The organism is Streptomyces sp. NPDC058662, assembly GCF_042716255.1.
Classification (GTDB): Bacteria; Actinomycetota; Actinomycetes; order Streptomycetales; family Streptomycetaceae; genus Streptomyces.
This window is the reverse complement of record NZ_JBHXRU010000002.1, coordinates 182,976-234,244: the sequence shown is the minus strand read 5'-3', so window position 1 is coordinate 234,244 and position 51,269 is coordinate 182,976. Positions and strand designations below refer to the sequence as shown.

Genomic DNA, 51,269 nt, shown 5'->3' with positions numbered 1-51,269 from the left:
TCCCGGCGGCGCCGGGACGACTGGGGGCGCAGTCCCGGGACCCCGGCGAGCAGGTCCGCGGCGCGGGTGCGCGGACCGGACGGAGGGGTGTGCCCCATGCCGATGTCGGCGGGGCCGACGGGCCGGCCGAGGTGCCGCGAGAGGATCTCGCAGAGCAGGCCCGGAAGCGGGTCGCGGGGCGTACTGCCGCGGATCCAGTGGGCGATGGAGGTGCGGTCGTAGGCGGTGCTGAGGCCGGCCGCGCGGGCACTGGCGTTGAGCCGGTGGGCCAGGGCCGCGTAGGTCAGGCCCGTCTCCCGGATCACCCGGAGCAGAAGGGGATTGGCAGCTGTCACGGAGGGGTGCTCCTTCGGGTGACGAGGGTACCCGCGCGAGATGGTGGCTTTTACGTATAAACAGGCATGCGTGGTGAAAGGTTGCGGGGGACCCGGGCCCCGCCGATACCCGCCCGCCGACACCCGCCCGCCGACGCCCGCCCTAGGGCGCCGGGTTGACGTCGCCGACGCCACCGGTGACCGTGGCCGCCATGGGGATCGAGAACCGACTGCTCGCGCTCGTCGTCTGCCTGGCCCTGGGCGTCGGGCTGACCGCCGCGGCGGTGAGCGCCTCGGGCGTGGCCGGCCCGCGGGCCGGAACCCCGTTGGGCGCGGCGGAGGGCGCGGCGGCGGCCGACCCCGTACGCGTACGCGAAGTCCCGCGGGAAACGTCACCCGCCCCGGCCGCCGGACCAGACGCCTCGACGGGCACGGTACGGGTGGACTGCGGCCGCAACGAGGAGGGCCACTACAACGAGGACAACCTGGTGGTCTCCCCCGGGCTGCGGTCGGGAGCGCACCACACCCACGCGTACGTGGGGAACCTGTCCGCGGACGCGATGGCGACCGACGCCTCCCTGGACGCGGCCGCCACGACCTGCCGCGGCGGCGACCGCTCCACCTACTACTGGCCCGTCCTGCGCCGCACGGACCGTCGGGGCACGCGGGCGCACGAGGGCGCGGCCGGGCACGGCAACGCGGGCGAGATCCTGCGGGAGGCCTCGGTGCTGCTGGAGTTCCGGGGCAGCCCGGTGGGCAAGGTGGTGCCGATGCCGCGCTTCCTGCGCGCGCTGACCGGTGACGCGGTGGCGTTCACGGGGGGCGTCGACGCCGACGTGCGGGCCCGCTGGGGCTGCTCCGGCGCCCCGGGCCGCGCCACCACCCGCTACCCGCGCTGCCCCGTCGGCGACCGGGTCACCCGTACCCTCACCTTCCCCAGCTGCTGGAACGGCCTCGACACCGCCTCGGCCGGCCACCGTTCGCACCTGCGGTTCCCCGCGGCGAACGGCGTCTGCCCGCAGGACACCTTCCCCGTGCCCGAGTTGCGGATCACGCTGGCCCACGAGGTCCCCCCGGACGCCCCGATCGCCCTCGACTCCTTCCCCGAGCAGCGGCACAGCCCCGAGACGGACCACGCCATGTTCGTGAACGCGATGAGCGAGGAGCAGATGGCCCAGGTCGTCCTGTGCCTCAACGAGGGCCGTGCCTGCCGGATCTGAGTGACGTACGTCACCTGAACCGCGCCGGCCCGTAAGGCGTGTTCCGTTCGCACTACCCAGCGAGGAGGACGGAGAGGGTGAGATGGCCGGACCACTGCGGCCCCGCGCTCGGCGGGGCTCGACCGACGAGGCGCTGATCAAGTCGGTGTACGAGGAGCACGGCCACGCCCTGCTCGCGTACGCGACGCGGCTGACGGGAGACCGGGCCGCCGCCGAGGACGTCGTCCAGGAGACGCTGATCCGGGCCTGGCGGCACGCCGACGTCCTGGTGAACGGGAAGGGCTCGGTACGCGGCTGGCTGCTCACGGTGGCCCGCAACATCATCACCGACCGCTACCGGGCCAGGGCCGCGCGCCCGCCGGAGGTCTCCGGGGCGTCGGCGGCGCCCCCGGTGGAGGGGGACCACGCCGACGCGGTGGTCGACAGCATGACGGTCCTGGGGGCCCTCGACCAGCTGTCCCCGGAACACCGCGACGTACTGACCGAGTTGTACTACCGGCAGCTCAGCGTGGCCGAGGCCGCCGACACGCTCGGTATCCCGGCGGGTACGGTCAAGTCGCGCTCGCACTACGCGCTCAAGGCGCTGCGCGAGGTGTTCGTGGCCGGCGGCGGCAGGGACAGCGGTAACAGAGAAGGCAAACGATCGGGCAGGCCGCCCCAGCAGCCCGCCGGACTGCGTGAGGTGGTGGCATGAACCGGCAGCTGCACGAGGAGGAACTGCTCGGCCCGTACGTGCTCGGCGTCCTCGACGAGGAGGAAGCGCGCCGGATCGAGGAGCACACGGCGGGATGCCCGCGGTGCCGGGAAGAGGTGGCCGCGTTGCGTGAGATGGAGGCGGCTCTGGGCGAGGTGCCCGGCGAGGCGTTCCTCGACGGCCCGCCGCAGGGCGGGGACCTGCTGCTCCAGCGGACGCTCCGCCAGATGCGCGGGGAACGGGACGGTGCGCGGCGCCGCCGGGCGGGGCTCGCGGGACTGGCCGCGGCGGCCTCCCTGGCCGCCGTGTTCTGGGCCGGTACGCAGTGGGGCACCGGTGAGCGGGCGGGCCTCGCTCTTCCGCCGCCGCCCGCTCCGACGTCCTCGGCGTCGCCGGTGGCGCCCGTACCGGGGACCAAGGTCGCCTCCGCGACCGACCGGGGCACGGGGGCGCGGATGACCGTACGGATGACGCCTGCCGCGAAGTGGGTACGGGTGCACGCGGCGGTCACCGGTGTGCCGCCGGGCGAGCGGTGCCGGCTGGTCGTGGTCTCCGCGGACGGGACGCGCACGGTCGCGGGCGGCTGGGTCGTCGGCGGCCAGGAGAACGGCGAGGGCAAGGGGGCCGCGCTGGACGGCTCGGCGGCCGTGGCCCCCGGCGACGTCGAGGCGGTCGTGGTCGAGAACGAGGCGGGCAGGGCGTTCGTGTCCGTACCGGTGTAGTGCGGTACAGCGCGGACATGTGACAGGGCCCGGGAGCATGTCCAGCTCCCGGGCCCCTGCTTGCCACCCAATTGCGCACACCGGCGGCGTTTAAGAGCCGCGGATCATATTGAGACCGACGTGTTCTGCCTTTGAACTACCGCGCCACGAGAGAGGCGCAGGAGGGACTTGAACCCCCATCCGTCGATGATCGCCCGCGCTCGGTCGATCCGGTGTTCGGCGGCGAATACTGAGACTGGAGCGAGAATCTGAGATTTACGGGGCCGCCTCTGCCAGGCTTGGGCCACCCAGGCACGCAGTGCCGGGGGAGGGATTCGAACCCCCAACTGACACCCCTGTATCAGCTTCAACATCAGTTTCAGCTTGCGCTCTCGCGCACCCCCCGCTCGCGACGGAGGGCGATTTCGGGGCTACCTGAACAGGTAGCCGAACACCGCGTCGCCCACCCGCTGGTCGGTGACCTCGGTGCTGTTGGCCTCCTCGCGGGCGAACTTGACGGCCTGCTGGAGCTTCTCCACGCGGTCGAGCAGCTCGTTCACCCGGCGGGCGGGCAGCGCGCCGGAGAACTTCACCGTCGTCCAGTACCCGACCGGCACGTCCTCGTAGTAGACCTCGACCTGCGCCGGGTGCTTATCGGTGGCCTCGGCCTTGACGTGGTTGCGCGGCACCTTCTTGGTGCGGATCGTGCGTACCGGGTCAGTCTTCCAGGAGTCCGTGGACGGGTCCAGGTTCCAGGACTCGGAGGCGTCCAGTACGGGCAGCTTCCGCACGAAGGTGTGCATGTCCGTCAGCTGCTTCTCCAGGAAGAGCAGGTAGGGCACGGGCACCTGCGCCAGCAGGACGGTCCCGTCGACGACCACGTCGGCCACCGCGGTGCGGTTCGCCCAGTCCTTGGTCGCCGTCACGTCGAACAGCCGCGTCAGCGTGCCGGCCGTCGCCCGGAGCACGTCCTCCGCCTTGACCTGCACCCGGGTGGACTCGGGCGGCAGCTGCTCGCCCTCCTCGTCCTTGGGCTGGTAGGTCCGGGAGATCCCGGCCAGCAGGGCGGGCTTCTGGACGTCGTGGTGAGCCTGGGAGAGCTCTTGGAGGGACTTGGACTTGACGCCCTTTTCCACTGCGATGATCTGATTCAGCTTCGGCACGCGATGAACCTAACAGGAGGCGGGACGACCGCACATGCGAATTTCTCCGGGCCGGGAGGGGGGAGGGGGGACGGGCCGAAGCGGCCCGTCCGGCCGTCGGGGATCCGTCAGGCCAGCCGGACCGGCAGCTCGAAGAGGTCGTTCTGGGTCAGGATCGGCTTGTTGCGCAGCTCCTGCGGTGACACGGCCAGCGTGAGGTCCGGGAAGCGCGCGTACAGGGCCGGCAGGGCCACCAGGGCCTCCAGGCGGGACAGCGCGGCCCCCGGGCAGACGTGCGGGCCGTGGCCGAAGGAGATGTGCCGGTTCGGGGTACGGGTGGCGTCGAACTCCCCCGCCGTGTCGCCGTGCTGCTCCTCGTCGCGGCCGATGGCCCCGAAGGAGACGATGAGCCCCTCGCCCTTCGGCAGGATCCGGTCGCCCACCTCGACGTCCTCGGCGGCGAACCGGATCAGGACGTGCGAGGTCGGCGTGGACCAGCGCAGGGTCTCCTCGATGACGTTCTCCCAGGGCACTTCGCCCTTGAGGACCAGCGCGCGCTGCTCGGGGTGGGTCTCCAGCGCGACGACCGCGTTCACGATCAGGCTGATGGTGGTCTCGTGACCGGCCGCGACCATCAGCTGGAGGGTGTTGGTGATCTCCTCCGTGCTGAGGTGGTCGCCGTCCTCCGAGGCGGCGATCAGGGCACTGGTGAGGTCGTCGCCCGGGTTCTCCCGCTTGGACTCCACGATGCGCGAGAACAGCGCGCCGAGGTCCGCCATCATCTGCGGCACCTCCTCGGGCAGCGTCTGTGTCGAGAAGAACTTCTCGAACAGTGCCTTGAGCCTCGGGTGGTCGGCGGCGTCCACGCCCATCAGCTCGCTGATGACGTTCATCGGGAGCGGGTACGCGAACTCGGCCTTGAGGTCGACGCGCTCGCCGGCCGGCAGCTGCGCCAGCCGGTCGAGCATGCCGGTGGTCAGCGCTTCGATGCCGGCCCGCAGCTTCTCCACCCGGCGGACCGTCAGCGCCTGTGCCACCAGGGTGCGCAGGCGCCGGTGCTCGTCACCGTCGACGGTGAGCATGGAGCGGCCGGGGTTGGCGAGCCCGATCAGCGGCCAGTCCATCGGTATCTCGCCGCGCTGCCAGGCACCCCACGCGCCGATGTCCTTGACGATCCGGGAGTCCGTCAGCAGCTTGCGGGCCTCGGCGTGGCGGGTGACGGCGTAGACGCCCACGCCGCCCGGCAGGACGACCCGTACCAGCGGTCCGGCGGCGCGCAGTACGGCGCTCTCCCCGGCGAGGTCGGTGACGAAGGGGTCCAGCGTGATGGCGGCAGGCCCACGGGTACCTGAGTGGTCGATCGGGCACGTCATCGCATGGCTCCAAGGGCGGGGGTCGGGGTGTAGGTCACGGGGAGTTCGGACAGGCCCCGCAGCCACGGCGAGGGGCGGCGGGCGAGCGCGGCCGCGGGCACGGCGAGGTCGACGTCGGGCAGCCGGTCCAGGAGGACCTCGATCCCGGTGCGCGCGATGACCTCGGCGACCTCCTGGGCCGGGAACGGGCAGCGGTGCTCCCCGTGGCCGAAGGAGAAGAACGCGTTGTTGCCGCCGGTGAGCGCTCCGGCGTCGGTGCGCACGTGCGGGTCGGCGTTGGCGGCGGCCAGGCCGAGCAGCAGCAGGTCGCCGCGGGCGATGCGCCGACCCCCGAGGTGGGTGTCGCGGGAGGTCCAGCGCCCGGCCACGTTCTGGGTGGGGGTGTCCTCCCACAGCACCTCGTTCATGGCCTCCCCGACGCTGTGCCGGCCGCCCGCGAGGGAGGCCGCGAAGCGGTCGTCGGTGAGCATCAGGCGCAGCGTGTTGCCGATCCAGTCCGCGGTGGGCTGGTGGCCGGCGGCCATCATCACCATGAGGTCCTGGGCGATCTCGTCCACGGTGAATCCGGCCCGGTTGGCGAGCATCCGCGAGACGACGTCCGGGCCGGGCTCGGCCTGCTTGGCGGCGAGCAGCGCGTACATGGAACCGCCGAGGTGGCGTTGGCCGTCCAGGGCGCCCTCCCGGCCGTTGATCATGTCGTTCATGGCGGTGACGAGGCCGGGGCCCTGGTCGTCGGAGAAGCCGTAGATGCGGGCGAGCACGCGCAGCGGCAGGAGCATCGCGTACTCGCCGACGATGTCGCAGGCGCCCTTGCCGCACAGGGCGTCGATCAGCTCGTCGGCGAACCGTTCGGCGTGGCCCTTGAGTTCGAAGGGGTCCACCGACTCCAGGGCCTCGGAGATCACGGCGGCGCGCTCGCTGTGGCGGGCGCCGACGGTGTAGAGGATGGAGGGCTGCTTGCGGCCGATCATCGGCAGGAGCGGCCAGTCGGCGGGGATGCGGTCCCACTGGTTCCACAGGTCGGAGTCGCGGGAGAAGAGCACCGGGTCGCTGGTGACCTGGTGCAGCTCGCGGTAGCCGAGCACCAGCCAGGCCGGTACGTCGCCGTCGAGGACCACGGGGGCGACGGCGCCGTGGTCGCGGCGCATCTCGCGGTACAGCTCGGTCGGTTCGGTCTGGAACCGGGGGCCGCCGAGATAGACGGGCCGGTGCTCGGGGGCGGCGGGGCAGGTCACGGGGTGGGCTCCGGGGTCTTCGGCGGGCTGGGCGCAAGGGCCGTCTGGAGATGCTGAACGAGGGAGATCAGGACCTGCTTGCTGGACTCGCGGGAGCGGGCGTCGCAGAACACGAGCGGGACGCCGGCGGGCAGGTCGAGGGCCGCGCGGATCTCCTGCGGGGTGTGCTCGGCGCCACCGAAGTCGTTGCAGGCCACCACGAAGGGCGTGCCGTGGTGTTCGAGGCGGTCGATGGCGTACCAGGAGTCGGCGAGGCGGCGGGTGTCGACGAGGACGACGGCGCCGAGGGTGCCGGCGAAGAGGCGGTCCCACAGGAACCAGAAGCGCTCCTGCCCCGGGGCGCCGAAGAGGTACAGCACGTTGCGGGCGTCGAGGGTGATGCGGCCGAAGTCGAAGGCCACGGTGGTGGCGGTCTTCGAGGCGACTCCGTCCGTGCGGTCGACGAGCTCGCCCGCCTTGGTCATCGTCTCTTCGGTGTTCAGCGGGCGGATCTCGCTGACCGAGCGGACCATGGTCGTCTTGCCGACGCCGAATCCGCCGACGATGACGATCTTCAGACCGTTGTCGGCGGTGCTCTGCAGGGTCTGGCGGGGTTCGCTCTGGTCAGAGGTTGCGGAGTCCAACGAGCACCTGCTCCAGGATTTCGGGTTCGGGAAGGCGGAACGTGGTGGTGCGCGGGTGCCGGGCGCTGATGCGCCCGGTGCCGAGCAGATCGGCGAGGAGGATGCGGACGATCGACACCGGCAGGCCCAGCTCGGCGGCGATCTCCACGACGGCTGTCGGGAAGCGGCACATGCGCAGGATCACCGCGTGCTCCGACTGCATGCCGGGGACCGGGTCGGACTCGGTGACGATCAGCGTGACCAGGTCGAACGCGTCGGAACCGGCGCGGCTGCGGCCGCCGGTGAGCGTGTACAGCCGGTCCGGGGAGTCGTCCCGGCCCGGTCTGCTCCTACTCATCCCCTGGGCCGGGCGACGAGGTGTTCGCCGATCTGCTCGACCAGCTCGGACATGTTGTGGCCGACCAGGCCCGCGTCGGCGTCCTCGGCGGCGACGAGCGCGAGGTGCGCGCCCTCGCCAGCCTCGACGATGAAGAGCAGCCCGCCGTAGAACTCGGCCATGGCGGAGCGGACGCCGCCGGTCCCGTCACCGAACTCGATGGACGCCCCGTGCGAGAGGCTCTGGATACCGGCGGCGATGGCGGCGAGCTGGTCGGCCTGGTCGACGGAGAGCTCCGGGGTACGGCACAGCTTGAGGCCGTCGCGGGAGAGCACGAGGGCGTGGCGGGCGCCGGGGGTGCGTTCGAGGAGCCCTTCCAGGAGCCAGCTGAGCGTCTCGTCGGTGGTGGAGCCGGTCATTCCGTGTTGCCTTCCGGGTGCGGGGGGTTCGGGGACGGTTCAGGCGGTGCGGGTGTCGTGGCGGCGGCTCCGCGGACCGCCTGGCGGAAGCTCCCGAAGCGGGCGGCCGACCGTGACGCGCCGGCGGGGGCGGGCCCGGCGCCGGACCCGGGGGCGGTCGTACGGGTGCCGGGGCCGGCGGCGTCGGGCCACTCGGGGTGGGCGGCGGCCAGGGTCCGGCCCCGCCTGCGCTGCGGGAGGCCGCCCTCGGCCGAGGCCGCGTCCGCGGCGGGGGCCGCGGTGGCGGGCGGCGGCGGTGCGGGGGTGGCGTCGGCGGGCGCCGCACCGTAGTCCGCGGTCCGCGCACGGTCGCGGTCGCGCGCGGACTTGGCGTCGGGCTCGCCGGGCGCGTTGCCGCGGTGTGCGGTGGCGGTGCCGTGCGCGTCCGCGGTGCGGTGCGCGGGGGCGGTGTCGTGCGCGGCGGCGGTGTCGTGCGCGGCCGCGGTGTCGTGCACGGCGTCGGGCTCCGCGGCGGCCGGCGGTGCGGGCAGCGCGGCCGGGGTCGCCGGCGCCGTGAGGGCGGGGGCGGGGGCGGGGGTCGCGCGGGTCACCGCGGTCTCCTCCGGTGCGGCCGCGGTCCCCTCCGGAGTACGGCTGATCAGGTCCTGCGGGAGCATCATCAGCGCTCCCGTACCTCCGCGCGCGGAGGGCCGGAAGGAGACCGTCAGGCCGTGCTTGCGGGCGAGGCGGCCGACCACGGCGAGGCCGAGCCGGGTGCCGGAGAGGCCGGCCAGGTCCAGTGACTCGGCGGACACGGCCTGTTGGGCGCGTCGCAGCTGGACCTCGCTCATCACCAGACCGCTGTCCTCGACGGTGATGATGATCCCGGCCGGCACCTCCTCCACGTAGACGTGGACCTCGGCGGTCGGCGGGGAGAAGTTCGCCGCGTTGTCGAGCAGTTCGGCGAGGGCGTGCATGACGCCCTCGGCCGCGTGCCCGGCGACGGCGGCGTCGCTGGTGGAGTGCGACCGGACCCGCTGGTAGCCGCCGATACGCCCCATCGCACCGCGCAGAATCGATTCCATCACGATCGGCTTCGCCCAGCGGCGGCCCGAACGGGCCCCGGTGAGTACGGCGATGGAGTCGGCGAGGCGGCCCGCCTGGGCCGTCCGGTGGTCGAGGTGGAGCAGGTCGCCGAGGACGTCCTCGTCGGCGTGGCGGTGCTCCATGTCGCGCAGGTCGGCCAGCATTCCGGTGGCGAGGGCCTGCATGCGGCCGGCCGCGTTGGCGGCGGCGGCCATCGCCGCGGCCCGTCCGGACTCCGCGCGCCGCAACTGGTTGGCGAGGCGTTCGCGGGAGACCGCCTGCGCGGCGGCCAGCTGGTCGAGCTCGGCGGCGTGCGCGCCGGTGAGCCGCTCCAGTTCGGCGGCGTGCGCGGCGGTGAGCCGGCCGCGTTCGGCGGCGCGGGCGGCCGCCTCACGCGCGGCGTCGGCGGTCAGGCGGGCGATGTACGCGTCACGGGCGCCGAGTTCGGCGGTGAGGCCGGAGAGCCGGCTCCGCAGCAGCCGGGCGGTGCGCGCCGTCCAGGTGACCGCGAAGGCCGCCACGGACAGCAGCAGCACGCCGGAGGCGGAGAACCATGCCAGGGGCACGGCGACGGAGGACGGGGCCGCGGCCACCGCCGCCGTGGAGAACGCGCCGCCGACCGCTGCGGTCAGCAGCAGGGCGAGGGCGGAGGGGCGAAGGGGGGAGGGCGACGCCGTCATCAATCAAAGCCTCAAACCGGGCGTATATGGAAGAGAGGGTTCCTGTGAGTAACGAGGGCCAACTATAAGAGAGTTGCTGATCGTTTTGGATAGCCCTGGGCAACTATCACGTTCTGTAACGACCGCTTGAAGTCGATGTGGAGCAGTTTCCGACCAATTCCGGGGCCTGTGTCTCAGGGAATGGACGGAGCCGGACCGATCGTCACATTGGGGCTCATGACATCCTGTGACGTCACAACTCGCCGGACGGAATCGGCGGACGTCCGGGGAAATCGGGGAAGGTCCATGAGGCTCTGCTTCCTGGTGGAGGAGCACTACCGCCACGACGGCATGCCCAACGAGGTGATACGGCAGCTCACCGCGTGGGGACACCGGATCGACGTGATCCGGCCGGGCGGCTCGCTGTTGCGCATGTCGCGGACGCTGGACACCGGCGCGCACGACGCCTGGGTGCTCAAGACCGTCTCCGGCGGACCGGGACTGACCCTGCTCGAAGCCGCCGCGTCGGCCGGCATCACCACGGTCAACGACGCCCGCTCGATCCGCGGGGTGCGGGACAAGGCGCTGGCGGCCGCCATCGGCCACGGCCGCGGGCTGCCCGTACCGCCCACCTACGCCGTGGCCCGCCCCGAGCTGCTCCGGGAGATACCGGACGCCCAGTACCCGCTCGTCGTGAAGCCGGCGGACGGCAGCTCCGGCCGCGCCGTGCACCTGGTCCCCTCGCCGGAGCGGCTGGAGGCGGTGCTCGCGCTGCTCGTCGGCGAGGCCATGCTCATCGCCCAGCCGTACGTGCCCAACTCCGGCACGGACATCAAGGTGTACGGGGTCGGCGGCGAGTTCTTCGCCACCGAGCGCTGCTCCCCGCTGCACCCGGACCCCTCGGTACGGGAGCGGCGGGTGCCGCTGTCGCCGGAGGTGGAGGAGATCGCGGCCCGGGTGGGTTCGGTGTACGGGCTCGACCTCTACGGGGTGGACGTGCTGCTCGGTCCGGACGGGCCGGTGGTCGTCGACGTGAACGACTTCCCGAGCTTCCGCCAGGTACCGGACGCGGCGGCGCGGGTCGCCCGGGCGGTGCTGAATCTGGCCGGAGCCGGCGGCGGCTCGGCGACACCGCCCGCGGCCGCGGCCGCACCGTACGCTCCGCCCCTGTCGATTCCGGCGCAGGCGTCGGCGCCGGTTGCGCTGCAGGTGCCGGCGCGGGCGGGCGAGGGCGCGTGAGGATCGGCCTGATCACCCCGGAACCGGAGCATCCCCTGCTGGCGGCCGCCACCGCGCTGCTGACCCCGGAGCACGTCGTCGAGGCGCTCGACCCACTCGCCCCCGGAACGGTTCCGCTGCCGCTCGCCGACGTGTACCTGCTGAAGTCCAGGACGCCCGCCGCCCTGGGGCTGGCCCGGTACCTGGAGCGGCGGGGGGCGCCCGTGGTGAACTCCGCCTCCGCCACCGCGCTGTGCCAGGACCGGACGCGGATGGCGGAGCTCGCCCTGGAAGCCGGCCTTCCGTTCGCCGCCACCCTGACCCACGACTCCTTCGCCACGTGGGCCGCCGCGGCCCCGGACCTCCCCTCCCCCGTCGTCGTCAAGAGCCGCCTCAGCCGCCGCGGCGACCTCGTGGCCCGCGTCGACGACGCGGACCGGCTGCGGGAGCTGGCGGCGGCCTGGCCGCGGGAGCCGGTGGTCGTGCAGGACTTCGCCCCCAACAGCGGCTGGGACCACAAGCTCTGGGCGATCGGGGACCGCCTCTTCGCGGCCGTGCGCCGCTCCGAACTCGCGCCCGGCGGACGCGGCCCGACCCTGCCGTTGCCGCCGGCGGAGCTGCCGCCGGGGTGGGCCTCCGTGGTGCGGAAGGTCGGCGCGGTGTTCGGTCTGGACGTCTACGGGGTGGACCTCATCGACGCCGGGGCCGGCAGCCCGCTGATCGTCGACATCAACGCCTTCCCCGGCATCCGCGGCCAGGACGGCGCCCCGGAGGCCCTCGCCGCACTGGCCCTGCGCCGGGCCGCCGGCGGCCCCCACGCCTGAGCCCCACCGGGAGCGGCCCTTCGTACGGGGGCGCGGCGGCCGTCGGGGCGGGACGGGGGGCGCGCCCTGTCGGGGCCAGACGGGGGCGCCGCGCCCCGTCGGGGTCCGGACGGGAGCGCGATGACCGTCGGGGCCGGACGGGGGAATACCCCGGCGCGGGGTGGTGTCGGAGGGTGCCGGGGCGGCGGGCGCGGTGAGGATCGGGCCATGGGCGTCGTCCTGCCGGTCCTCTTCGCGCTGTTCGCCGCTTTCAGCAACGCCCTCGGTACGGTGCTCCAGCGCCGGGCCTCCCTCACCGTGCCGCAGAGCGACGGCTTCCGCCTCGGCCTGATCCTCGACCTGCTGCGCCGACCGCTGTGGCTCGCCGGCATCCTGGCCGTCATCGCCGCCGGGGCGGGGCAGGCGGCGGCGCTGGCCACCGGCCCGCTGGCCCTCGTACAGCCGCTCTTCGTACTGGAGCTGCCGTTCGCGCTGCTCATCGCCTCGCTGATGGCGCGGCAGCGGCTGTCCGGCGCCCTGTGGCGGGCCGTGGCGGGGGTGGTGGCCGGGCTCGGGATCACCCTGGCGGCGGCCTCGCCGGCGGGCAACCGTACCGATGTACCGCTCGGCCGGTGGGTCCTGGCCCTCGTGGCATGCGGGGTCGCGGTCGCCGCCCTCGCGGGTGCCGGACTGCGCCGACCGCCCGGCAGGGCGCGGGCCGGCTGCCTCGGCGCCGCCACAGCCGTCTGCTACGCGCTGACGGCCGCCCTGATGAAGTCGGCGGTGCACGTCCTGGAGGAGGGCGGCGCCGGGGCGTTCCTGACGGCCTGGGAGACGTACGCCTTCGGCGCCACGGGCATCTGCGCGCTGCTGCTGCTCGGACACGCCATGCAGGGCGGCCCCCTGGTCGCCTCGCAGCCCGCGCTGACCCTCGGCGACGCGAGCGTCAGCGTGGCCCTGGGCGTGGTCCTGTACGAGGAACAGCTGCGCGCCGGGTGGTGGCTGGTCCCGCAGGGGCTGGGCGTCGCACTGGTCTGCGCGGGGGTGCTCGCCCTCGCACGGGCCGGGGAGGACGCGCCGTGACCGGGACGGGGCGGAGCGGCGCCCGGAGCGGCCACGCGTGCCGCCCGACCCCGCGCCCGGGCGGGGGCCGCGCACCGGGACCCGATCCTGCCAAGGCCGGTAGCGTGCCCCGCAGTCGAGCAGAGGGCGGGTGCTGTGCGCGCGGTGGTGTACGAGCGGTACTCGTCGGCGTGAGCCGTGACCACGCCGACCGTCCCCGATCAAGCCTGTCCGGCGCTTCCGGTTCGCCCCCGGGGAACTCTTGAGGGAAGCCGGACGTCTGACCGATTGAGGTTGCGGTAGTGATCACACGGCATACGGGGGTAGCGGGCATGGCGGTCACACTGGCCGAGGAGATCATGTTGAAGTCGTCACCCTCACACCGCTGACCTGCGGCAATCGGCTGGGGAGCTGCCCTGACCTGCGGCGATCCGTCTTTCCGGTCCTTTCGCCGTGGTGCCCGTTTGTACGGCCGATCCTCCCCAGCCGCTCCCCAACGGGCCTCATTCTCCCCAGATTCTCCCCAGCGGAGGCTGCTTCGGATGGAGGCTTTCCGCTGGCCGGGCGACGATCTGAGCGACCGGAAGGGTAACGCGATGTAGTGGTGGCGGGGCGGGAGTAGACGGCAGAGGTGGCGCCGGCGGTCTGTTACTTTGCCCACCACTCATCATCTGCTCTGAGCGGCCCCGAACGGCGTTGCTACGTCCTCACGGTCCCGCCCCGCCACCAGCGCGGCCGCTGGCCGGAGCTGCAGGACCTCCTGCGTAGACGGCAACGGATTGCCGTCCAACCACCCATAACCCGGACTCTTTCGGATCCGCATCTTCTCGAAGGCGTTCCCCGCTCTGCCGTCGCGGGGCGGGGGGGGGACCCACCCGGTCGGTTTCACGATGCGGGTGCTGGCCGTGGGTGGTCAGCTGTCGAACAGCATCAGCTGGTCGGCTGTCTCGACTACGTCCGCCTCCTCTTCGAGACCCGGTGCCTGGCCCTGTGCAGGGTCGGAGTCTTTGACCGGGTCAGAGATCTCGGAGACTTCCGAAGAGGTCTCAGGAGACGCACGATGCGGCAGCACGTAGTCCTGGCCGAGACCCGCCAAGTGCAGTGGGAGCGGCAGGGACAGAGCCTCCGGGTAGTCCGGGGGCTGCCGGAGCAGGTGGACTGCGGAGGCGAAGGACTCCGGGGCGTCGCCGGCTTCGAGGTGGCAGCCGAGGACTGCGATCTCCAGGAAATCAGGAGTCCATCCGACCATTCCGGTGTCGATGGTGGGCTCACCCTTGCGCTTGCCCATCCGGATCGGGCGTGGCGCGAGCTTGTCCGCTTCGACGGCGGAAGACTTGAACTGCACCGGCTTGGAGTTGGCCGAGTGGAAGACCCGCCCATCGGGGCCATGACCAGCGGGCAGCCACAAACCGGCTGCAATGCCGTTCGCCCCGCCGCCTGGATGGACGCCCCACCACTGTGGGGTCTCCCTGCCGCGCCCCGTGCGGACGCGCACGAGACGAAGACCGGGGTCGAGGCGCCGGGAATCCGCCTCACCGTCCCGCATGCGGTCGGGTTCGGTACGGCCGTCCTGGAGCCAGGTCCAGTGGGAGCGGGCGTTCTGGGCCTCGGCCAGGAGCAGAGTGGGTTCGCGCCGGAGAGAGGCGCGGATTCGCTGCAGCCATTCCTCGGCGCGACGGCGCTGTTCGGCGCGGTCGGTGTGCCAGCTTCGGCGCTTGGGGGCGTCTTCCTCGTCACGCGGCCCGGGCAGCAGAGGACGTACCTCGGCGAGCCGGGTCAGCCTGATCAGCATGGTCGGGTACGGGACCCAGGCCCCTGCGCCGTCGTCGGCATTCGGGTCCCACCCCTGGATCCGGGCCAGCCCCGCGCCCTCGGGGGTCACCAGGACCGCCACCGGTACATCGGTGGCCCACCGGTTCCTACTGGTGCGGTTCCTACGGACCATCCAGACGGCCGCATGGCGCAGGCCGCCGGGAAGACCACTGGCGATGCCGAGTTCGGGATATACCCGTGCGCCGAGCTGGCGCAGCCCGTCGTCCCAGGCCATGCGGGCGCGGTGGTGCTGGTTGTCGACCGTGTTGTAACCCTTGACCTTCTTGGGTACGGCGAGGAACTGGGTGACGTAGCCCGCGTCGGCGAAGCCGAGTCGCAGTGCGAACTTCGGATCATGTTCGGTGCTCGCGAAATCGTCGGCCCGGTCGATTTCTACCAGCGCGAGCGCGGGAGGCGAGCTCGCCTTCGGCGCACGTCCCTTGACGCCGTTGAGCCAGTCGGCGATCTCTGCCCGACGGGAGTACAGAGCGGCTGACACGACGGCTTCCGGACGCCGCGGTCCTTCGGGGAGCTCCAGGCCGTCGGTGAACGAGACCGTGCTGTGGTCGGCTCGACGGTGGACGGGCCGGAAACAGTTCAGCCGGACGGCTAGTTCAGAGGTGACCCATTCCAGGACAACGGGACTTTCGGCACGGGCGTCGAGATGGGGCGCCTCGTCGTGTTCGGGCGCTGCCTCGGGCAGACCGAGCAGCTCCACGAGTGCCGAGATCGTGGTCTCCCGCAGCTCGGAGGTCTGCCACACCAGCTGAAGTTCGAGGACGGGCCTGTCGTCTTCGTCGGGGCCGTTGTAGGCAGAGACCGCGAGGGCTGCGGCGCGCCGCCGTTCGGCCGTCCTGCGCGCCTCATCGGCAGTCCTGTCCTCGGGCTTCACGTTCGTCGGAGGGGCGTTGACCGGGCGATTTCCAGACAGGATGGACCGGGAGTGGGGCTGTGCGGCGCGGAGACCTTCGGGCACCGCCTGCTCCGCCCATTCCGTGAGCCGGGAGACCTGGTCCGGCATCAGACCGGCTCCCACCTCGTGACGGCCCATCGCCGTGCGGTAGACGATGCTGGCACGCATCCCGTCGGTGAGCCACTTTTCGGGAGAGGTGAGCAGGTCGTCGACACCGGGCAGTTCGTCACCGAGGACGACTCCACCGAGGAGTTTGGCGGGGCCGCCGTGTGACCAGCGCTCCGAGAAGGTGCCCGTCTCACGGTCGCGGTACCGCTCCAGCTGAGCAACGGCGAAGCGTTCGCTCAGCGGCACGCCGGGGAGGACAGGAACCCTGGGGCGCAGCAGTACGGTCGTGCGGCTGCCATAGGGAAGGTGCAGGCGCCCGCTCTTTCCGCTCACGCGGGTCGCCCAACGGCGGATGCTCCAGTGCAGGTGGTAGCGGGGGAGGGGGTCGAAGGGGACGGTGTGCAGGGTGATGTTGAGGACGATCGCGAACCACCACGTCCCCTTGGAGCCGCCCGGCTCGTACGGAATCGACTGAGAGACGAGTTCGGCGCCCTTGTCGCGGGGCCCGCGAGGCATGGCCCGGAACCGGAGCGCACCGCCTTCGAACGGGTAAGGGCCGAGATCGAGCACGCGGCGGGCCAGCCAGTCGGGGGTGAGCGTGAACTGGTGTCCGGCCGGGGCGGCGGTGCCCCCGTCGGTGTGGCCACACGCGACGAGTTCACGACCTACGGACTCCCACTGCGGGGTGTGCACGGCGAGTTGGGCACGCACCTCACGGAGCAGGCCGCGGTGCTCGGGTTCGGGACGGATGTCGCGGAGCCAGTGGGCGATGAGAGTACCGAGGACCTCGGGGGGCAGCGGATCGGCAAGGTCGGCGTCCGCGTACAGCCAGCGTGCCGAGTCACCTTCGGTGCGGGAGCCAAAAGGCCGCGGCATGGCCAGGACATCGGGGGCGTAGGCCTGGATCGCCTGTTCCAGGGCTCGGGTGGGGGCCGTGCGCCAAGGCTCGGAGTCCTTGTCGCGGCCGGCGTTGCAGAGTTCGAGGACGCTGTCGCGCCACTCCTCGGGGAAGGGCAGGGCCCGGTATCGGCCCGTGACGGAGATGTCCTGGCCGTCAGGGAGCCAGGCCGTGGTGCGCACGTGGCGGTAGTTCACGGGCATGTCAGGGTCTTCCTATGAGGTCGGGACGCACGACGTCGAGGAGTCTGCCGTCCGGTGTGGGAAGGAGCCGTGGGTGCTGTTCTCAGGTGGTGCGGTTGAGATGGTCGATCCGACCGAGGGCGCTGTAGAGCGGGGCGTACAGCAGACGGGCGACTCCGGCGTCGGCCGGGTCCGCCGCTCCGGATTCGGCTCCGGGCGACGAAGTGCCGACGAAGTACGGGGCGAGCACGGACCGCACGGCGTGGAGGAGGCCGGGGCCGGGCCGACGGCCGCCGATGGCCCTGACCGCGGGGGCCGAAGCCCACGCGGCGGCCGGGGCGAAGGCCGCGTCCACGAAGAGGACCCGGGCGGGTACGCCGCCGCGTACCAGGCGGCCGATGACCTGCCACATGGTGACCATTTGGTCCCAGGCGAAGGCGCGCTGTTCCCAGGGACGGAGGGCGGAGTAGGCGTAGCGGCGGGAGAGCAGCCGACGCCATTCCTTGCGGGCTTCCTGACGCAGCGCATGGCCTGCCTGGTCCAGGTTCTCCGCATTGCGGACCAGATCGGTGAAAGTGGCAGGGCCCACGCGGTCGTCGCTGCGTGATTGGTCGCGGATGAAGCGGGTGATCCAGTCGTTGAGGGCGTAGACGGACAGGGACAGGTCGTCGGGCCGGGGATGCGGCCGGGCGAGGAAGACTGCGGTGCCGAAGGCTGCCCTGCCCTGGCCGTTGAGAATGTTGTGGCCGCGTTCCACGGCCATCAGCGGGGCCACCAGGATCTCGGCCGTGCGGTCCTCGGCAAAGGTGGCGAGGTCGCCCCGGCGGAGGCTTGCCAGCAGGGCCGGGCCATCCACGCCGGGCAGGTGACCCAGGTCGGCGTCGTCCGGTACGAGGACGCGGACCCGGCCCTTCCACCGTTCCGAGCGCTGTCCGTCAATGGTCTCGGCCACGGCGTACGCTTCGCGATAACTGCCGACCAGGACTAGGACGCGCCGGCGGTGGTCGTCGGCGATGCGGGCGAGCTCTTGGTCGAGGACGCTGCCGGCACCTCCGGCGCCGGGCCGGGCGAGCCGGTCTGCCATGGCACGGGCCTGGGGGATCCGAGCTTCGAGCTCGGTGCCGGAGAGCCGCATGGGCTCCCCTGCGGCGTCGTAGAGGAAGTGGGTGGCGAACCGGGTCTGCCCGACACCTTCGAGGGACTTCTCCGACGGCATCAGGACGGCGCCGACAGGAGCGAGGATGTGGGCCCGGGTGGATTCCCCAGCCCAGCTGGTACCTGACATCAGGACGACGTTGGGGCCAGGGCGGCCGATCGCACGGTCCTCGCCGAGACCGGTGAGGGAGAGCAGCAGCTCGCGGCCGACCCCCGTGCAGCGGAAGAAGCGCAGTGTGCCGCTGGTGCGCCCCACCTCGTCGTAGGTGTCCTCCTGGGGCTGGTACTGATAGCCGAGAACGTTGCCCATGGGGGCTTCGGGGATGATCGGCGCGTAGTCGAGCGGTGCGCGGCGGGCCAGTTCCTTGCCCTGCCGGTCGAGGCGGAGAGCCGCTTCCACCATGGGCCAGAGATAGGTCAGCCGGTCGAGGCGCTGATGGAGAACGGAGAGGAGGAGCACGAACTCCAAGCGGTCACGGGTGATGCGCTTCCACTCGTCCCGGTGTTCCGGAGTCAAACGGTCGAGGACTGGCGTTCCTGCAAGGAGTGCGTCGAGCAGGGACTGGACCCGGGTACGGGAGGCCGCCGGCGACAGCGTGTACAGCAGGTCCTTCGCGGCGGCGGACAGAGTCGTGGAGAGCGGGTCCGTGAAGTCCCCGTCGCCAAGCGGATCGTCCCGGAAGTCGTCGAGGACGGCGGTGAGCGCGGCACGACGAGGATCGGGCTCCGGCACCGCAGCTGTGGAGTCCTCCGCCCCTTCCGAGTCGTCCTCGTACCCTTCGTAGAGGCTCCGCTCGTCTTCGACTGCCCCTTCGAAGGGTTCGGGGTGTTCCGGATGGCGCGGTAGCTCGAACCATTCCGCGATCAACTTCTCCTGCAAGGCCCAGGGGCTGAAGTACTCCTGGTCCACCCACTCGCGGAGGGTCGTGTCCGAGATGAGCCGCTGGTAGATCCGATCGGCGGCAGTGGCGACCACGGAGAGCGCCGCGTTCCACTGCTCCACGTCCCGGTCGGCGAGCAGTAGCCTCCCACGCCTGCTCAACTCCTCGATCTTGTGCGTGTGCAGCTGGTCGAGCCAGGATTCGGTGCCCGGCTTCACCAGGGTCGCGGAAGGAGCGAAGAGTTCGTCGAAGCGCATCTGGACGGAGTCGGCCTCGTCGACGAAGACCAGGTTGCTGCGCAGACAGGCGAGTTCCAGCTGGCGGAGCCGTTCGTCGTTGAGGTGCGCGGGCACAGGGCTTTGGACGAGGCTGGACGGGTTGGCAACCCAGATGAGTCCGTCGACCTGGTGGCGGGCGGCTCGGTGCCGGGGGCACCGTGACCACAGGGGGCAGCCGTGCGGAGTCGCCAGGGCGGTGCCGTTCGGGCCCCGGTCGGTGGTTTGGCGGGCTGGTGCCGACTGCACGCCCGAAGGGCGCCATGGCGCGGGCAGCGATGCGGCTTCCGTAGTCGTCCCGGCCTCTTGCGTCTCCTTCTCCGGGTGGAGTCGGGTGCACGGCGCATCGCTGTAGGCGAGTGGTTCGATCGCCTCGTTGCCCCGCAGGGCGTCGGCGATGCAGATGGTGCTGAGATTGTCGAAGGCGGGCGCGTGGTGGTCGAGGAGGTTGTCGTGACCGCGGGAGGCGAGTCTGCGGTGGAGGCGCTGTACATGGGTCTCGCGGGTGGAGACGCCGAGCACGGGGACGGCCGGCAGCCCGACGGTTTCGAACAGCTCGCAGAGCCTGAGCTGTTCGGCCGCGTCGCCCACTACGAGAGTGGTCCGCATGCCGCGTCGGGCCGCGGTGGCGGCGGCCAGGACCATGAAGGTGCTCTTGCCCGCCCCGACCATGCCGACCAAGTGCAGTGTGCCGTCCAAGACGATCCGGTCGTGCTCGGTGAAATCTCGGCCGTCGGCGTCACGCGGGGCGATGCGCACCTCGGTGAGTCGTTGCTCCCAGCGGCCCGGCCGTTCGACGTCCTCGTCCTCCTCTACCTCGTCCATCCACCGTGCGGTATCAAGGAGTTGTTCGCGGGTGATCTCGATCGGGCCCGATCGAACCGGAGGTCCGGCGCTGAGTTCGTGCCCCTCGATGCCGTCCTCGATCAGGTCGGCCGGAAAGCGCACCGACGCCGCCCGGTTGCCCTCCTGGAACTCGCTGCGTCCTGCCGGCGCGAGCGGCAGCGGGCGGCGCACGAAGTCAGGTACCCGCGAGAGCGCCTCGCCGTAGACCGCGTGGCGGCCGGCCGCCACGGTGGGGACGATGCGGCGGGGCGGGGTCCGCGCACCGGGTTCCGGCAGGTGGTACGCCCGCAGCCGGTCAGGTACGCGCTCGTACCGGGAAAGGGCCTGACGCCATGCGTGGCTGCGGCGCAGTGTCCACAGCAGATGCCGGCCGGCGATGAGGGCCGTCCGATGCTCCTCGCTGGTGACCAGGCCCGCGGCCTCGGCGTACGGGTATCCGCCAAGGAGGACGTATGCGCTCTCGGCGGGCTGGTCCGGGGCGATGAGTTCGAGGAGGTGCAGGGCCAGTTCGACCTGGCAGAGATGGAAGGGTTTGAGGCCTTCGAGACCAGGGTTTCCCGCCCAGGCTCTCTTCAGTTCCCGGACGACGGATCGGTTCCACTCGATCTGGTCACGCATGGCGGGCTCCGTCGGGGGTGGTTCGGTTCGTGCGGGTTGTGGTGAGTCCTGCGGCTCGGGGGCGGGGGCGCAGGGTCCCGATCTCGCGGAGCCGGGCTGTGGCTCGTGAGACCAGGGCACGGTCGGTGAGCAGAGGCAATCCGCGGGCGCGGGCCGGCCGGGCACGGGCGAAGGCGGCCAGATAGCCGGGCCGGGCGGCAACCCGGTACTGGGGAACAACCCAAAACCCGTCGTCGTACGGCGGGTCGGCGGGGACCGGGCGGGCGGAGCGGCCGAGGAATACGGGATGGGCCCAGTCCTTGACGTCGATGGCCCAGCGGTGCCCGTCGGGGAACGTGACCAGCAGGTCGTAAGCGTCGTACCCGGGCCACATCCGCACATCGAGACCCAGGTCGAGTAGCTGTCGCTCCAGATCGGCCTCGGCACGTCCCGGTCCGGTGACGAACTGCCTCAAAGGACGCTCGAGTTGGACCGGTCGTCCGGTCGTCGCCCGTTCCAGTCGTCGTCCCAGCGGCGCCGGCCCGGTCCGGCGGCAGCGGTCACGTTCGCACCACCATGAGCCGTCGCGTACGGGAACCAGTAGGGTGAGGCAGCGCCCGCAGGTGGTGTAGTGGTCGTTGCGGAGGTAGCTGTCGGGCACGTCCTGGTAGATGCGCATGATCAGTTCGTGGACGGGTTCGAGGACCAGATCTCCACCGAGAGCGGACAGTTCGGCGACGGGGAGCACCGGGCGCCGCACGAGGAGCCTCCTGAATTCTGTGTACGCCTCCTCCTCGCCGTGCTCCCGGCACAGCCTCAGCGCGGTGTGCACGATCATGCGGTCGCGGAACCGGGCGGCGGTGTCGGGACAGCGCTCGGCCCACTCGTGGCACAGGTCACCGGGCCTCCCCGACACCGGGTCGAGAAGCATGTCCTGCGGACCTGCCGCGTCGGCGGGCAGGTCGAGGGGCCACTCGGCGAGGGGCAGGGTGCGGCAGCGGTCGATCAGCTCGGCGAGCGACGCGGGTGGTTCCTCACCGCGCACGAGGCAGGCGAGAGCCGTGCGGTCCAGCGCACGCTGGGCCTCGGCGGGATAGGGCAGGGTGAAGGACTCCAGGTCGGCGGTGTCCTCCAAGATGAGCAGCGCCTGGGCGAGCGTCTTCAGCAAGGGCACGCCCTCGTGGGCGGCCCACTCCTCGGCGGGCAGTGGCAGGAAGTCGTCGCTCATGGGGGCGTTCGGGCCGGTCATGCCGCACCGTCCACGGTGTTGGTGCGTTCGCGGCCCGTGGCGCACCAGCCGTGAACGTCACATGTGCGGCAGTCGGTCCCGGAGGAGGGCGCGGCCTGGTAGCCGCGGTCGGCGGCCCAGTCGGCAACGAGCTCGCGGAGCAGCGCACGGGCACGGATGGCGGTACGCGAGTCGTGGGGGTCGAGCTCTTCGAGGCGGGCACCGTCGGGGCGCAGCACCTCCAGTTCGATGCGGGAGCGGAGGGCGTCGCCGCCGAGGGCGCCACCTTCGACGAGGAGGACGGCGAGGGCCAGCTGTGGGTACTGCCGCATCAGCCCTCCGCCGTGGGTGTAGCTGCTCGTGGTCGTCTTGGTCTCGCGGACCACCACGCCACCCCGGTCGGTGTGGATCAGGTCGCAGTCCGCGACGAGCACCACGTCGGCCTGTGGGTCGTAGGCGACGATCCGCCGTTGCGGTTCGACCGTCTCGTGATCGGCCAGTCCGTCGAAGGGGCAGTGAGCCCGGTGCTGGTGGAGCATGGCGAGGGCTTCGTACTGCTCATCGGCTGTGAGACCGGGCAGGTGCTCGGGGAGGGGCACCGCACGGCAGGATCCACGGGCGGGATCTGCATGCCGCCCGTTCAGCCAGGCGTCAACCGCCCTTCCCCGGCGGATGGCAGCGCTCTCAGTGCGTCCGTCGCGGAGCTTGAGTACGCGGGTGGCGTGGTACTGCTCGGCGCAGTTCCCGTAGGCCCGAAGGTCGCTGACGGACAGACTGCGACGTTTCCTTGGAGTGGCGGCCACGCCGAGGAGTCCCGGAACCCGCGGGACGGCCACGCAGTCGGGCAGTCCCACACAGCGGACGCAGTCGGCGCTCGGGCGGGCCTCGGTGGCGTCGGCGAGGTCGGCCATCGAGGCAGCGACCTCGGCTCTCAGATAGCGATGCTCGGTCTCCTCCGCCGTCCAGTCGGCGAGTGTCTCCGTACCTCCGTCGGCGAGCCCTACTCCGATCACACGGATCCGCTCCGGCCGGACGTGAGGTCCGGGGAGGGGAGTGGAAGGGGCGCCGAACGGCGTCAGGGAGGGGGCGCCGGTCAGCAGGACGTGGGCGACCGCGGCGATCTCCACCGCTGGCCTGTCCCGCTTCACGGTGCCCAGGGAAGGGATCCAGATCTCGCGTACGCGCCCGTCCCGCGAGGCGTACCCTCGCCCCCACACGGTGCGTTCGTACTGCGTCACCCCACGGGCATCCGGCTGCGCCAGCTTCTTGCTCCCGGCGACCCAGGCAGGGGCGACCGGCAGGAGGGGGGACTGGTCTGCCGCGCCTTGCGCAGCTTCCCGGTCGGACCTGGCGGTCAGGTAGTGGTGGGCGGCCTCGCGGGCCCAGGCGACATGGACCGGGGTGCACTTGCGGAAGTTCGCCGGATCCGCCGCGGCCTCGACGAGGCTCCGGCTGCCGTGTTCGACAGCGTCGAGGAGAGCGAAGAACGGCTTGAAGGAGAAGTCTTCGACCGGCTTGGCAGGGAGCCGTCCCGGGGCCTTGACCAGGGCCCTGGCTCGCAGTGCGCGGCCCAGTGGGCAGCCGGCAGGGTCGGGCCGCACCAGCGAGGCACCGATCCGCAGCAGGGTGCTGTCCCCGATGGAGTGTGGCGGCTTGCGGAACGCGGTCATGGGCCGCTCCTCGTGGCTGGTCGTCGGATGGTCCCTCGGTCGACTCTGGAAGGAACCATGACGCGCTGCTGTGAACAAAGTCAAGTGATGTAATGAAGGTGCGTCAGTTTCCGCTACTCTGTGCCTCGGTCTGGATCACCCAGGAACGGGGAGGCGTTCACATGGAGCGCGGCATGATCATTGATGGACGTTTCCGGATCGACGGGACCCCCTCCGTGGGCGGGATGGGTGCGGTATGTCGTGCGATCGACCTGACCGACGATTCCGTTGTCGCCGTCAAGTTCCTCATTCCTGACGCCGCAAGATCTGCCCTGGACGCCTGGAGCGTCGAGCCGACGCTCACGGAGTTGCAGCGTTTCGAGCGGGAGATCGGTTTGTATGAGCGTCTGGGTGGTGCAGGCGTCCCGTTCCTGGTGCACCACGGTCGTTTCCGGGTCCGCCCCTATCTGGTGATGCAGTACATCGAGGGAACTGACCTGCGGAAATACCTGAATACGAACTGCAGGCACGTCGGAGTGGCGGTTTCAGTCGCTGTCCAGATCCTGGAGACCCTGGCTCGAGTGCATGAAGCGGGCACGGTGCACCGTGACGTCAAGCCCCACAACATCCTCCTGGAGGACGCCACCGGTCGTGCCTACCTGGGCGACTTCGGCATCGCCCTGCTCACCGATCACGACGCGACCCGGTACACCGAGGGGCAGACCCCGGGCACCATGGGGTACAAGGCCCCGGAGGTCCTCGGCGGGGAGGAGAACCCCACGGGTGCGGCGGATGTCTATGCCGTAGCCTGCCTGTTCTTCGAACTGGCGGCAGGCCGACCGGTCTTCGTCCACCCGGCCAGTGACATCCAGATGGCGCAGGCCCATTTGCATGAACCACCGCCCCGTCTCGACCGGGTTCTTCCTGGATTCCCCTCCCGGCTGGCCGACTTGGTCGACTGGATGATCGCGAAGGACCCTGCTCGGCGTCCTTCCGCGCGCAGCGCCGCCGAGGCGTTGCGGCCGTACCTGCCTCAGCCCGACGACCCCGAGCCGGTGCCGGCGGTCTACCCCGACCTCACTCTTCCCTTCCGTCGCCCGGCACCCTCGGCTCTTCACGAGGCGAGGCGAGGCGCGCGTCCGGGGGGCCGCTCACGGATTCGGCGCCCCGGGGGTGCTGTCGACCGGGACCGCCTCCAGCATGCCCTTGCCACGGCGTACGACGAGATCCACGGCGCTGGCGCAGCGACGGGGCCGGTAGGCGACCGGCTGTCAGACTTGCTTTCTCCGGCGCAGAGGCGCTGGGGAGTGTTCGATCCCGATGTGCTTACGGCACGCGTCCTTGTAGCTGACCGGGAGCGGATTCACCAAGAAGGAGTCGGTGCGGACAAGCGGTACCGGGACGTCGTCCGTGACCTGAGGGGCGTGGCTCAGCCCGGCGAGTCGGCTTTCGCGGCGCTCCTCGCGGCCCGCCTGGGGTTGGTGGAGTGCCGAGCATCGGAGATGGGCCTGTCCGGCCAACGGGACGAGGCTCTCGCCGAGTGGGCGCAATGCGCGGCGCAGGTCTGCCACGCTCCTGTAGACGGACTCCTTGGGCAGCGGCATCTGCTGTCGCTCATTCGGGAGCTCGCCGCGTTCATGGCCGAGTGCCCGGAGACGGACTGCTCGCACTCCGACTGTCGTCCCCCGGAACTGATCGAAGTCGTCCTGAACGGCTTGCCGGACGCCGGTCAGGGTTGAGCGGTCACGCTCAGCGGTACTCCAGACGCCCCGTCGCCAAGAGCGCGGACAACCCGTCGCTCAGCTCTCGTCCGACGCCCCCCAATTCCGCGAGTGCCTTTTCCATCTCGACCAGCTTCCTGTGCACTTCGCCGTACGCCTGCTGCTCTTGCAGCGGCAGCCGCAGCGCGTGGAGTCGGCGGACGTCAACCCGCGAGGCGTTCGAAGCGTGGGCGCCGGCTCGCCTGGCATTCGACCTCTCCCGCAAGCAGGCGGCGAGGAACCACGGGTCGAGGCGGTCCGGATCAACCCGGAGGCGGTACACGTGGTGGCCGAGAGCTCGCGGAGCGGCCGTCTCGACCCATGCGTCGAAGCCGTGTGCCGTGGCGACGACGACCACGTCACCGAATGATGTCAGCGGGAACAGCCCGTCCTGGTCCGCTTGTTCGGCGGCAATCCGGTCGAGCCACTGCTGTTCTTCCGGGCCGATCGCGAGGAGGCCCGTAACCAGTCCGACCCCGTCGTCCGGGACGTCGCCCCGCCGTACCGTTTCCTCCGGCAAGGCGCTGCCGGAGAGGATGCTGAGGGCCTTCGCCTGTTCTAGTTCGGCGACGCTCACGGTGCCGTGACTGACGGCGTCCTGCACCGCAGAGAATTCGCGCAGGGACCTCCCCGCGTCCTGGGTGGCGAGCAGCCCCTTCTCGTACCGGGTCCACAGGCGTCGCAGGTCCACCGGCCTCGTCGATCCAGCAGCCGCGGCGTGCCGGGCCGGGGTGAGGTCGGTTTCCTCGCCGAGCAGGTCGGTCACTGGAACGGACACGCTGCCATGCCCTTCACCGCCCTGAAGCGCGGTGAGAACCCGGTCTCCTATCGCATCCCAGTCGATGGCCGGTAGGCGGGAAGCCGAGACTGTGGATGGTGTGTGGCGGCAGTCCGACGTGTCCACCAGGACCACCGAGTCTTGGGAGCGCGGCGCGGGCGCGGCGAGGACCCACAGGTGAAGTCCAATTCCGTAGGGCGGCGCGGCCCCGGCTGGCAGAGCGACCACCGCGCGGATCACACCAGCCCGGAGCAGACCTGCACGGATGCGCCGCCCGGCCCGGCGGGCGGCCACCCCCGGAGGCAGGAGGACGACAGCCACACCGCCATAGCCGGTGACGCTGGCGCCCTTGCCTTCATCCAGCATGGAGACAACGTGCTGGACCCAGGCCAGTTCCGATTCCGTGCGGGGTGGTTGTCCGTACGTCCAGCGCCGGTCCGTGGCGAGTTCCGTGTGGCCCCAGTCGCGTTCGTTGGCAGGTGGATTGCAGAGTACGACGTCGACCGGTTCGGACGGCGGGCCGATGGTGTCCCGCAGCGTGTCCGTGGCGGTGACCGAGACCAACGCCTGCTGCCCGGCCTCCAGGATCAGCCTGGCTTCTGCGACCGAGGATAGAACCGGGTCGGCATCGTTCCCCAGAAGCCCAAGAGGGCGAAGCTCGCTCCCACCCGCTTCTGGTTCGGACCATCGGCGGGCCGCGGCGAGCAGCAGTGTGCCGGTGCCGCAGGCGGGATCGGACACCGTCCGCACCGGGTCCGCGCCGCGCACCTCAGCCGCGATGGCAGCCATCAGAGTGGCGAGCGGGGCCGGCGTGGTGGCAATCTGACGGACGTGCGTGCCCAGCCACCGGTCGAGCAGGAACCGGAAGGTCTCGGCTCCACCCTCGACACCGGCCATGCGCACGGCCTCGTCCACGAGCGCCTGCTCCGCCGAATGTAGCGGTACGCCTTTGTCCGCACGGTTAGCAGCCGCATCCTCATCGGCCACCGACGCGTCGGCGAGTTCTTTGCCGAGGCCGGCGACGACTCGGCCCATCCTGTCTCGGTCGCCCAGGTCCGCGACCCGCGGCCACAACCGTTCCAGCGGACCCGCCGTTGGAGCGATCTTGTCGTTCCGCTTCAGCCATTCCTCGACAGCCTCCAGGGCGAACTGCGGGCTCGCATCCGTGCCGCGGACCGGTTCGGGAAAGTCCGGGTGTCTGCGCCTCCAGTTGCTCACCGCCGCGCGGCCGACCCCCGCGAGACGGGCGATCGCCGCCAGGGTTACCGACACTTGATCCGTACGTTGGGCCATCTCGCTCCTCCCGGAACGTCAGGTGTCGGCAGCCGTCCCGCATGAGCGAAGAGACCCGGCACGCAATCTGTAGCTTGACTTTGTTTTCAGTGTATCGATCCAGGGTGCTGAGTACATCCACCGGATCCGGTGTTCCGACTCGCCTGCCTGCTGTGCGACACGTGTCTTTCCCGCGCGGCTGCATGGCATGAAGGGCAGACACCGCTCGGCAGCCGGGCCGTTGTCTTGAAACCGGCGCAGATTGTGATCATGGACGGTGCCACACCTGCCGCCAACCAGTCGAGCGCCCGCCGGACACGGCGTCGGTCTCTGCCGGTTCGGTGAGGTGCCCCTCGTTCACCGGGTTCGCCCCGTGCAGCAACGAGCGGTGACCAGTCAGGCTGTCGTACTCGTCGCCGGTCAGGTCGGCGATCGGGAGCACCGTGCGCAGCGAGCAGGCGAGGGCGGCCGTGTGAATGATGAGCAGGATGCGGGTCCCGGGGGAGCGGCCGAGCAGGTGCTTGACGCGGTCGAAACGACCCGCACGTTCTACCAAGTGACCACGGAATTCGGCCCGCTGGCGTGGACCCTGTGCAATGTGCCACGTGGCTACGACGGCGCCGGCGCCGACCGACTGGGTTCCAAGCGCACCTGGTGGGATGCCAAACGCTCCGTCCATTCGAAGAAGAAAGAGGAACGCCGCAAAGACGAGTTGCCCCAGAACTGGTACTCCATGACGGGCACCGAGATCCATCCGATCGCCTGTTCCGAAGGCGCCTCCGAGGAAGCCCTCGCTGTCGCGACGGCCAAGCTGTGCCACCAAACACTCTTCTCGTCCGATCGGGCACGCTTCCCCGTGGCGCTCGACGCCGCCAAGCAGATGGACTCGACCACCCGCAGTACCGGCGCACGGCGCCCCCGGAAGAGAAGCCGACTGCCGAGCCGGGCTCTGCTGATCCGACAACGTCGACGGAGGAGTAACTGCCTGGGAGGAGAGGAGGGTGGGGGTGCCGCCGCCAAGGAGGCGACCCCATTGGGCTTCGTCAGGACGCCCCGTTTCCAAGGATCACGATGGCCGAGGCATAGGAGATCCTTCGGGCCGTTGTGCACGCGCTACCAAGGCCCGTGTCCGGTCCTTCTCCCGGATGCGTCAGGCAGGCCGACCGGACCTGACGCTCGACTTCGCCCTGCTCTGCAAGGGCCTGGAGATCACCACCGGAGCCCAGCGTGAGCACCGCTTCGACCTGCTGCTCAAGCACGCTGAAGAGGAGGGCACGAACACCGAGCCGATGCAGGACCATCACCTTCCGGTTCGGCTGCTCGCCCCACGGTGGCTTGGCGCCGGCCTCGGCTGGATCCTGATGGTCAGGCTCGGCATGGACTCGATCGGGGAGGCGGCGCTCCAGCTCTAGGGACCAAGTGGCTCACGTCCTGAGCCCCGCGTGTACGAGCCCCGGCGCCACCGTCGACCCGACGGTGGCGCTTTCTCGTGCATCCAGTGGCCAAGAACTGTGGACTCAGATGAGTCTCCACGGTTGAAAATCAGCCACCTCGAAGCACGCCTGGAGGTACGGCCGAGATGACTACCGAGCGCATTTTTCTGAGACTCCCTCAGCTGGTCAGCCAGGGTGTGTCAGACTGCAATCCGCATATCTTCAGGGGAGGAAGAGTGTCTGTAACGTTGTTCCCTGGCGTCGGAGCCGGTGCGCTCCTGGAGTCGACCCTGCTTGCGCAGGACCGGTCTATGCGCATCGGTGCCATCCACCGCCTTGACTACAACGAAGCAATCGTCCTGACTCACGACAAGTGGAAGTTCGACGCAGGGGGCATCCCGCAATACGCATTCCTGCTCGCCACAGCTCGCGACATCGACGGAGACTCTCGCGACGATGACGAGGTTCTGCTGCTCCGAGTTGATGGCACCGCGCCCCTTGCCATGGAGTCGGACCTGCACGCCGTCCGAGAGGAGGCCCTGCGGGCGGCCCTGTCGAGCAACGGTGACGCGTCCCCCTCAGTAGTGCTCGACGTTAACCTCGATCCGTTCACCAAGAATCGAGTGTCCTTCACTGGGCTCAGGTGTCGGATTCTCGGAACCTTCTACGAAGATGACGTGGACGGAAAGAAGCGTCTCGACTTTGGTGCGGACGTTGACAACTTTTACGCTACGTCTACATACCGAGTTTTGAAGCCTGTTGGCGAAGGTCTGTCCGAGATTGCATCTTACCTTAAGCCGTCTGATAGGGAGGTTGAAAGGGTACGCATCGGATCGGTTCGATATTCTGCAACGCGACGTCGCGCTAAAGCGGCCAAGCAGGATGACTCCGCCGTCATGATCAATATTCATGACTTCATCGGCACCAAGACCGGTCTGCTCGGAATGACACGGATGGGTAAGTCCAACACGGCAAAGATCATCATTGCGCGAACGTTTGCCGTCTCCGAACGACGTCGCGCCGCGGGCGGAACGCCGATTGGTCAGCTAATCTTTGACCCTCAGGGCGAATATGCAAATCCGAACACGCAGGATGGCACCGAGATTGCTGCGATCGGTGAACGGCACGTGCGCATCTTCAAGTTCGGTGCTGGGAGCACTGAGTCTCACGTGCGCCCATTGGGCATCAACTTCTTTGACCCTGCCCAGGTTGAGGCGGTGCAGGGGCTCATCGCGGATAAGCTCCGTTCAGATGGATCTGCTGGGTACATCAATGACTTCGCTGTAACTCGCTTCACAGACATCCCTAATGATTACAGTGAGACGACGCGGGCACAGCGAGGCCGCCTGATCCTCTATGCATCTCTGGACCGTGCAGGCTTCGCCCTCCCAAGCCATAACGCAGGTACATCTCAGGCGTTCTCCGTGAAGCTTGCAATCAAGGAAGAGCTGCGCGCCGCGGTTACGGAGAAGGTGGGGAGAAACCTCTTTGCCCCAGCGGGTCGAATTTTCGCGGTCAAGGGGCAGGACATTCGTCCACTCGTGGATGCAATCATCGAACTGCGGAATGCGGGCAACGTCGAGGCCCAGAAGTTCTGCGATGATGTCCGCTGGACATCTACCGAACCAATCTATACCGGCCAAACTGGCCAGTCCGGGAATGTGCGTGGATGGCGTAATCTTCTCGACCTCAAGGAATTCCACAATGAGGCGACGGACCAAGATCCGTCGGAGGAAATCTATCGCCACTTGACTGATGGCCGCATTGTGATTGTCGACCTTCATGTCGGATCGCCGCCCATCATTAAGGCCCTCTCCGAGAGCATCACTCGGCGTCTACTCGCCAAGCAGACGCTAGTTTTCACTTCGGGAGAGGAACCTCCCTCCATTCAGGTGATGCTCGAGGAGGCTCATAACCTCTTCTCCTCGGACAAGTATAAAGACGACGGTGACATCTGGGTAAAGCTGGCAAAGGAAGCGGCCAAGCTTAATATCGGAATGACCTACGCCACCCAAGAAGTGTCAGGGGTCGCTCACCAGGTGAAGGCGAATACGGCGAACTGGGTTGTCGCGCACCTCAACAACACCAAAGAAGTGCAGGAACTCTCAAGGTTCTACGATTTCGCGGCTTTCGCTTCGGCGATCATCACGGCTGAGGATAGAGGGTACGTGCGCCTCAAGACGCTCTCGTCGCCTTTCATCGTGCCCGTGCAGATCGATAGGTACGACCTCGATCTCGTGAACGAAGCCAGGGCTGCTGCCGGCGATCCCGCCCTCATCCCATCTCCTCGGAAGGCGTAAGGGCCGCATGCCATACGAGACGGTTAATGGGTCTTTTGAGCGGGCTTCCCGAGTTGGGCACACCAATGCTGCAATGCGAGCTTTGGCTGACAGTTCGAACTTTTACGTCCCTGCCGAGAGCATCGGGGACTTGGAATGGCTGAAGCCCAAAATCAAGAGGGTCGAGCAGTTCTCCGGTGCTGTTAAGGGTGGGCATCTCTCGTCGGCTATAGCCATCGACGGCTCGCGTATGAGCGAGCGCATCCGGGATGGTCTGCCTTCGGTAGTGTATGGCTACGCTCAGGCGGCTGCGGCGTACGTGGATCTAGGCGCGATGGAGTTTCAGAGGGCTGAAAGGTTTGTCGATCCGGTAGCTATAGAGTCGGCGGTAAACACCGCACTGGTTTCGCTCGATCTACCCGTTGCTGGGGCGTACACGCGGCCTAGCATTGGAATAGCCACCTCGTGGCGTGAGAACCTCGATCGGATATTTCGGACGAAAAAGGTCGAGGTGAATAGGCTCGATCAGACCCTCCTAGACCTACTCATGCTCGTCCACGGCACCCCTGGGCGACCTGCTAGGGGCGTCCCGGTCAATTGCCCGTCCGACGACTGTGACGCCCAGGACGTGCTGATCTCGACGCAAGGGGGCGTCTGCCCAATTTGCGAGCAGGTGCTGTACCCCACGGATGTCCTGCGCATCCACGAGGAGGTGATGGAAGAGGGAACGAACGAATCCGCCCTCGGTCGCCTGATGTCTGTCGTTGAACTCCTTGTGCTAGTGGGACTCACCAGCCTGCTCTGGGAGCAATCACGAGACGACCTTCTGTGTTCCACTCTATTCATTGTGGATGGTCCGCTGGCTATGTATGGCCCGCCGGCCAAGCTTCGTGGTCGAGCCCAGGAGTACTTCCAGGCGATGGCGGCAACCACCCCCGGTGACGGGCCGTACCTGTGCGGTTTGGAAAAGACCGGAGCAATGGTCGACTATGCTCAGCAGTTGGCACGTCATGAGGTCCTACAGCCCGGCGACCTCCTTGTCTGCGACGAGGAGGTTGTTAAAGTGGTGACTAACACCGCAAATGCATCCTCATACGGCAAGGAGACCTACTGGGGGCGTAAGTTTGTCTACCGAGCCAAAGATGGGCGCATTGTGGTGCCGACTGTTATGCCGGTGACAGGTGCTGCGTACGATGCTCGAGGTGGCCAGGCCGGCCCGCAGGGATATCCGACCTTGCCAGCGATCCTTGACGTGATCGACCGAACTGGATCGTCCATGTACAAAGATGGCATCATTCCTGTCGCAGTGGCACATGGCAAGGCGGCGTTCCCCATCGGTGTCGGCACAGATGTACTCCGCCTGGTTGCGGAACATAAACTGGGCCTTGGGGCATCTGCTCGGGGGACGCAGGTCAGTGGGATATAGCGGGAGGGCTGGATGAGTTCGGACAGTTTGCCAGGAGTGGTTACTGCCTGGTCGACGCGGCATGTCCAGCCCCCGCACGTTCCCAGCCGCCTAGCGGCTATTCCCAATGCTCCGCGGAGCATTGGGAATTCAATGAGGGCTGGATTGCAGGTTGAAGATGTAGATCACCCTTTGGCTCAGGGGAGGTATCAGACCCCGCTCAGGTATCCGGGCGCAAAGACAGGCCTTTCTAGCCTGATTGGTAATCTCATCGAATCGGCGAAGACTTCATCTCAGATTCGAAAGGTTGATCTTCTTGTTGAGCCATTCGCCGGGGGTGCCTCCACATCCCTGCGACTGGTCGGAGCCGGGATCGTCAATCGAATTTTGCTAGCAGATGCTGACCCTTTGGTTGCTGCGTTTTGGCAAGTGGCTGCTTCGGATACAGAGAACTTCGTCGGCCGGATGGCAGAAGAACACGCTCTATATATCAGCCTTGGTGGATCGACTGCACTCGATCGCTGGGACTACTGGCGGGCCTGGACGCCTGCTGCTGGAATGTCGGAATCGACCGCGCGTTTCGAAACCGCAGTCAAGTGCCTCTTTCTCAACCGGACTACCTTCTCGGGAATCCTCCATGGCAGTGCCGGCCCGATTGGCGGACGCAAGCAAGAATCCCAGTACGGGATAGGCTGCCGATTTAATGTGGAGCCTCTGTCTGAGCGCATTCGTTATGTAGGTCACTTGTACGACACGAACCGCCTTGTGGATGTCTGGTGCAAGGACTGGAAAGATACGCTGGCTGACGTACCGGAATGGTATGCCGACCTGATTCCTGATCAGGTGGTTGCATATCTGGATCCTCCATATATCGAGAAATCTGAAAAACTCTATCAGAGGTCATTTTATTCGCAGGTGAATAATTTGATGTCGCCTGTAGATGATTTGAACTGGTCGGACCACTTTCCTCACTACCGACTGGCTGAATATTTGCGAAATAGGATGCAATTTCGCTGGGTTCTTTCCTATGACGCCAAGCCGCAGCTTCTCTCGAACCCGTGGCTATATGCTGGCGACAGGATGACTCCTGGCGCGACGGAGAAGGAGGTCCTGGGTGTCAAAGAGTGGAGGATCTCAAAGAGGCTTGTCTCTCTCCGGTACACGGCTTCAGCCCGTCAAGGGCGTGGTGCTGCAGATGAATTGTTGGTCACTACCCTTCCACCCTCGACAGTTCCACAAAACGCCGACTTTCGGCCCGTCGGCGAGATGTTGCCAAGTGAGTAGACGGCTGAAGAAGGGCTAACTGGGCTGTCGCTCCCCCGACGCCACGCCAGGGTGACGGTGGGGGCGACAATAGCGGTGTGAGCCAGATCGAGATTCCAGGCTCTCGGTGGTCGGTTAGACCGCGCGGCTTCGTTGCGGCCGCGGTGGAGACCACGACGCCGTCGTGATGCCGCATCGGCGTGGTTCAGCTGATCAGGGCTCAGCTTCGGGTGGTCTATCTGCGCAGAGCACCGATTGCCACACGCGCTCGTGGAGTTCGGTGATGCAGGGGCTGCACGCGAACATCGGGGCCTGCATGCCTGCCACGCGCACCGGTCCTATCCACAAGACGCGGGTCCAGCGTTGCCCGCAGTACAGCCAACAGACGCCGTCGATCCATGGGTTCCCGTCATCGGTCTGGGCGGGCGCGGGCAGACCGTTGCTGGCGAACGAGGCCATCCCAGGAATCCCATGCGGTCAAACATCGGGAGTCTCTCCAGTTCGATCTTCTGCTAGACGATGAGGCGAGGGCGGGAAGCGGTCTCATGGCAGACGGCTACTGGCGGATGTACGTGAGCCCTGGGGCACGGTCGAGGTCGAGGGTGAAGCGGTCAACCTGGTCCATGCTGCTGGGCATGGTGAGGGTGTAGCCATTGCCGGCGTGGACGCCCGGTCCTGTCGGGGTGAGCTGGTCCCTTGTCCCTCGGCGCCACAGGTGGAGGGCGCCGGCGCTGCTGGTGAGCCGCAGGCTGCCGAGGGCTTGGTCGCATGTGAAGGTGCCGAGCTCTGTGTGCCGGTCGCGGTCGTCGAGTATGGGCTGGGTTCGTGCGACAGTGCCCGGGGTTCGCTCCATGGTCGCGGCGCGGAGGAGGACTTCCTTGGGGGCCAGCATCGGCTGCTCGTGGAGGTCCCGGAGGATGGCGGCGATGACGCGGTCGGCCGAGAGCCCGGGGTTGTTGGACAGGGCGATCACGCGTAGCCCTGATGCTTCCACGTGGGCAGCGGCGGAGAAGCCATGTTCGTGGCCGTAGTGGAAGACGGCAGTGCGGCCGGGGCGGGCGTCGGCGTAGAGCCCGGGGCCGTACAGATAGGGCTTGTGGTCGCAGGGCTCGTAGTCGACAGCTTCCTGCCAGGGTAGGTGGCGGGGGCGCTGCCAGCGCTGATGGAGTTGGGTGAGCCAGCGGTCGAGGTCGCCGACGGTTGTCCATAGCGTTCCGGGGCCAGGCAGGGTGACCGGCACTTCTGTGTGCTGCCAGCCGTGGTGGGTGGCCTGGTAGGCGGATGCGGCTCCGGGGATGACCTGGCGCGGGTCCGTCTTGAAGTGGGTGGAGTGCATGCCGAGCGGGCCGAAAAGGCGGTGCCGGGCGAGGTCGGGCAGTGTGGTGCGGTGGACCGTTTCGAGGATCTCTGCCAGGAGGAGGTAGTTGGTGTTGCTGTAGAGGAAGCGGCCTTTGGGGACGGCGCGTTGGTCCTGCCGGTAGGCGAGGTTTCGCAGGTCGCCGGCCGTGTAGTGGTCGAGGTCCCGGAAGCCGGCGAGAGAGAGCAAGGACTCGGCGTCGCGTATGCCCGACCGGTGGGTGACCAGCTCCGCGACGGTGACATCGCTGAGCGTGAGTCGGGGCAGCAGGTCCGCGGCCTGTTGGTCCAGGCGCAGGAGATCGTCATGCGCGGCGAGCAGGATCAAGTGGGCGGTGATCTGCTTCGCGACCGAGCCGACGTTGAAGGTGGTGTCCGGTCCGATAGGCAGTCCGTGTTCGAGGCTGGCCAGACCGGTGTGGAGAAGAGTGGGCTCTTCGCCTGACCGGTGGACCAGTAGGGACAGGCCGGGCTCCTCGTCGCGGGCTGCGTTCACAGGGCGAGGGCCTGGTGGTGGGCGGCAGCGAGGCGGTCGCGGAGACCATCGTCGCTGATCAGCTCCAGAGCGCGGGCATGGTCGGGCGCGGTGCCGGCGAGGAGGCTTCGCTGCTGGTCGAGGTAGGCGGTCAGGAACCGGTACAGGTCTCCCTTGGTGCTGTTCAGTGTGTGCGCGGTGAACAGCATGGTCAGCGGGAATGCCCAGCAGGCGTGGAGGAAGCCGAACGCCGGCCGCACCGTCTGCTTCCACGGGGAGTGGAAGTGCGCGGTGTCGCTGATCTTGGATCCCGTCGCCGCGAGCGCGTCGTTCAGCAGGTTGTGCCCGGCCTCGTGGATGAGGTCGCGGGCCAAGACGACCGGGTCGTCGACGTGGTCCATGAAGACCGTTCCGGGCAGGCGGCTGATGGTCCAGCTGTCGAGGGTTTCGCCGAGGTTCTTGGTCCGCAGCAGGCACAGGACAACGGCGTGCGCGGCGAGCAGATCGCCGAAGCCCGCTCGTGCGGCGCTGGCGTACGCGTCGGCCGCGAGGCTGCGCAGGTGGGGCTGTGCGGGCCCGGTGCCGGGGCCCAGGATGTAGTAGGGGGTCTCGGAGATCGCGGATCGGGGCAGGTCGGCGAGCGCGGGCGCCACGACCACGCGTGTGCCGACCGCGGTGGGGACAGAGCTGGTGGCGGCTCCCGCGTCGGGGTGGGCGACGTACCAGTCGAAGCCCGTGGCGTCACCGGCGCGGGCGGTGACTTCGGCTCCTTCGAGGGCGTGGTGGGCCAGGCAGTAGTCGGCGGCCGTGCTGGTGCTGGGCTGAGGCGGCTGGGCTCCGGGGCGGATGACAGCATGGATGCGCTGCGTGCGCTCATGAGGCGGTCCTCCTGTTCGGTGGTGGGCGCCGGGGCCGGGCCGCAGGTGCGGGCGGCCCGGCCCCGGGTGTGTTCACCGGCGGCGCTCAGAGCGCCGGGCGGCTGCGGCGGTTCAGGCGGTGGTGGTCTCCGCCTCGGCCGCCGGCCAGCCCTCGGCCGAGACGCTGGAGGTGTGGGCGGTGGTACGGACGGTCTCGTCCTCGCCGCGCAGGTCCTCGACGTTGGCGAGGAAGTCGGCGATGCGGTCCTGGTTCATGGGGTGTTCCGCCTTTCGGTCTCGTTGGCTTCGGCTTGTTCCGCTTGCTCTGCTGTGGGGCCGGATGGGGGCGGAGATCTCGCCCTGGGCATGAGGGGCTCCCTCGTGTCGGTCAGCGCTGGTGGAGGTCGGCCGCCGTGCGGAGCGCGGTGCGCAGGTCTTCCATGGCGGGCCGGTCGCCCGCGTCGTCGGAGAGCGCGGCGGTCACGACGCTGGGCAGGGGCTCCGAGATGAAGGGCAGGTTCGTGTGGCTGGCCAGGCGGGGGATGTCCCCGCACAGGTAGCGGTAGACGAGGACGGCGAGGCTGAAGACATCGGCAGCCGGGGACGCCTCGTTGTAGCCGGTGAGGTACTCCGGCGGCCAGTGGACCTCGGGGCCGCGGTGTTCAGGCCCGCGCGGGGCGGACAGGCGGCGGGCGGCTCCGAGGTCGGTGATCAGGCCCCGGCCCTGGTCGATGAGGATGTTCTCCTGGTAGACGTCGCGGTGGACGACTCCGCGCTGGTGCAGGTTGTCCAAGCCGTCGGCGACGTCGGCGAGGATGCTGAGACCCTTCCCGGTGTCTTTCGACGAGGCCATGAAGGCCCGGAAGTTCCCGCCGTCGCAGTGCGGCATGGTGTACCAGTCGAACCGCTCCGAGCTGCGCTGTTCCAGCAGCGGGACGACGTGATCGGTTCCTCCGGCGGCAGCGGTCAGCTCCGCCTCATGGCGAAAGTCTTCACGGGTGAGGGCACGTTCGGTCTCGGTCATCTGCGCGTACCAATAGAAACCGTACGCGGCCGGCTTCTGGCTGGGGTCGAGGTCGGCGAGGACGTGGTTGCTGCCGAAGCCCGCCTTCAGTACGACGTCCTGCTTGCCGGGGCGGCTCGCTCTGACCAGGGTGCTGGCCCGCGTGAACGCGAGGAGGTCGCTGATGTGCCACCCGTCCGTGCGGAGCTGATCAAGGACCCAGGCTGCGGGATGCATCGGGTGCAGGTTCATCGGCTCGCTTCCTTGTTCTTGGGGCTGCCGGCCGAGCGGAGGTCCTCCATGCAGGCGTCGACCAGGGCTTCGAGATCGGCATGGGTCGTGCAGGGGTGCTTCAGCACGGGAAGGCCAGTGGCCTTGGTCAAGGCCTCGGCGGCCTCGTTGTAGAGGTCGGCCAGCCGGGCGGCGGCCTCGGGGTGTTCGGTGAAGCGGCGCTCTGTCGCGCGTCGAGTGATGCGGGTGTGGCAGATGTCGGGCTCGGTGGTCAGCAGGACGGTCAGCTGCGGACGGGCCTGGGTCTGTTCAAGGCCGTCGCAGCGACGCTTGAGAGCCTGTGCAAGCGCGGGGTGGTCGTGGAGGCGCGACACAGGACGCTCGGCGTGTTCCCGATACACCGCTACCCCGAGGTCGACGGCGCGGTCGAGGTCGAACTGCGCGACCGTCTCCGCGCGACCGTGCTGGACGGCGCCGAGCCGGACACCCGGACGGCAGGCCCCATCGCGCTGATCCACTCCGCCAAACTGCACCGCCTCGCGTTTCCCGACAGCCCGCGGAAGTCGGTCGTCGCGAGGATGGCGGAGATCGCCGCAGGGCAATGGGCTGCCGACAGCGTCCGTGCCGCCATACGCGACATGCAGGCGGCGATGGCAGCCGTCACAGTGATCACTCTGGCCACGACCACCAGTTGATGCCCCGTCTGTGAAGATTCGCCGGGGCGGGCATCGCCGTCTCGGTAGTCTGCGCGGTGTGATCGACTCATACGCAAGCTACGACGATGCCGCGGTCGCCGCGGCCGCGGCCCGGGCCGGCGCGGAGGTGGTCCGCGCCCTGTACGGGCAGCGGCTCGACCGCATCGACAAGGGTGCCGGGGACTTCGCCACCACCGCCGATGTGGAGGCCGAGAGGACGATCCTCGGCGTCATCCGTGCCGCACGGCCGGATGACGCCGTACTCGGCGAGGAGGGTGGGCAGCAGGGCGCCGCAGACGCTGCCCGCCAGTGGTGGGTGGACCCCCTGTGCGGCACGCTGAACTACGCCGCCGGGAACATGCTGGTGGCCGTCAACGTGGCGCTGCGCGGTGGGGCGGCGGCGGTGGCCGACCCGTTCGGCGGAGAGGTCTTCTTCACCGACGGGAGGACCGCCTGGGTCGGGCACGCCGGGGCCGACGACGCACTCCTGACCCCCACCCCCGACACCCGCCTGGTGGACGTCAACCTGGACCCGCCCTTCCCGAACGCGCCCGGTTTCCGGGCCGTGGACCTGCTGACCCACCCCGGGTTCGCCGAGACCTTCCGGCCGCGGGTCGTATCCACGTCGCTGGCGCTGTCCTGGGTCGCCGCCGGCCGGCGCGCCGCGTACGTCACCGATGGCGGCGACCTGTCGGGGAGCGTGCACTTCGCGGCCGGCATCGCCCTGTGCCGTGCTGCCGGCTGCGTGGTCACGGGGATCGACGGGGCCCCGCTCGGCGAGTCAGGCCGCGGCCTCGTGGCCGCCGCCGACGAGGAGACCCACGGGCTCCTGATGTCGATGATGCGCGGCCCAAGCTAGTGCGGTGACCGTGATTGCGGGGAGCCGCCCGTTTCCGCTTGGTGCGGTGCGTGCGTCCTGAGGCAGGGCTGTTGCCGGGACAGCCTCTGTCGGTGATGATCGCGGTCCGAGTGGGGAAGGATCGATAAGTGGTGGAGACCAGCAGTGACGGCGGGCGGGCCACTCGGCGTCAAGCAGAGCGGGTCGTCAACGAGGTTGCGCAAGGGCTCCGCACGTTGGACAACGGAACGACCTGGTTTTCCGCCCTCTCCCCCGCCGCCCGGCACGACGTACTGTAACAAGTCGCCGGATACGCGATGCAAGAAAGCGCACATCACTGCGGCGGACGGGCGTGCGGGGGTTGCCCGTTCCGGGGTGAAACCGACTGCCAACCCTTCGGTGATGGTGTGCATGGACCCGCCTCGCTATGGCTTCGCAGCCCTGCCCGCGGACGAGCACGTCACAGCGTTCCGTGTTCTCGTCTCCGTCTTCTCCGTCGCCGACACCCGCCCAGGCAGACGTACTGCAAGGGCATCTGCGGGCACCCTTGGCACAACATGCCTCCTTCCGTCCCGGAGCCGTAGCTGTGGCACGACGTCCTTGAGCGCAGCTTTTAGTAGGTGGGTCGCGGAGTCGTAGGGTTGCCCGTGCGGTACGTGTGCCCGGGGAGGGTGTGTGGAAGAGCCAGGATTCCGCGTGGTGCTGACGGAGGCTGGGGAGCGGACAACAGAGCTGGTCATGGCCGTTCGTGCAGTCACCGGCCTCAGCCTCTGGGACAGCAAACTCCTGCTCGACACCGCTCCCGTCGCGGTCGCGGGACCCGCCTGGCTCGACGTCGCACAGGACACGGCCGCACTCCTTCGCGACGCGGGTGCCCACGCCACGGTGCTGTGCGACTGGTGCGACCGCACCCTCCCGCGCGAGGCCCTGGTCCTCGATCCCACCCCGTGCCGGGGGCCCTGGCCGAATGACACCTGCCCGGCAAGTTCCTCTCCCATTACGGACTAGGAGGAGTACCCGGTTCTGCCGTAGGCGGGGGTGACTTGGCGTGCTCCGGCACGGGTGGGGCGGTCGGGACCCGTACGCGCGCACCTACCCGGGAGGTCGCACCGGCTATGGGCTTGTGGGCAACGGAAAGGCATCGCTACAGTCTGATTACACGTGTAACACTCCACGCCGTACCGGCAACCGCGCATGCGTTTCGGACCATCGTCACGAAGCTGCGTTCGCCCCGGGAACCGCCCGGCCACGACGGCCGCGCCGAATTGGAAGGGCCGCAATGACGCAATCTCCCCCGGCCGGGTCCGATCTCTCCGACGCGGCCTGGCCGCCCCCGCCGTACCAGTCGCCCGTACCGCCCGTGACGGGCCCCGACGGTGTGCGGCGCTTCGACGGGATCACGTACGCGACCACACCCGGCTACCGGCCCCGGCTGCTCGACGTGCAACTCCCGCCAGGCGAGGGGCCGTTCCCGGCGGTCGTATGGATTCACGGCGGCGGCTGGCTGGAGGGCGACCGCCGCTACCCGCCGCCCACCGTTCCGGCCGCGCTCCTGCACGGGGCGGTGCTCGGTGCCGGACTCGCCCTCGTCTCGATCGACTACCGGCACAGCCTCGAAGCCCCGTTCCCCGCCCAGCTGCACGACGTGAAGGCCGCGATCCGCTACGTCCGCGCCTTCGCCGGGACTCTGCGCCTCGACGCGGACCGGATCGGCGTATGGGGCGAGTCAGCGGGAGGTCACCTGGCCGCCCTCGCCGGGCTCGTCGGACCCGGCAGCCCGAACGGTCCGGCGCTGGAGGGAACCCACGGGGTCGGTGCGGGCGACACCCGGGTACTGGCCGTCGTCGACTGGTACGGCGTCTCCGACCTGCCCGCCCTCGCGGCCCACCCTCTGCCGCCGATGCCGGCCGGCGCCCCGTTCCCGGACCCCTACGAGGCCCTGCTGGGCGGCACCGAGGCGGACCGGCCCGCACTGGCCCGTGCGGCGAGCCCGGTGACGTACGCCGGGGGCGCGACCCCGCCGCCGTTCCTCCTGGTCCACGGCACGCGGGACGGGCTCGTCCCGTACAGCCAGAGCGAGGCCCTGGCGGCGGCGCTCGAAGCCGCGGGGGGTGAGGTCACCCTGCGGCCGGTGGAGGGCGCGGACCACATCTTCCTCGGCTCGCCGGACATCGAGGAGATCGTCGCCGAGAGCGTGGCTTTCCTGACCGGCCATCTGACCGCCGAGGCCTGACCCGGACCCGGTGCCGGGCGCCGGGCGCGACCCGGGCACGGTGCGGCCTGGCCGCCGCAGCGGTCCCCTCTCACGGATGCCCGACGACTCCGGCCGGGCCGGAACAGGCTGGACACGGCCGGCGACTGGGGCCGCCGGGCGCTCGCCCCGCGGGCCGGGGCAACAGCAACCCCGCCTCTCCTCAGGAGGTCTGGCGGTGGACCAGGACGGCCTCGATCGCCGGCAGGGCCGGCGCCGTACCCATCTCGACCAGCTCGTGCACCGCGTCCGCGATGCGTCCGGGATCGGGGAGGTCCAACCGGACGGTGGTGAGCGCGGGCTGCTGGAGCGCGGAGAGGACCAGGTCGTCCGAACCGACGATGGCCACCTCGTCCGGTACGGAGACGCCCTCGGACTGGAGTGCGTGCAGCAGCAGCGTCGCGTACTCGTCGTTGTACGCGAACACGGCATCGAGGCCGAGGCTCGGCCATCGCCGGGCCAGGGCGGTCGCGGACTCGCGCGTGTAGGCGAGCTCTACCGGAGTGACGGTCGCCATGTGCCGGGCCGCGACCGACTCGGCGCCCGCGAGGCGCGGCCGGGCGAGCGTCGCGAGGCCGCGCTCCTGCGGCATGACCACGCCGATCCTGCTGCGGCCCCGGGCGATCAGGTGCTCGGCCGCGGTGGCGCCGATGTGGGCGTGGTCGAAGCGGACGGTGTGCACGCCCTCGACGGGCACCGCCGCGAACGCCAGCAGCCCGCGCACCCCGGCCCGGCGCAGGAGGTCGGCCGCCTGGGCAGTGAAGCGGTCGCCGTCGAGGGCGACCACGGCCGCCGGACGCAACTCGGCCCAGGCGCGGGCGGCGTCGAGAGGGTCGGCGAAGCGGCCCGCGTGCAGCACGGCGGTGTAGCCGTGCCGGTCGAGCTCCCCGTGCAGGTCGTCGACCCAGTCGCTGACGAGCCGGCCTATCGCCGACGCGGAGGAGGGCATCAGCACCAGGTTGCTCCGCCCGGCCCGCAGGGACCGGGCGGCGGCGTGCGGTACATAGCCGAGCTGCCGCGCCGCGTCGAGCACCCGGGCCCGGGTGGCGGCGCTGACGCGGTGGCCCTGGGTGTCGTTGAGCACGAAGGAGACGGTGGCGCGTGAGACTCCCGCCAAGCGGGCCACGTCGGCGCTGGTGGTGGTCGCGGGGACGTGTGCGTCTTTGGCCATGACGTCCTCGGACACTCCTTCTGCTCGGTGTGCGCGCTTCCTGCGGAGGTTACACGAGTAGGCCTCGGACCATGATCGGAAAGCGGGACGCGGGAGCGGCGGTCGCGCCCTGGGGCTGTACCGAAACCCCTACCGCTAAACGATCGTCATGCTTCTCGCCGCGGACGCCCGACCGAGCCGCCCCGAGGCGTGTGTCGGAAGTGCTCTAGGTTGGCGCACATGGGCGCGCAGGGGCGGAGTTATCGATAGGTCGGACCAGTCGAGCTGAAGGCCGCTGTCCGGCCCGGGGGCGGCGGGTGCCGGATCAGCTCGGCGGTTGAGTTCGGCGACTGGATCGCCGAGCGATCAGCGGCGGAGCTGGCCGAGCCGTTCACCTTCGTGGTGGGCATGGACGGTGCACTTCGGCTGGCGCCGCGGCGAAACGAGCATGTGCCCTGTGCGGGCGGAGCCGTGGTTATGAGTGCAGGCGAGATCGGCTTCGCCTGTGAGGCGGACCGGTGGGCCGTGAGCGAGGTCAGCAACCAATCCACTGGATACTGCCCGGATGTCACCTCCTGGCCGGCAGTCGCTCGCGCTCTGGACGATGTGGGGCTCGGGCGCCCCTCCGGCTTCATCCATGAGGTGGTGTTTCGGAGGTGTCCTTGCTGCCAGGAGCACAACATCGTGCGCGAGGGCGACTTCGCCTGCGTCTTCTGCGGCAGCGGTTTGCCGGAGACGTGGAACGTGGAACCCGCTGGGTGACGGCCGAGGATGACAGCCACTCGTTGACGGCTGCGACGAGGTCGGTCGCCGCGTAGAAGACCGCGAGCAAGCAATATCGGGCGTGGCATCGATGTGGTGCCGCTTGAGGCGGTCGATGCCGCACGACCCCGAGGCTCTACCGCCGCGGCCGCAGCGAGACGCGGCACCCGGGGGTTCGGTTCCATGCCCGGGCCTCCCGCCGGTGCCCGCGAGGGCGGTGTTCCTGCCGCCCGGCGGCATCAACGTCCAGCAGCCGCGCAGCCCTTGGTCGGGTGGCGGTACGCGCCAGTTCAGGCTGGTTACACGTCATGGCATGTCTCCCGCCCCCGGTCACGATCTGCGCAATGTCGCCGTCAGATATCTGGTGGAGCTCTCGAATGGGTGCTACACAGTGTTCAGCGCCGCTGGTGACACGTGTAACGCCAGCAGTGAGCACGTGCGTCGGCCGCAGCCCCGGGCAGCACACTGCCCCGCTGCCCTCGCCGCTCATCACCCCGGCACCGCCGCGCCACCACCACCCGCAGCACCTCGCTCATCGCCACCTCCCCGCACCCGCACCGCCCCCGAGGAGTCGTCATGGCCACGCACGAGATCGTCGACCCGCCCCCCGCCGCGCCCGTCGCGGCCCCCCGCCAGCGCGGGCTGCTGCCGCTCCTGCTGATCGCCAACTCCGCGATGATGGCGGTCTACATGGGCGTGGGATCCGTACTGCTGCCCACCCAGATCGCCGCCATCGCCCCCGACGACAAGGTCGCCGTCCTGGGCCTGATCGGCGGTATCAGTGCCATCTTCGCGACCGCCTTCAACCCGGTCGCCGGCGCCCTCTCCGACCGGACCGGGCGGCGGGGGCCGTGGATCCTAGGCGGCGCTTTCGCCTCGCTCGCCGGTCTCGCCTTCCTCGGGAACGTCTCCACCGCCCTGCTCGTCGGCATCGGCTGGTGCCTGATCCAGGCGACCATGAACATCTACCAGGCCGCGGTCACCGCCGTCGTGCCGGACCGGGTCCCCGTCGTCCGCCGCGGAACCGCCTCCGCCGTCGTGGGGCTGGGACTGCCGATCGGCGGGACGGTCGGGGTGCTGATCGCTTCCCGGACCGCCGAGCACCTGCGTACGGGCTACCTCGTCCTCGGCGCGACCGTCGCCATGGCCGCGGTGCTCCTCACGGCCCTCTGCCGGGACGTCCCGCGCGGCGAACCGACCACTGCCGCGCCGGACGTCCCGCGCACCGGACCCACCCCCGCCCCGGCCCCGGCCCCCGCGCCGCCCGCTGCCAAGCGGGCCCAAGTGGCCGTGCTGCTCTCCGCGCTGGCCAGCCACGACTTCCGCTGGGCCTTCATCGGCCGGGCCCTGATGGTCCTCGGCTACTTCTCCGTCGTCGGGTACCAGCTCTACATCCTCGGCGACCACATCGCGCTGCCCGCCGGCCTGACGCCGCCTGCCGCCATGGCCGTCCTGACCCCCGTGTCGATGGTCGCGATGGCCGTCTCCACGGTGCTCGGCGGCCTGCTGTCCGACCGGTGGAACCGCCGCAAGGTCTTCGTCGGTGTGTCCGCGGCCCTCGCCGGCCTCGTCATGGTGGTCCCGGTCGTCAGCCCGACCTGGACCGGCATGCTCGTGTTCAGCGCCCTCAACGGCCTCGCGTTCGGCTGCTTCATGGCCGTCGACACCGCGCTGGTCACCCTGGTCCTGCCCCGTGCCGAGGACGCCGCCCGCGATATGGGGGTCCTCAACATCGCGAACGCGGGACCGCAGGTCATCGCCCCGTTCGTGGCGTCCGCCGTCGTCACCGGTCTGGGCGGCTACACCCCGCTCTTCCTCGTCGGCGGCGCCCTGTCCCTGGTCGGCGCCCTCGCGATCCTCCCGATCCGCGGTGTGCGCTGACGCACCCGCCCACCCCCGCCCACCCCCGCCCCCTCCCCGTCGTCCCCCTCTCCGAAGGAGCACTCCGTGAGTCGCAAGCGAGTCCTGCCCCTGGCCGCTCTGATGCTGTGCACGCCGGCCCTGGCCGGCACGGCTCCCGCCGTCGCCTCGCCGCAGTCCGCGCCACCCGTCCGCCCGCTGCGCATCCTGCTGACCAACGACGACGGGTACGGCGCGCCGGGCATCCGCCTCGCGTTCCAGCGCCTGACCGCCGCGGGACACGACGTCACGATCGTCGCCCCGCTCACCAACCAGAGCGGTACCGGTACGAAGGTGACGAGCGCGTCCAGCGTGGCGGTGCGGCACGCCGAGCCGAAGGTGTGGGCCGTGGACGGCACTCCCGGCGACTCGGTCGCCTTCGGCCTGGCCGAGGTCTTCGAGGACCAGGCCCCCGACCTGGTGGTCTCCGGTACGAATTTCGGCACGAACGTCGCCGGGCTCGCCACCCACTCCGGCACCGTCGGCGGCGCCGTCGCGGCGCTGGAGTCCGGAGTGCCGGCCATCGCGCTGAGCACCGGGGGCCTGGCCGCGCCGGACCCGGTCACGACCGTCAACGCCATGGTTCCGACCCTGGAGTTCGCCGTGAAGCTGATCGACCGGCTGCGCGAGCGCGCCCGGTCCGGCCCCCTCCTGCCCGCGGGCCTCGGACTGAACGTGAACCACCCCGTCGTCGGCTCTGACGGCAAGGGCGCGGCCGCCGGTGTCACCGGCACCTTCCAGGACCCGCAGACCGTCCTGGCACCGGACTTCACCGATTCCGGCGACGGCACCTGGCAGGTGTCGGTGAAGGTGGCCCTGCGGCCCGCCGCCCGAGGCGGTGACCTTGAGGCCGTGAGCGCCGGGAGGATAGCGGTCAGCCCGATGAACGCCGATTGGAACCCGGGCCCGGCCGACCGCGCCGCGGCCTCGGCGCTGCTCCTCGGGCTGCGCCCGTAGCTCGTCCCGTCCGGCGTCCTGCCCGCCCGTCCCTCGGCCGGGGGGCGGGTGGTACGCGATGCGCGCCGCCCCCCGGCGGCTACTGCCCCGCCTGCCGCGACGGCTCCGACCGCTTCCGACCGCTCCCGCTCCGACGCGCCGACCGGCCGCGGTGCTACACGGACGCGGCTTCCCGCCGGAGGCGGAGCCGAAGCCGGCGCCTGCGCCTCAATCCGGCGAGCACCGACAGCCCCGCGGCCACGAGGGCGGCCGCGGCGGTCAGCAGCCAGACCGGTATGCCGCCCCCCACCGTGAGCAGCTCCTCGCGGTACACGACCCGTCGGTACGGGGTGTCGGCGGCGGTGGCGCGCAGCTCGTGGTCGGCGTCGATGCGGCCGGGTTCGGGGAAGCGCTGGTCGAGGGCGGTCAGGAACACCTCCCGCCGACCGGCGAGTTCGGCCAGGGGGCGGCCGGGCTCGGGGGTGACGTTCCCCGCGAAGGTCACCTCGGGCGCGGAGCCGCCGATCCGCGAGGCGGGCTCCATGCGGTGGTCGGCCAGGACGTACAGGCCGAGGGACTGCGGGGTCCGGGCGAGCCGGGACAGCCGCATCGGGTAGACGAGCCGGTCGCTGTCGAAGGAGATCCTGAGCGGGTCGAGGTCGCCCCGCAGCACGGTGCCCGGGTCCCTGGGGGCGAGCCGTACCGCGACGTACTCCCACTTCTGGTCGACGTACGGCTGGACTTCGACGGCGAGCCGGTCGGGGAGCGCGAAGCCGTTGGACTCAAGCCAGTTCTTCAGGGCGTCGGGGTCGGTGGCGGTCAGGCGCGCGACGTCGAAGTCGCCGAGCCGCTCGCGGCCGACGACTCCGACGGCCGGGTCCCCGGTGCCGGGCGGCGCGGCTCCGGCGCCGTCGCCGCGGCCGGAGGCGAAGGGCCAGTCGCCGCGGCGCGGCCAGAAGTGGGTGCGGGTGCGCCGCTCGGGCCGCGTCAGCCGGTCGAGTTCTCCGAAAACGGCTCCGTCGCCGAGCCTCACCGTGGCGCGCCGCGGCACGGGCATGATCCAGGCGGCGCGCTGCGCGTCGCCGCCGACGGTGAACCGCATCAGAATCTCCTCGGTGCGGCCGTCCCAGCGCACGACGGAGGTTTCCCGGTCGACTCCGATGCGGGATCGGCCGTCCGCGACCATCGCCCCGCAGCCGCAGGCGTACGCAGGGCTGATCAGCGAGCCCAGCTGGGTTGTGAGCAGGGCGAACAGCAGCGCCAGGATTCTTCGTCTCGTCCACACGGGGTCTCAGACGACGACCCCCCTGTTCCGGTTCCGTCCCGGCGGGCCGGACTTCGGATCCTCCGCCGCGGCCTATCCCGCGGCCTTCCCCGCGCGGCGGGCCTCCCGCGCCGCCTCGACCGCCTCGCGGTGGCGCTCCTCCGCCTCCGCCAGGGCGGCGTAAGCCTGGTCCCGTACGTCCCGGACGCGTTCGACCTCCGCGTCGGCGGCCGCCGCCCGGGTGACCGCGTGCTGCCGGGCCTCCTCGGCCGACGCGAGCTCGTCCTCGCGTGCGGCCGCCACCCGCCGCGCGTCCTGGGCCGCCGCCCGCGCCGCCGCGAGCCGGGGGTCGGTCCGCCGTACGGACCGGGCCGGTGGGGAGCCGGCGGGGGCCTGGGGCCGGGCGGTCGGCAGCGGCGATGGATGCGGCGGCGGCGGCGGTGGCGGCGGCACGGCGTCCGGGTCCGGTACCGGGAACTCCGTCGCCGGTTCCGGGGTCCGCACCAGCCGGCCCGAGGCCCAGGTCGCGGCCGCGTCCGGATCCGCGAGCACGGCGTACAGGATGCGGCCGACCTCCCGCAGCACCGGCTCCGAGACCGGCGTCCCGGCCTCCTCCGCCAGCCGCAGTGACTCACGGGCCAGCGCCCCGATCACCACGTGCTGTTGGTGGGACAGGTGTCTCAGCTGCTCGCCGTCCAGGGAGCGGTGCGCCTGCCGCATCGCCTCCCCCAGCCTGCAGAACTGCCCGACCTCCTCCGGTTTCGCCCGCACCAGGGTGTTCGAGGCCCACGCCGCGAGTGTCGGGCGGCGCAGTCCCGCGATGCGCTTCGCCGCCGCCGGGTCCCCGGCACGTTTCGCGCGCGCGGCCGCCTCGCCCCGCGCCGCCGTGAAGCGCGCGGGGGGCAGTGCGTACAGGGAGTCGATGACCTCTTCCACATCCACGCCGCCCACTGTCCGACATCGGCGCACGTGGACGGGGTAACGCGCCCGGTCCGCGCGCCGCCGTCCGGTGTCCTGCGCCCCGGTCGCGGAAAAGATCGCCGGAACGGCGCAGCGCACGGCCCGCGCGGGGGTGAAAGACCGCCCGCCGCCGCTTCCCGCCCGCCCCGGGACCCGTTGGGAGGTCCATGTGCACTCCGACAGACGCCCCGATAGACGTCCGGGCGACCCCGGCGCTCACCCCTTCCCCCGCCTCCCCCGCCACCTCCACCGGAGGTCCGGCGGAGCCTGACCCCGTTTCCCTCCCCCGCGTACGGGCCGCGCTGGGCGGGGACGGTGTCCTCACCGTCAGCCTGGCCGGGGAGCTGGACCACTACACCTGTGCCCCGCTGCACGGCCTCCTCGACCACGCTCCGGCGCGCGGCGCGGGCCGGCTCTGCCTCGACGCGGCCGGCGTCACCTTCTGCGATTCGGCCCTGCTCCACGTGCTGGACCACTGGGCCCGGGCCGGGTTCCGCGTCGAACTGGCCGGCACCTCGCGCGCCGTCGGCCTGCTGCTGTCGGTCGCGGCCCGCCTGTCCCCCGCGGTGTGCGTCACCTCCGCGCCCCGGGGGTCGTTAGGGGCAGGGGGTTGACTCGGGGGCGAAGGGATGACGGTATGCGGCAATTTCCTCTGGAGACGCACCAGGTGGCACCCGGCCGGGTGGTCGAGTGGCGGCTGCGGTCCACGGCGGCGGAGACGGGAGGCAGCCCCGGCGGCCGTCCCGCCGCCCGGGTCGAGGCGGCGGGCAGGAGGGCGTCCTTCAACCAGGACAAGCACTTCACCGTCGCCGAGGAGAGCCGGGCGGCCGACGACCCGGTCGCGTCGTGGATCGCGGTCACCTTCGAGGTGGCCGGGCCCCTGGACGAACAGGCCCTGGCGCAGGCGCTGCTGGCCTTCGTCAAGCGCCACGAGGTGCTGCGCTGCGCGTTCCGGCGGCTCGCCGGGGAGCTGGCCTGCGAGCCCTTCGATCCCGCTGAACTGGCCCTCGACGCGCAGCGGGTGGGCGTCTTCGCGACCTCGGAGGAGGTGCGCGGCTTCCTCATCGAGCGGTTCACGAGGAGCATCGACACCCTCTCGTGGCCGCTGTTCACCATGGGCGCGGTGCTCCGCGAGGACTCGGCCACGGTGTACCTCGCCTTCGACCACATCGTGTGCGACGGCATGTCGATGCCGATCGTGGTACGCGAGGTCCTGACCGCCTACGAGGCCCTGTGCCGCGGCGAGGACGCCCAGCTCCCGCCCGCACCCAGCTACCTCGACTTCGCCGACGAGCAGCGCCGCCGCTACCTGTCCATCGACGCCCGGGACGAACGCCTGGACTACTGGAAGGAGTTCATCGCGCGCGGCGGCGAGTTCTTCCCCCGCTTCCCGCTCGACCTCGGTGTCGAGCCGGGTGGGATGTACCCCATCGTCAACGAGGCCTCCCCGCTGCTGGACGCCGGCGAGGCGGAGGTGTTCGAGAAGACGTGCCTGACCGTCGGCGGGAAGGCGTTCATGGGGGTGCTGGCCTCCGTCGCCGTCTGCCTGCGCGACGCGGGCGGCCCCGGCGTGTACCGGGGGTTCATGCCGGTGAGCGAGCGCGGCCGGGGGATGTGGACGAACTCGGTGGGCTGGTTCGTCAACACCATGCCCATCGAGTTCGACGCCTCGCCCGGCCGGGACTTCGCCCAGGTCATGGGCTCGGTCCGGAGCGGGTTCGGCGAGATGATCGGCCATATCGACGTGCCGTTCGTGCGGGCCTGGGAGCTGCTGGCTCCCGAGGAGTTCGCCGCCAGGTCCTGGCCGTACCCGGTGAACTTCTTCTCGTACATCGACATGCGCAAGTGCGAGGGCGCCGAACGCCACATCGACTGGCGGCCGACCACCCATGTGTGGTCGGCCCGGGCCAATGGCGCCTGCTCCTGGTTCCAGCGGGACGAGGACGGCCTGCACATGAACTCGATCTACGTCGACACCCCCCAGGCCCGCCGCACCATGGGGGACTTCCAGGAGGCGCTGCGCCTGACGGTGCAGGAGATCGCCCGCTCGGGCGGTTTCCGGCGGCCCATCGGCCTGGCCCCGCCTCGGCGGCCGGCGCGGACGCCACTCGACGTGGCGGCGTCCGCCCGGCGGGTCTCGCTCTAGGACTGCCCGGTCCGGGCCGCGCGGCGGAGGAGCAGGGCGCGTTCGCGCGCGTTGCGGGTGAGCAACGCGGCCCGTTCGAACTCGGTACGGGCCTCGTCCGTACGGCCGAGGCGCTCCAGCAGGTCCCCCCGTACGCTCGGCAGCAGGTGGTAGGCGCGCAGGGCTGGTTCCGCCGCCAGGGCGTCGACCAGCGGCAGCGCCGCCTCGGGGCCCTGGGCCATCGAGACGGCGACGGCCCGGTTGAGCTCCACGACGGGGGACGGCAGCAGCAGGACGAGCCGGCCGTACAGGGTCGCGATGGTCGGCCAGTCCGTGTCCTCGTAGCGGACGGCCGCCGCGTGGCAGCCGGCGATCGCGGCCTGGACGGAGTACGGGCCGGTGCCCGCGTGGCGCATGGCCGCGACGCCGCGGTGGATGAGCAGCCGGTTCCACCTGGCCCGGTTCTGGTCGGCGAGCAGTACGGGCTCGCCGTCGGGGCCGGTCCGGGTGGCGATGCGGGAGGCCTGGAACTCCAGCAGTGCGGCGAGGCCGTGGACCTCGGGTTCCTTCGGCATTAGGGCGGCCAGGACGCGGGCCAGTCGCAGGGCGTCCTCGCACAGGGCGGGGCGGACGAGGTCGTCCCCGGCGGTGGCCGAGTAGCCCTCGTTGAAGACGAGGTAGATGACTTCCAGGACTGAGGCGAGGCGCTCCTCACGGTCCGCGCCGTACGGGACCTCGAAGGGCACGCCGGCCTTGGCCAGGGCCCGTTTCGCCCGCACGATGCGCTGGGCGACGGTGGGTTCGGAGGTGAGGAAGGCGCGGGCGATCTCCTGGGTGGTCAGCCCGCCCATGAGGCGCAGGGTGAGTGCGATCCGGGCCTGGGTCGCCA

At 70.2% G+C, this 51,269-nt stretch carries 43 protein-coding genes and 1 pseudogene (1 of these 44 only partly in view); 21 read left to right on the top strand and 23 right to left on the bottom strand.

All coding sequences use genetic code 11. The features are described from left to right. Positions 1–335: pseudogene (locus tag ACFWUQ_RS02140) on the bottom strand (hypothetical protein); the annotation flags it as partial. A gap of 191 nt (positions 336–526) precedes the next feature. On the opposite strand from ACFWUQ_RS02140, the gene ACFWUQ_RS02135 reads away from it, so the two are divergent. From ACFWUQ_RS02135 to ACFWUQ_RS02125, 3 genes are all read left to right on the top strand, one after another. After that, positions 527–1,534, top strand: coding sequence for a DUF1996 domain-containing protein (locus ACFWUQ_RS02135; RefSeq protein ID WP_384531636.1), 1,008 nt, complete (start codon positions 527–529; stop codon positions 1,532–1,534). Between the two features lie 82 nt (positions 1,535–1,616). Then, the gene (locus ACFWUQ_RS02130) at positions 1,617–2,228 is read left to right on the top strand and encodes a sigma-70 family RNA polymerase sigma factor (protein ID WP_384531634.1); all 612 of its coding nucleotides are present in this window, start codon (positions 1,617–1,619) and stop codon (positions 2,226–2,228) included. Beyond that, positions 2,225–2,950, top strand: coding sequence for an anti-sigma factor family protein (locus ACFWUQ_RS02125; RefSeq protein WP_384531632.1), 726 nt, complete (start codon positions 2,225–2,227; stop codon positions 2,948–2,950). Before ACFWUQ_RS02130 ends, ACFWUQ_RS02125 begins: the two co-directional genes overlap by 4 nt. Positions 2,951–3,360: 410 nt before the next feature. Here the strand turns inward: ACFWUQ_RS02125 and ACFWUQ_RS02120 are convergent, their stop codons facing one another. From ACFWUQ_RS02120 to ACFWUQ_RS02090, 7 genes are all read right to left on the bottom strand, one after another. Beyond that, positions 3,361–4,092: a hypothetical protein gene (locus tag ACFWUQ_RS02120; RefSeq protein ID WP_384531631.1), complete on the bottom strand. Its 732-nt coding sequence runs from the start codon at positions 4,090–4,092 to the stop codon at positions 3,361–3,363. A gap of 107 nt (positions 4,093–4,199) precedes the next feature. Then, a complete protein-coding gene (locus tag ACFWUQ_RS02115; RefSeq protein ID WP_384531629.1) occupies positions 4,200–5,444 on the bottom strand; it encodes a cytochrome P450 in 1,245 nt (414 codons plus the stop codon). After that, complete coding sequence (locus tag ACFWUQ_RS02110) at positions 5,441–6,679, bottom strand: cytochrome P450 (RefSeq protein ID WP_384531627.1); 1,239 nt, start codon at positions 6,677–6,679, stop codon at positions 5,441–5,443. The genes ACFWUQ_RS02115 and ACFWUQ_RS02110 overlap by 4 nt, the downstream gene beginning before the upstream one ends. Continuing rightward, positions 6,676–7,302, bottom strand: a complete 627-nt coding sequence (locus tag ACFWUQ_RS02105) for an ATP/GTP-binding protein (RefSeq protein WP_384531626.1) — start codon at positions 7,300–7,302, stop codon at positions 6,676–6,678. The genes ACFWUQ_RS02110 and ACFWUQ_RS02105 overlap by 4 nt, the downstream gene beginning before the upstream one ends. Beyond that, positions 7,283–7,639: a DUF742 domain-containing protein gene (locus tag ACFWUQ_RS02100; protein ID WP_384531625.1), complete on the bottom strand. Its 357-nt coding sequence runs from the start codon at positions 7,637–7,639 to the stop codon at positions 7,283–7,285. The genes ACFWUQ_RS02105 and ACFWUQ_RS02100 overlap by 20 nt, the downstream gene beginning before the upstream one ends. Continuing rightward, the gene (locus ACFWUQ_RS02095; RefSeq protein ID WP_384531624.1) at positions 7,636–8,037 is read right to left on the bottom strand and encodes a roadblock/LC7 domain-containing protein; all 402 of its coding nucleotides are present in this window, start codon (positions 8,035–8,037) and stop codon (positions 7,636–7,638) included. The genes ACFWUQ_RS02100 and ACFWUQ_RS02095 overlap by 4 nt, the downstream gene beginning before the upstream one ends. Continuing rightward, positions 8,034–9,782: a sensor histidine kinase gene (locus tag ACFWUQ_RS02090; protein ID WP_384531623.1), complete on the bottom strand. Its 1,749-nt coding sequence runs from the start codon at positions 9,780–9,782 to the stop codon at positions 8,034–8,036. The genes ACFWUQ_RS02095 and ACFWUQ_RS02090 overlap by 4 nt, the downstream gene beginning before the upstream one ends. Before the next feature lie 285 nt (positions 9,783–10,067). On the opposite strand from ACFWUQ_RS02090, the gene ACFWUQ_RS02085 reads away from it, so the two are divergent. The 3 genes from ACFWUQ_RS02085 to ACFWUQ_RS02075 all read left to right on the top strand — a co-directional run bounded on the left by ACFWUQ_RS02085 (position 10,068) and on the right by ACFWUQ_RS02075 (position 12,865). Continuing rightward, positions 10,068–11,000, top strand: coding sequence for a RimK family alpha-L-glutamate ligase (locus ACFWUQ_RS02085; RefSeq protein WP_384531621.1), 933 nt, complete (start codon positions 10,068–10,070; stop codon positions 10,998–11,000). Continuing rightward, a complete protein-coding gene (locus ACFWUQ_RS02080) occupies positions 10,997–11,803 on the top strand; it encodes a RimK family alpha-L-glutamate ligase (protein WP_384531620.1) in 807 nt (268 codons plus the stop codon). The genes ACFWUQ_RS02085 and ACFWUQ_RS02080 overlap by 4 nt, the downstream gene beginning before the upstream one ends. 207 nt (positions 11,804–12,010) lie before the next feature. Beyond that, positions 12,011–12,865 carry a DMT family transporter gene (locus tag ACFWUQ_RS02075; protein ID WP_384531619.1) on the top strand — a complete coding sequence of 285 codons (855 nt, stop codon included), beginning with the start codon at positions 12,011–12,013 and terminating at the stop codon, positions 12,863–12,865. Positions 12,866–13,757: 892 nt separating this feature from the next. Here the strand turns inward: ACFWUQ_RS02075 and ACFWUQ_RS02070 are convergent. From ACFWUQ_RS02070 to ACFWUQ_RS02055, 4 genes are all read right to left on the bottom strand, one after another. Next, positions 13,758–16,778 (bottom strand): pPIWI_RE module domain-containing protein, encoded by a 3,021-nt coding sequence (locus ACFWUQ_RS02070; RefSeq protein ID WP_384531617.1) that lies wholly within the window; start codon positions 16,776–16,778, stop codon positions 13,758–13,760. A gap of 82 nt (positions 16,779–16,860) precedes the next feature. Continuing rightward, on the bottom strand, positions 16,861–20,532 hold the full coding sequence (locus ACFWUQ_RS02065; protein WP_384531616.1) for a hypothetical protein: 3,672 nt from the start codon (positions 20,530–20,532) through the stop codon (positions 16,861–16,863). Further along, positions 20,525–21,760: a hypothetical protein gene (locus ACFWUQ_RS02060; protein ID WP_384531614.1), complete on the bottom strand. Its 1,236-nt coding sequence runs from the start codon at positions 21,758–21,760 to the stop codon at positions 20,525–20,527. Before ACFWUQ_RS02060 ends, ACFWUQ_RS02065 begins: the two co-directional genes overlap by 8 nt. Continuing rightward, positions 21,757–23,409: a PD-(D/E)XK nuclease family protein gene (locus ACFWUQ_RS02055; protein ID WP_384531613.1), complete on the bottom strand. Its 1,653-nt coding sequence runs from the start codon at positions 23,407–23,409 to the stop codon at positions 21,757–21,759. The genes ACFWUQ_RS02060 and ACFWUQ_RS02055 overlap by 4 nt, the downstream gene beginning before the upstream one ends. 161 nt (positions 23,410–23,570) lie before the next feature. Here ACFWUQ_RS02055 and ACFWUQ_RS02050 point away from each other — a divergent pair, with 161 nt between their 5' ends. Further along, on the top strand, positions 23,571–25,127 hold the full coding sequence (locus ACFWUQ_RS02050) for a serine/threonine protein kinase (RefSeq protein ID WP_384531611.1): 1,557 nt from the start codon (positions 23,571–23,573) through the stop codon (positions 25,125–25,127). 10 nt (positions 25,128–25,137) lie between these two features. On the opposite strand, the gene ACFWUQ_RS02045 is transcribed toward ACFWUQ_RS02050, so the two are convergent. Beyond that, positions 25,138–27,219, bottom strand: coding sequence for an N-6 DNA methylase (locus ACFWUQ_RS02045; RefSeq protein ID WP_384531609.1), 2,082 nt, complete (start codon positions 27,217–27,219; stop codon positions 25,138–25,140). A 247-nt stretch (positions 27,220–27,466) separates the two neighbouring features. Beyond that, a complete protein-coding gene (locus ACFWUQ_RS02040; RefSeq protein WP_384531651.1) occupies positions 27,467–27,754 on the bottom strand; it encodes a hypothetical protein in 288 nt (95 codons plus the stop codon). On the opposite strand from ACFWUQ_RS02040, the gene ACFWUQ_RS02035 reads away from it, so the two are divergent. The 5 genes from ACFWUQ_RS02035 to ACFWUQ_RS02015 all read left to right on the top strand — a co-directional run bounded on the left by ACFWUQ_RS02035 (position 27,671) and on the right by ACFWUQ_RS02015 (position 33,599). Continuing rightward, a complete protein-coding gene (locus ACFWUQ_RS02035) occupies positions 27,671–28,429 on the top strand; it encodes an RNaseH domain-containing protein (RefSeq protein WP_384531649.1) in 759 nt (252 codons plus the stop codon). The genes ACFWUQ_RS02040 and ACFWUQ_RS02035 overlap by 84 nt on opposite strands. Then, the gene (locus tag ACFWUQ_RS02030) at positions 28,344–28,610 is read left to right on the top strand and encodes a hypothetical protein (protein WP_384531608.1); all 267 of its coding nucleotides are present in this window, start codon (positions 28,344–28,346) and stop codon (positions 28,608–28,610) included. Before ACFWUQ_RS02035 ends, ACFWUQ_RS02030 begins: the two co-directional genes overlap by 86 nt. Positions 28,611–28,942: 332 nt before the next feature. Beyond that, the gene (locus ACFWUQ_RS02025) at positions 28,943–30,931 is read left to right on the top strand and encodes a helicase HerA domain-containing protein (RefSeq protein WP_384531607.1); all 1,989 of its coding nucleotides are present in this window, start codon (positions 28,943–28,945) and stop codon (positions 30,929–30,931) included. An 82-nt stretch (positions 30,932–31,013) separates the two neighbouring features. After that, on the top strand, positions 31,014–32,336 hold the full coding sequence (locus ACFWUQ_RS02020) for a hypothetical protein (RefSeq protein ID WP_384531606.1): 1,323 nt from the start codon (positions 31,014–31,016) through the stop codon (positions 32,334–32,336). Positions 32,337–32,480: 144 nt separating this feature from the next. After that, positions 32,481–33,599, top strand: coding sequence for a DNA adenine methylase (locus ACFWUQ_RS02015; protein ID WP_384531604.1), 1,119 nt, complete (start codon positions 32,481–32,483; stop codon positions 33,597–33,599). A 535-nt stretch (positions 33,600–34,134) separates the two neighbouring features. On the opposite strand, the gene ACFWUQ_RS02010 is transcribed toward ACFWUQ_RS02015, so the two are convergent. The 5 genes from ACFWUQ_RS02010 to ACFWUQ_RS01990 all read right to left on the bottom strand — a co-directional run bounded on the left by ACFWUQ_RS02010 (position 34,135) and on the right by ACFWUQ_RS01990 (position 37,874). Further along, positions 34,135–35,430, bottom strand: a complete 1,296-nt coding sequence (locus ACFWUQ_RS02010; protein ID WP_384531603.1) for a serine hydrolase domain-containing protein — start codon at positions 35,428–35,430, stop codon at positions 34,135–34,137. Then, entirely contained in the window at positions 35,427–36,062 is a 636-nt protein-coding gene (locus tag ACFWUQ_RS02005) for an aKG-HExxH-type peptide beta-hydroxylase (RefSeq protein ID WP_384531602.1), read from the bottom strand. Before ACFWUQ_RS02005 ends, ACFWUQ_RS02010 begins: the two co-directional genes overlap by 4 nt. 336 nt (positions 36,063–36,398) lie before the next feature. After that, positions 36,399–36,542, bottom strand: a complete 144-nt coding sequence (locus tag ACFWUQ_RS02000) for a hypothetical protein (RefSeq protein ID WP_167347301.1) — start codon at positions 36,540–36,542, stop codon at positions 36,399–36,401. 112 nt (positions 36,543–36,654) lie between these two features. Continuing rightward, positions 36,655–37,521, bottom strand: a complete 867-nt coding sequence (locus tag ACFWUQ_RS01995) for a protein kinase (protein WP_384531601.1) — start codon at positions 37,519–37,521, stop codon at positions 36,655–36,657. Then, entirely contained in the window at positions 37,518–37,874 is a 357-nt protein-coding gene (locus ACFWUQ_RS01990; protein ID WP_384531599.1) for a hypothetical protein, read from the bottom strand. Before ACFWUQ_RS01990 ends, ACFWUQ_RS01995 begins: the two co-directional genes overlap by 4 nt. Here ACFWUQ_RS01990 and ACFWUQ_RS01985 point away from each other — a divergent pair. The 5 genes from ACFWUQ_RS01985 to ACFWUQ_RS01965 all read left to right on the top strand — a co-directional run bounded on the left by ACFWUQ_RS01985 (position 37,854) and on the right by ACFWUQ_RS01965 (position 41,266). Next, a complete protein-coding gene (locus ACFWUQ_RS01985; RefSeq protein ID WP_384531598.1) occupies positions 37,854–38,195 on the top strand; it encodes a GPP34 family phosphoprotein in 342 nt (113 codons plus the stop codon). The two genes, ACFWUQ_RS01990 and ACFWUQ_RS01985, sit on opposite strands and share 21 nt — an antisense overlap. Before the next feature lie 58 nt (positions 38,196–38,253). Then, on the top strand, positions 38,254–39,054 hold the full coding sequence (locus ACFWUQ_RS01980) for an inositol monophosphatase family protein (RefSeq protein ID WP_384531596.1): 801 nt from the start codon (positions 38,254–38,256) through the stop codon (positions 39,052–39,054). Between the two features lie 144 nt (positions 39,055–39,198). Further along, positions 39,199–39,672 (top strand): DUF5958 family protein, encoded by a 474-nt coding sequence (locus tag ACFWUQ_RS01975; protein WP_384531594.1) that lies wholly within the window; start codon positions 39,199–39,201, stop codon positions 39,670–39,672. 36 nt (positions 39,673–39,708) lie between these two features. Further along, positions 39,709–40,041, top strand: coding sequence for a ribosomal protein L7/L12 (locus ACFWUQ_RS01970; RefSeq protein WP_384531592.1), 333 nt, complete (start codon positions 39,709–39,711; stop codon positions 40,039–40,041). Positions 40,042–40,312: 271 nt separating this feature from the next. Then, the gene (locus ACFWUQ_RS01965; protein ID WP_384531590.1) at positions 40,313–41,266 is read left to right on the top strand and encodes an alpha/beta hydrolase fold domain-containing protein; all 954 of its coding nucleotides are present in this window, start codon (positions 40,313–40,315) and stop codon (positions 41,264–41,266) included. A 181-nt stretch (positions 41,267–41,447) separates the two neighbouring features. Here ACFWUQ_RS01965 and ACFWUQ_RS01960 read toward each other — a convergent pair whose 3' ends face one another. After that, positions 41,448–42,455, bottom strand: coding sequence for a LacI family DNA-binding transcriptional regulator (locus tag ACFWUQ_RS01960; RefSeq protein ID WP_384531588.1), 1,008 nt, complete (start codon positions 42,453–42,455; stop codon positions 41,448–41,450). A 1,317-nt stretch (positions 42,456–43,772) separates the two neighbouring features. On the opposite strand from ACFWUQ_RS01960, the gene ACFWUQ_RS01955 reads away from it, so the two are divergent. Next, entirely contained in the window at positions 43,773–45,077 is a 1,305-nt protein-coding gene (locus ACFWUQ_RS01955) for an MFS transporter (RefSeq protein ID WP_384531587.1), read from the top strand. 66 nt (positions 45,078–45,143) lie between these two features. Further along, positions 45,144–46,052 carry a 5'/3'-nucleotidase SurE gene (gene surE, locus ACFWUQ_RS01950; protein ID WP_384531585.1) on the top strand — a complete coding sequence of 303 codons (909 nt, stop codon included), beginning with the start codon at positions 45,144–45,146 and terminating at the stop codon, positions 46,050–46,052. Positions 46,053–46,206: 154 nt separating this feature from the next. On the opposite strand, the gene ACFWUQ_RS01945 is transcribed toward surE, so the two are convergent. Both ACFWUQ_RS01945 and ACFWUQ_RS01940 read right to left on the bottom strand, forming a co-directional pair. After that, complete coding sequence (locus ACFWUQ_RS01945) at positions 46,207–47,316, bottom strand: DUF2330 domain-containing protein (protein WP_384531583.1); 1,110 nt, start codon at positions 47,314–47,316, stop codon at positions 46,207–46,209. A gap of 72 nt (positions 47,317–47,388) precedes the next feature. Continuing rightward, on the bottom strand, positions 47,389–48,237 hold the full coding sequence (locus tag ACFWUQ_RS01940) for a hypothetical protein (protein WP_384531582.1): 849 nt from the start codon (positions 48,235–48,237) through the stop codon (positions 47,389–47,391). A gap of 185 nt (positions 48,238–48,422) precedes the next feature. Here ACFWUQ_RS01940 and ACFWUQ_RS01935 point away from each other — a divergent pair, with 185 nt between their 5' ends. Together ACFWUQ_RS01935 and ACFWUQ_RS01930 are read left to right on the top strand one after the other, a co-directional pair. Next, positions 48,423–48,869, top strand: coding sequence for an STAS domain-containing protein (locus ACFWUQ_RS01935; RefSeq protein WP_384531581.1), 447 nt, complete (start codon positions 48,423–48,425; stop codon positions 48,867–48,869). Positions 48,870–48,892: 23 nt separating this feature from the next. Further along, a complete protein-coding gene (locus ACFWUQ_RS01930) occupies positions 48,893–50,401 on the top strand; it encodes a condensation domain-containing protein (RefSeq protein ID WP_384531580.1) in 1,509 nt (502 codons plus the stop codon). On the opposite strand, the gene ACFWUQ_RS01925 is transcribed toward ACFWUQ_RS01930, so the two are convergent. Then, on the bottom strand, positions 50,398–51,269 hold the 3' portion of the coding sequence (locus tag ACFWUQ_RS01925) for an RNA polymerase sigma factor (protein ID WP_384531579.1). Its footprint extends 373 nt past the window's final position; 872 of the gene's 1,245 nt are visible here — the last part of the coding sequence; its start codon lies off the right edge, out of view; it ends in the stop codon at positions 50,398–50,400. The genes ACFWUQ_RS01930 and ACFWUQ_RS01925 overlap by 4 nt on opposite strands.

What these genes read in the sequence shown, in the direction of transcription:
- ACFWUQ_RS02135 (WP_384531636.1), top strand. Translation starts at nt 527, where the DNA reads ATGGGGATCGAGAACCGACTGCTCGCGCTCGTCGTCTGCCTGGCCCTG.
- ACFWUQ_RS02130 (WP_384531634.1), top strand. Translation starts at nt 1,617, where the DNA reads ATGGCCGGACCACTGCGGCCCCGCGCTCGGCGGGGCTCGACCGACGAG.
- ACFWUQ_RS02125 (WP_384531632.1), top strand. Translation starts at nt 2,225, where the DNA reads ATGAACCGGCAGCTGCACGAGGAGGAACTGCTCGGCCCGTACGTGCTC.
- ACFWUQ_RS02115 (WP_384531629.1), bottom strand. Translation starts at nt 5,444, where the DNA reads ATGACGTGCCCGATCGACCACTCAGGTACCCGTGGGCCTGCCGCCATC.
- ACFWUQ_RS02100 (WP_384531625.1), bottom strand. Translation starts at nt 7,639, where the DNA reads ATGAGTAGGAGCAGACCGGGCCGGGACGACTCCCCGGACCGGCTGTAC.
- ACFWUQ_RS02095 (WP_384531624.1), bottom strand. Translation starts at nt 8,037, where the DNA reads ATGACCGGCTCCACCACCGACGAGACGCTCAGCTGGCTCCTGGAAGGG.
- ACFWUQ_RS02090 (WP_384531623.1), bottom strand. Translation starts at nt 9,782, where the DNA reads ATGACGGCGTCGCCCTCCCCCCTTCGCCCCTCCGCCCTCGCCCTGCTG.
- ACFWUQ_RS02085 (WP_384531621.1), top strand. Translation starts at nt 10,068, where the DNA reads ATGAGGCTCTGCTTCCTGGTGGAGGAGCACTACCGCCACGACGGCATG.
- ACFWUQ_RS02075 (WP_384531619.1), top strand. Translation starts at nt 12,011, where the DNA reads ATGGGCGTCGTCCTGCCGGTCCTCTTCGCGCTGTTCGCCGCTTTCAGC.
- ACFWUQ_RS02070 (WP_384531617.1), bottom strand. Translation starts at nt 16,778, where the DNA reads ATGCCCGTGAACTACCGCCACGTGCGCACCACGGCCTGGCTCCCTGAC.
- ACFWUQ_RS02065 (WP_384531616.1), bottom strand. Translation starts at nt 20,532, where the DNA reads ATGCGTGACCAGATCGAGTGGAACCGATCCGTCGTCCGGGAACTGAAG.
- ACFWUQ_RS02060 (WP_384531614.1), bottom strand. Translation starts at nt 21,760, where the DNA reads ATGACCGGCCCGAACGCCCCCATGAGCGACGACTTCCTGCCACTGCCC.
- ACFWUQ_RS02055 (WP_384531613.1), bottom strand. Translation starts at nt 23,409, where the DNA reads ATGACCGCGTTCCGCAAGCCGCCACACTCCATCGGGGACAGCACCCTG.
- ACFWUQ_RS02050 (WP_384531611.1), top strand. Translation starts at nt 23,571, where the DNA reads ATGGAGCGCGGCATGATCATTGATGGACGTTTCCGGATCGACGGGACC.
- ACFWUQ_RS02045 (WP_384531609.1), bottom strand. Translation starts at nt 27,219, where the DNA reads ATGGCCCAACGTACGGATCAAGTGTCGGTAACCCTGGCGGCGATCGCC.
- ACFWUQ_RS02030 (WP_384531608.1), top strand. Translation starts at nt 28,344, where the DNA reads ATGCGTCAGGCAGGCCGACCGGACCTGACGCTCGACTTCGCCCTGCTC.
- ACFWUQ_RS02025 (WP_384531607.1), top strand. Translation starts at nt 28,943, where the DNA reads ATGCGCATCGGTGCCATCCACCGCCTTGACTACAACGAAGCAATCGTC.
- ACFWUQ_RS02000 (WP_167347301.1), bottom strand. Translation starts at nt 36,542, where the DNA reads ATGAACCAGGACCGCATCGCCGACTTCCTCGCCAACGTCGAGGACCTG.
- ACFWUQ_RS01995 (WP_384531601.1), bottom strand. Translation starts at nt 37,521, where the DNA reads ATGAACCTGCACCCGATGCATCCCGCAGCCTGGGTCCTTGATCAGCTC.
- ACFWUQ_RS01965 (WP_384531590.1), top strand. Translation starts at nt 40,313, where the DNA reads ATGACGCAATCTCCCCCGGCCGGGTCCGATCTCTCCGACGCGGCCTGG.
- ACFWUQ_RS01960 (WP_384531588.1), bottom strand. Translation starts at nt 42,455, where the DNA reads ATGGCCAAAGACGCACACGTCCCCGCGACCACCACCAGCGCCGACGTG.
- ACFWUQ_RS01955 (WP_384531587.1), top strand. Translation starts at nt 43,773, where the DNA reads ATGGCCACGCACGAGATCGTCGACCCGCCCCCCGCCGCGCCCGTCGCG.
- ACFWUQ_RS01935 (WP_384531581.1), top strand. Translation starts at nt 48,423, where the DNA reads ATGTGCACTCCGACAGACGCCCCGATAGACGTCCGGGCGACCCCGGCG.
- ACFWUQ_RS01930 (WP_384531580.1), top strand. Translation starts at nt 48,893, where the DNA reads ATGCGGCAATTTCCTCTGGAGACGCACCAGGTGGCACCCGGCCGGGTG.